The sequence below is a fragment of the Rhodococcus sp. H36-A4 genome (genome assembly GCF_027158005.1).
Classification (GTDB): Bacteria; Actinomycetota; Actinomycetes; order Mycobacteriales; family Mycobacteriaceae; genus Rhodococcoides.
This window is the reverse complement of sequence record NZ_JAPVLQ010000002.1, coordinates 802,903-859,500: the sequence shown is the minus strand read 5'-3', so window position 1 is coordinate 859,500 and position 56,598 is coordinate 802,903. Positions and strand designations below refer to the sequence as shown.

Genomic DNA, 56,598 nt, shown 5'->3' with positions numbered 1-56,598 from the left:
TGGGAGTTCAGATCGGCGAGAAGCGCGCCAAGGAGATGGCAATGCTGTGCCGGCGGTATTCGGCCGAGCAGGCGCTCGATCTGGGTTTGATCAACGAGGTCGTCGACGACGACAAGCTCGAGGACACGGTTCGGTCGTGGTGCGATGAGATCTCAGCGCTGAGCCCCCGCTATCTGGAAATCACCAAGACAAGTTCGAATCTGTGGTGGAACGCGGCCCGTGACTCGTTCTCGTCGGGCTTGGGAATGCTCAACCAGGCGGTGGGCAGCCCGGACATGATCGAGGGCGCGACGGCCTTCCTCGAAAAGAGGAAGGCCGTCTTCCCCGATCCTCAGTGAGCTACTTCTCGCTCAGCAGGACTTCCTCGGTGCCGTTCCATTGCACGAGCGCGCCTTTGACTCGCATGTCATTGCCTTCGAAGGTGACGTCACCTTCCGCACCGGTGAAGCCCTCGGTTACAACCTGTTGCAGACCGTTCTGAATGTCCTCACGTGACGCCCCACCGGAGTAGTCGATGGCATGGGCGATCATCCATGCAGCGTCGTAACCTTCCGCGGCGTAGTTGTTCGGATTCTCACCGTTGAACTTCGCGCGGTAGGCCTCCACGAATTCCTGCGTTGCGGGGTTCGTACCGTGGTAGGTGAAATCGGTGGGCCATGTCATACCGGCCCCCGCCGGACCTGCGGGGGTGAGGTTTCCGGCACCGGAGCCGGTGTGCGTCACGAGAGTTCCATCGAAGCCGGCCTGACGGAGTTGCGATACCGCAGTGGCATTCTGAGCCCCGTTCATCATGATCGCGATTCCATCAGGGTTGTCGGCAAGGAGCTTCGCGATCGGTGCCGTGAAGTCCTGCGTCGTGTTCTGCACTGCGGACGTCGAGCTGACCGTGTAGCCGAATTTCTCTGCCATTCCGGGGATGGTCTGCTCGGCCAGCTGACTCAAGGTGGGGTTCGCACTGTTGTAGAGAACCCCGAGAGTCTTCACCCCCTCGCCTTGGACATATTCCCCAGCCAGGTCGTAGTAGGTGGCCATGGGAGCTGTTGCACGGTAGGTATATTCACCCACGAGTGTGCCGTCACTACCGGATTGAGTGAAGACGATCGGCACCTTGGCTGCTTGCGCAAGCGGCGCCACAGCGACAGTCTGAGCGCTCGTCACGGTGCCCAGAATCGCCGCCACGTCGGGGTTGGCCGTCGCCTCGGTGACCATGCTCGCCGCCGTCTGAGCTTCTCCTTCGGTGTCGCGACTCTCGAGGACTATCTTCGATTCACCAAGGTAGTTCTGCTCGTTGATCTCGGAGATCGCGAGTTCGATCCCTTTGAGCTGATTCGTCCCTGCAAACGAGACGGCACCGGTCTTGTCGGTGACCGAGAACAACGATATTTCTGCGGGCATCTCACCGGACGCGGTAGCACCACCACCGCTCCCCCCACTACAACTCGCCACCGCCAGAGCAACACCCGCAGCGAGTGCCGGAACCACGAACCTGTTCATCAATACTCCCATTTCATATTAATCATGCGCATATACTTGGCACTGCATATCCTGAAGCCTCGGCACGCGTCCTGTCTCGTGAACGTATGAAAAAGGAAGGGAATATATGCCTGCCCTCGACATCGAAGAACGCCTCGACCGAATTGAATCGCGTTCTGCCATAACAGAGCTCCCGATCCTGTACTGCCTGGTCATGGACGAACGACACGTGGAGGGAATCCGTTCACTCTTCACCGAGGATGCGACGATGCGATCAGCGGACGGCATGTTCTCGGCCCACGGCGTCGACGAGATCGTCGAGGTATTCGAGAGCAGATTCGACGCCCTCGGACCGACCAATCACGTGGCCCATGGCCATATCGTGAGATTCGACGAAGATCCACACCGCGCGTTCGGAATCGCCTTCGGCCACGCAGAACTCGTCCGCAACGGGGTGCCCATGGTGACCGCGCTGCGTTATCGAGACACTTACCGGCGCATCGGCGGCATCTGGAAGATCCACGACCGGCTGATGTCCTATATGTATTACTTGCCGATCTCGGAGTACCAGCAGGGACTGGGTGATCCGAAGAGCATGCGCGCGTACGGCGATCATCGGCCCGCGGACTGGCCGGATGCCCTGCATTCCGGTGACCGCGCATGGCTTCAGAAGTTCTTACTCTGAGGCTTCACGCCGTCACGGGGCTGCTCCACCGACCGTGGCCTAGTACTGCAACGACCGAACACAACAGGACGAATACCGCTCCCGCAACGGCCATGCCGACTGCGCTCCCCCACGCAGTCGACACCGCACCGGTCGTCAGCGCCAGCACGGCGGTAAGTCCGTAGCTGAACGATGCGAATCGTGATGCGATGCGGCCCTGCTCCACGGCAGACGCCCCGCGGGTGAGAATTCGGAGCCCGCAGGCATAAGCGAAGCCCTGCCCGAACCCCCAGCAAACACAGCCGGCGAGGACAAGAACGAGATTCGATAGCGCAACTCCCTTTGCGCACAACACCGCTCCGGCTGCAATCAGACCCAGCGACTGGACCGGGCGCAGAGCGACCCCCAGTGCGGTGAACACGAACGGTGAGGTCCACGCAACGAACAGGAGAACGACCGGTGCGAGTGCCCCGACGATCAGCGAAGTACTCCCCGTCTGCTCGCGCACCGCAGTAGGCAGAATGCCGACAGCGATGCCGCCGATAGCCCAGCCCGCGAGGCCGATACCGTAGCCAGCCGCGCGAGCCCGACCGGACAGATCGAGGTGAACACTGGGTACGTGAGAGAGGACCGGTTCGACCAGCGCCTCGCGAAGAATGACGCGCGTGGAGTACAGAGAGAAGACAAGAAGGACGATGACCGCAACGAGCAAGGCCATGTGAACGAAGTACACAGTGGTCGTCGGGCCGGGGAGATACTCTGCCACAACAGCTCCCAGGATCAGACCGACGAACGAACCGAAGATCGCGCCCGATGCCGCGATGGTCCGGCCCTTCTCGCCGCGTGCGGTGACCGCCAAGGTCGCGGTCGCACCCGTCGCGACGCCGACACACGTACCGGTGAGAAGTCTTCCCACGAACAGGAATCCCACGTTGTCGCCGCCGGCGATCAACGCCAGGTCCGCCAGCAACCCTCCCAGCAGCGACGCCGGAAGCAATGCCCAAGCGAAACGAGTGAGCCTGGTACGGGCCATGACGGTGAACGTCAGAACCAAGGCGACGAGGTAGGCCGCGAACAATGCCGACACCGTGAAGGTAGTCAGAGACATAAGATCGGCGTACATCGGCAGCAGTGAACCGGGCACATTCGATCCGACGACAAGCGCGGCAAACGCAGCCGACGCCGTGGCACCGAGCAAGCGCCGACGACCGAGCCCAGACCGATTTTCTACCGCCGTCGTCACCGACTGTCGAGCGAGACGAGTGCCGCGCGCAGAACATCGGGAATCGACGCTTTGAGTCCGTCCGGACCACGCACGGCGTATTTGATCTTCCCGTACGCGACGCGTTCTTCACCTCGTGTGAAAGCAAATCCGATGATGTACGAAGAGGTGCCGATGTGATTCAACTCCATCCCGCACGTGACCTCGTCGAACACTCGGCACATCGCGAGGTAGCTGCATTCGGAACCGAATCCGACGGTGCCGACGCCGATGGTGTCCATCATGGTGTGGCTGTCGAGGCCGTGGGAGTGCAGCCACACGCTGTAGGTGCGTTCCATCCACGGATAGTTCATCGCGAAGTAGGAGATTCCGATCGCATCGCAGTCTCCGTAGGCGAGTGTGAACGTTTGACTGGTGGGATGACCGACCATTGCAGCACCTCTTTCGTTGCTCGATTTCTACCATCTCACTCTTTACACTAATCATTATCATGGATAGGGTGACTGCTGTCACATCAATTTATGCGCATCATTCCAACCTCGCACGTGGACAGCGCCGTTCGTCGTATCGAAGGAGTAGAAGTGAAAACTATCGGAGCCTTGATCTGGGAACCCGGCACACGCTCGGGCTGGAGTGTCGAAGAAATCGAGATCGATCCGCCCAAGAGCAGAGAGGTTCGAATCAAGCTCGCTGCATCGGGCATCTGCCACAGCGACGATCACGTGGACACCGGTGATATCCCGCTGGATTGGGCCCCCATCATCGGCGGACACGAGGGCGCAGGCGTCATCGAGGAACTCGGTCCGGATGTCACCGGATTCGACATCGGCGACCACGTAGTCCTCTCCTTCCTCCCATCGTGCGGACACTGTGCGATGTGCACGATCGGCAGGTCCAACATGTGCGAAATGGGCGCCGGAGTGCTGGCCGGGTTCGCACCCGACGGCACCCACCGCGTACATGCTCGCGGCCAGGGAGTCGGTCCGTTCTCGTTCCTCGGGACGTTCTCGCCCTACGTCGTCGTCAATATCGACTCATGCGTCAAGATCGGCAAGGACATCCCGCTGGACAAGGCAGCGCTGATCGGTTGTGGCGTGCCGACCGGCTGGGGGTCCTCGGTCTATGCAGCCGAGGTGACACTCGGCGACCTCGTCGTGGTCATCGGCACCGGCGGTGTCGGCATGAATGCCGTCCAGGGCGCCCGACACAAGGGCGCAAAGTACATCGTCGCTGTGGACCCGGTCGAGTACAAGCGCGATCAGGCCAAGCTGTTCGGTGCGACCCATACCGTCGAAAACCTGGAGCAGGCAAAAGAACTCGTCGATTCTCTGTCGAACGGTCAGGGGGCAGACAAGGTGCTCATCACCGTCGACATCGCATACGGCCACCTGCTCAACCCAGCTCAGGAGATGACGCGGCGCGGTGGCACGTTGGTGTTGACCTCGGCCGCCCCCGTCACACAGCGGGACGTACCGTTCGACCTCTTCACTTTCGCCATGTCCGGCAAGCGGCTGCAGGGAACCCTGTACGGCACCACCACCGCCCGCCGCGACATACCGCTCATCGCCGACATGTATCGGCGCGGCGAGTTCATGCTCGACGAGCTGATCACCAAGACCTACAAGCTCGAGCAGATCAACGAGGCAATTCAGGACATGCGCGACGGTAAGAACATTCGCGGCGTCATCGTGTACGACGACTAGGAGAGCAGCATGAGTATCAACGACATCATCACCGCCACGCACACCTATGCCCTCGGCCTGGACAAGTTCGACCCGAAGTTGGCGCTGAGCGCGTTCGCGTCGGATGCCGTCTGGGACGCGACCCCCGTCGGGCTCGCTCGATACGAGGGTCACGAGGCTATCGGAGATTTCTTCGAACGTGACGCGGCACAGGTGCAGGACCAGTTTCACATCATCACCAACCATCTCGTGCACTTCGATTCCGAGTCCACTGCGCACGGAACCAATTACGTGTTCTCCGAGGGCCACACCAAAGGCGGTGCTGCGTTCAAGGCAATTGCATTGAACGAAGACACCTACGTTCGTACCGACGACGGCTGGAAAATCTCTTCCCGAGTTATTTCACCACTGACGCCGCCGCAGATGGACGGCTTCGAGGCCTGATGACAAGCAAACGTACGTGCGTGTGTGCCAGTATCCGGTACACACGCACGTACGTTTTTTGCTGGAACGGAACACCATGGACCCGCTGGACACCCTGATCGCCAAGGATGCGATCCGCGAGCTCGCCGGCGCCTATTCGATGGCCGTCGACGATCACGACATCGAGTCGGTGCTCGAGATGTACACGCCCGATGCATCGTTCACCGTCGCGGGAAAGACCCTCACGGGCCGTGACGAACTGCGCGCGTTCTACGTCGACAGTATGGATCGCTACACCACGATGCTGCACACTCCCGAGATTCACCTGATCACCGTCGACGATCCCCGGCACGCGACGGGACGCATGACCGGACACGCCGAGCTGGCTGTTCGCGACACGCTGATGATGAGCGCTTTTCGCTATACAGACCGCTACACGATGACCGATCGTTGGCGCTTCCAGCACCGCACGGTGACATTCATGTATGCCGTGCCGTTCGAAGCCATGAGCGCGAGCTTTCGCACCGACCAGCGCATCCGCTGGCCCCAGACCAGGTATGCCGGCGCAGATTATCCGGAATCCGCGCCGACCTGGTCCACCTACCGAGACTGACCGCCGAACCCACCTCGCCCGTCACCGGGCATCTTGGTCGAATCATGGCTCACCGCAACGCGAACGGCCTCTACTTCGATGACGACGCGGTTCGGACTGTTCAGAAGTGCCGCAAACGAGTCCGGGTCTCCGGGTGCGAGGTGACGCGCGAATTCCGGGTAGAACCAGGACTTCACCGCCTCCTCGGTATGGACAGTGGCGGTGCCGCGGATGGACAGCATCTGCCGTCCGGGGAGCGGGGTGCCTGCGTTGGAGATCACCAAGCTCACCCGCGGGTCACGGACCGCTCCCCGTACATGGGCTCGCCCGGCTGCCGCAGTCACCCAGAAACGATCGCGGGTGAACAGATAGCTCATGACGACGCCCGCCGGCCATCCTGCCTCGGTGGTGAACGCGAAGGTGCACTCGGTCTGCGTCGCAATCAATGTCGAGCGGCCCTCGGCCGTCGCGCGGACCGACTCGAGATTCTCGTTGTCGTCGATCCCGACCCGATTCACGGGCGCGATGCGTACGGTACGTAGGCGCTCGTGGCGGCAGGTAGTTCCATTATTCTGTCCACGAGAATACGTTTGTGGACCAGCTTCATGGAGCCGTCCACGTCTGCCATGGAGTCTGCGTACCTACCGAAGATGCGGGACGTACTGTCAGCGCTGAACAAGGTGGCTTCGAAGTAGGCGTCGACGCGCACTCCATTGCTATCTTCCTGCGATGCCAACACGTTGGTCACGATGTGACGTGAGACCTCGACGTCGGACGCTGCAAACGCCCGGTAGATGTCGAGAAACGGTTCCATTCCGTGCTTGGTTTCCCCAGCCTGGGTGACGACGACGTCCTCGACCGCGAGACTTCGCAAAGTGTCGAGATCTCCGGCATCGGCCGCCAACGCGTAGGCGTACAGCGCCGCCTGCGCGCGGTAGGCGAGATCATGGGTCACGAGGGCACTGGTCATGATGGTTCCTTTCATTTGACGTAGGCGCCCGCATCGACGGGCAGGGTGACTCCGGTGATGTAGCGGCCCTCGTCACTCGAGAGGTACAGCACTGCGTTGCTGATGTCGACAGACTCGATCCACGGCACCGGAAGTACGTTGAGCGAGGCGAACCCGGCCATTGCCTTCTCCTGCGTCGGCTCCGGATCACCCGGCGCGAACATGGAATAGGTGCCGGGGTTCTGGATCATGATGGTGTCGACGTTGGTCGGGTGAACGGTGTTGACGCGAATCTTGTACTGGCCCAGCTCGTTCGCCATTGTGCGCATGAGGCCGACAATGCCGTGTTTGGCGGCCACATAATGGCCGACCTGCTGAATGCCCTTGAGTCCACCGATCGAGCTGGTGAACACGATGGACCCACCGCGGCATGCTTCGATCAACGCCGGAATAGCCACCTTCGCGGTGTGGAAGACGCCGGTGAGGTTGACGTCGATCATGTCCTTCCACTGCTCGCTCGTCAGTTCCCAGGAGCGCCCGTACGTGGCGATTCCGGCGTTCGCGACGACGATGTCGACGCGGCCGAGCTCAGCGACACCCTCGTCGAACACGGACTGCAACTGATCGAGGTCGCGCACGTCCGCACGGCGAGCGAAGATCCGACGATCGAGGGCTTCGACCTGCTTCACGGTCTCCGCCAGCTCGTCCTCGGTGCCGAGAGGATAGAACGGGGTGACCGTGTCGATGTTCTCGCAGATGTCGACGGCGATGATGTCCGCCCCCTCCTGCGCCAATCTGATTGCATGGCTGCGTCCCTGGCCGCGAGCGGCTCCAGTGATGAAGGCAACTTTTCCTTCGAGGCGACCTGTCATGTTCACTCCTTCTCAACGAGTACGGTTCCGACGCCTGCGAGAACTTCGCTTGCGCCGATCACGGTCAATGCCAGCGTGCATTCGACTTCGAATGCACTCGGCGTGTCGTTCACTTTCGTCACTGTCCCCGTCGCTTCGAGTCGATCACCTTCGAAGACGTTTCCGAGGAAGCGGAAGCGGTAGTGCGTTATTCGATCGACGCCGCCGGCCCACGCCCCCAGCATCGACAGCACATAGGCCATGTTCGACGGCCCCTGGTTGACGGTCTTGTCCCCCATGCCGAGTGCGGCGACCGCAGTACGGTCGAAGTGAATCGGATTGGGATCACGCATCAACGCCGAGAGCAGTTTCATCTTCTCCGGATCGACATGATCGATGATGCGCGACGGAAGCACCTGTCCTACTTCGATGCTCATGCGGCCTGCTCTCGACGCGGGAACACGATCGAGTTGGTGGTGGACGCCACGAGCTTTTCTGCGGAATCGTGAATATCCAACCGATATCCGACGATGTCGAACACCCCCGTCTTCTTTCCTGTCTTACGGGCGGCGGAGACGATCTCACCGGTCACCGCGTAGGTGGTGCCGGTCTGCAATGGGACGCGGACGACGGTGTCGGTCTCCCCGAACATCGGGCCGTCAGCGTCGGTCGCGGCGAACACAGCAAACAGCTCGTCCCACGTCCACCCCATCGACCCGGTGGCGACCAGGAATACGAAGGTCGGGTGAGATGCACCGTCCTGGGGCGAGCACTCCATCGCGTCGAGAACTAGGCTGACCCACCATTTTTCCAGCGTTCGGATACCTCCCGGCATGCGCGTTCCCACCAGCGCATGCAGTTCTTCCTCGGTCATACAGTTCTACCTGCGGCTTCCCAGTAGGGCGTCCGCAGATCACGTTTCATGATCTTGCCCGTGGGCGCCTTGGGCAGTGCTGTGACGAAATCGACCGATCGTGGCTTCTGGTACGACGCAAGGTTCTTCTTCGCGACGTCGATGATCTCCTGCTCGGTGGCTTCCGTTCCGGGTTTCAGTACGACGACGGCTTTCACGGCCTCGCCCCATTCGTCGTCAGGGATGCCGATGACGGCGCATTCCAACACCGCTGGGTGCGCGCCGATGGCTTCCTCGACCTGAACGCTGAAGATGTTCTCGCCACCGGAGATGATCATGTCCTTCGCGCGGTCGACGATGTAGACGTAGCGATCCTCGTCCCAGGTTGCGATGTCACCGGTCCACATCCAGCCGTCGCGAAGAGTGTCCTTGGTCAGTTCTGGCCTGTTGAGGTAGCCGATCATGTTCGCCTCGGAACGCACGACGATTTCGCCAGGAGTCTTCCCGTCCCGCGGAACTTCTTCGCCGAACGCGTCGACGATCCGGATGGTGGTGACGAACCCCTCGCGGCCACAGGATTTCAACCGCTGTACATTTTTTCCTTTGACCGCGTCGAGGTGATCCTCCTGCGACAAGAACGACATCGTCGTCCCCTCCGTCTGGCCGTATCCCTGAATGAGCGTGCACGGGAACGATTCCAAGGCCGCCCGAACGATGGTCGACGGCATCGGCCCGCCTCCGTACTGGATGTTGCGAAGGCTCGCGAGATCGTACGAGGCAAAGTCGGGAACTGCCATCATCCAGTTGAGCATCGTCGTGATGCCCAGGAATGCGGATACCTTTTCGGCTTCGATGATCTCCAAGGCTTGCTTCGCCTCGAAGTTCACCAACACGACTGGACACCCATGCTTCATGTAGTTCATCGAGAGGACTACGGGAATGTGGTACATCTGCCCGGTCAGCATGTAGACGTCGTTGGGGACTATGCGTTCGGCCACCGTCTGATTGAGCATGCCATTGGCGGCGCTGGTGTGGGTGTGGACGGCGCCCTTGGATTCACCGGTGGTACCTCCGGTGTACAGGATGAAGAACGGGTCGTCTCCGCCGATCGACGGTGTCCAGATCGGCTCGGAAGCACTCGATCGGGCCAACAGTTCGTCGTAGCTGCCGTCGGAATCGGCACCGAATTCGAGCCAGTGATCCACATCCACCGAACGCTGCAGTTCCTGCTTCGTCTCCGACCATTCGGAGGCTGTGATGATCACCTTCGGGGATGCGTCCGCTATGAGACCGATGAGCGCTTTGATGCCGAGCCGCCAGTTGAGCGGCTGGAGAACAAGACCGGCTCTACCTGCCGCGAAGTACAGTTCCTGGAACTCGACGCTGTTTCGAGTAAGTACGGCGATGCGGTCGCCCTTGTCGAGCCCCAAACCACGCAGGCCGTTCGCGAGCCGACGGACCCGTTCGTCGAGCTCGTAGAACGTGACGCGCCGGTCGTTCGGTACGTCGAACACTGCCTGCCGGTTGGGGGTCAGCGCGGCCCACTTCGCGGGTATCAATCCTTGATTAAGCATGAGAGTGCCCCTCGGCTCAGTACGGAAGGTCGAGGGCGATGTGCCGCTTGGAGATCAACCAGGTTCCGTCGACCTCGGTGAACTCGTCCTCGTACTTCCCGCTGGACAGCACGGTCAATTTGCCGTCTTCGACAGAGAGGATGACCAGGTACGCAATCACTTTCGCGTGGGTTGCATCGATGTCGTCGATCAAGATGTTGGTGGTCAGGTGCCGACGCTGGTCCGACTGCGAATGTGCGGAACCGTTCATCAATTCCATGATGGCGTCGATGCCGTCGAACGGGCCGATCAGATCGCCGTCGGCGATTTTCATGGTGAGGACAGCGTCCTCGGTGAACGACGCGACGATCATCTCCGGATGATGGTCGTCGTATCCGAGGCCGTAGCGGCTGAGGGTGTTCTCGATTCCGGGGCGTGACGACATGAAGTTCTCCTCGAGGCAGTCGTGATGGTAATCACATCAAGGACAATCATAATCATGAATCATGTTGCGTCAAGGGCAATTTCGACGCGAACCAATGTCGTGCGGCCACGACTGATCCCGCCCGGTGTCACGCTTTCCCGGGCGGGATCGAGTCGAGCAAGTACTACAGAGTTCCGTCCTTGACGAGTTGCTTGGCGAGCGAATCGAGAATGACCTCGGTGGAACCTTCGTAGATTCGCATCGGTCGCGCCTCTCGGTACAGCCGTTCGATGACACTTCCGCGCGTGATCCCGTACCGACCCATGACCTGTACCGCGCGGTCGACGACGCGTCCCGCAACTTCCGTCGCTGCAACCTTTGCCATCGAAGACAGATGCAGGTTGGCCCGCGCATCTCGCGCCGACGCTGCCGCCGCTCGATAGGTCAACGATCGAGCCATCTCGATATCGGTCCAACACATAGCCAGATGCTCGGGCACCGACCCGAGTCGCGACAGCGGGACGCCGAACTGCTCTCGGTTCTGCGCGTGATGCACAGCCTCTTTCAGTGCAGCCTCGGCGAGCCCCACCGCTGCGCCCGCTACCGATACCCGGAATGTGGCGAGAGTTGCCAAAACCAGCGAGAATCCCTTGCCAGGCTGACCGATTCGGTGGTCCAACGGAACCCGGACATCCTTCAGAATCACATCACTGAGCACATGGGGGGCAATGATCTGGTGCGGTCGTTCCGTCGTGACGCCCGGCGTATCCGCAGGTATCAACACCAGCGAGTAGCCGTCACCCTCACGGCCGAGAATGCTGTAGAAGTCTGCGTCTCCACCATTGGTGATGAACGACTTGTGACCGTTGATCACCAATTGTCCGTCGATCTCCTCGATGGACGTCGTCAGCGCCTTCAGATCCGAGCCGACATCGGGTTCGGTGAGACCGAGAGCGGCGATGGCGTCGAGATTCGCCACTCGCGGCAGCCAGTACTCCTGCATCGCGGGACTTCCACCCACTGCGAGAGAGTAACCTCCGATACCCTGCATGGCGAACAACGAATCGAGATGTCCGCATTCGGCTGCGAGTCGCTCACGCACGACGGTGACAGCGAGGGAATCCACCTTCTCGAATCTGCCCCCGAACTGCGACGGGACCGCCACACCGGCGAGACCCGACGCCTGCAGACGCTTGCGCACGTCGACGTCGATACCGCTCGATTCATCGGCCCGTTCGGCAATGTCGCGTACCGATTCTGCAAGCGCACGTGCCTCACTCTGCAGTTCTACATATCTAGCGGGGAGCTCGAAGAGTCCCTGTTCCGATTCCGGCACCATGTCTCCATTCCTCAATCTATGATTACCATACTAAGGAATTATTGATCGCGGTGCAGATCCAGGAGAAAACGATGAGCCAGTTCGACGCCCCCCGTCAGTTCGACCTCAGTGGTCGCGTAGCGCTGATCACGGGAGGAAGCCGTGGCCTCGGGAAGGCCATGGCTTTCGGTCTCGCCCAAGCGGGCGCAGATGTGATCATCGCAAGTCGCGACTTCGAGTCCTGCCGAGCCACGGCAACCGAGATCGAGGCCGCGACCGGCCGTCGGGCACTACCCATCGCCGCGCACGTCGGAAAGTGGGATGCCCTCGACGCACTGGTAGACGCCTCCTACGACCACTTCGGCAAGGTCGACATACTGATCAACAACGCCGGAATGTCACCGCTGTACGACTCCGTGGACACCATCTCCGAGGCACTGTTCGACAAGGTATTGGGAGTGAACCTGAAAGGGCCGTTCCGCCTCGCCGCACTGATCGGCACCCGGATGGCCCAGGGCGACGGTGGCTCGATCATCAATATCTCCAGCGCTGCGTCGACCAAGCCACGCCCGGACGTGCTGCCCTACGCCGCCGCGAAAGCCGGACTCAACGCCATCACCGTGGGACTGGCCAAGGCATTCGGTCCGACGGTTCGCACCAACGCAATCATGGCGGGCACGTTCCTGACCGACGTCTCCAATGCATGGGACATGGACGCCTTCGGTAAGCGTGCCGAGACTTTCGCCGCCAAGCGTGGAGGCGACCCCAACGAGATCGTGGGGGCTGCGTTGTATCTCGCAAGCGACGCATCGAGCTACACCACCGGATCCATCATCACCGTCGACGGCGGGATGTAGGCCCGGACCAATTCGCTTTACGAGAGTGCGGGCGCACTGTCGAGGAGTACGCCCGCACTGTGGTCGATCATCTCTCGCGAACTACATGCTGATCACACCGCGACCGGACAGCTCCGCCAAGTGCTCCGGCGTCAGTGACAGCTCGGTCGACAGGATTTCGGCCGTATGTTCGCCGATGCCCGGCACTCCGTCGTACACCGGGCCGTCGTAGCTCTTCATGTGCAGAACGGGCCCGGGCATCAGCACCTTTCCGAGGACGTCGTTGCCGGTGATCTCGACCAGGGTCCGCTCGAGGAAGTGCGGATCTTGTACCACGTCCGAGGCATCGTTCACCGCTGCGCTGACCACTTCGAACTTGCCGAGCGTCGCGAGAACCTCGGCACGGGGCATGGACCCGCACCAGTCGATCACCATCTTCTGCACTTCGTCGTTGTTGCGTAACCGATCCGCGTTGGTTGCGTAGCGCGGATCTTGTATGACATCGGCTTTTCCCATGGCGGCAAACAACCGTGTGGCGATCGTTTGATTGGACGCCGCAATGGAGAGGAACTTGCCGTCAGCAGTCTCGTAGATGCCGCGAGGTGAGGCCGCACCGGTCGCATTGCCGATACGCTGCTGAATTTCCCCTGTCGCGGTGTACTTGAGGAACATGTCGCCGATGATGAACATCAAGGGTTCATACAGCGCGACATCGACTTCTTCACCGACACCGGTCTTCTCGCGCTTGTACAGGGCCATCGACACGCCCATGGCAGCAGACAAGCCGGCGATGGAGTCTGCGAAACCGAACGGAGGGGATGTCGGCGGCGATTCTGGCCATCCGTTGATGTTCGCGAAACCACTCGCGGTCTCGGCGACCGTGCCGAAGCCCGGGAGCAACCGATTGGGGCCGGTTTGACCGAAGCCCGAGACTCGCGCGAGCACGAGCCCAGGATTACCCTTGGACAGCTCCTCGAACCCGAGACCCCACTCCTCCAGGCGACCGGGCCGGAACGATTCGATGACGACGTCGGCGCCGGCTACCAGTCGCTTGACCAGTTCACGCCCTTCGGCGTTGCGTAGGTCGATTCCGACGGATCTCTTGCCGGCGTTGAGCCGCGAGAAACCCAGTGACAGGCCATCTTTCTGCGGAATCCACTGACGCGCATAATCACCCGAGGTCGGATCCTCGACCTTGATGACCTCGGCGCCGAAATCACGGAGCATCCGTCCCGCTGTCGGTGCCGCATACATCGTGCCGAGTTCGATGACTTTGACCCCAGCCAGTGGACCAGTGGTACCCATCAGACCCTCCACTGAATGTGCTTGACCTCGAGGTATTCCTTCATACCCCATTCGCCGAGTTCACGGCCGATACCGGATTTACCGTAGCCACCGAAAGGGGCGTCGGGACGCATAGCGCCGCCACCGTTGATCCATACCGTGCCCGCTCGTACCTGCTCGGCAACTCGCCGGGCTTCGATCGGATCGTCGCACCACACGTTGGCTGCGAGGCCGTAGTCGGTGTCGTTGGCCAACCGGATTGCTTCTTCGGTGTCCTTGAACGGCACGATCACAGCGACCGGGCCGAAGATTTCCTGCTGAACGGCACGCGCGTCATGCGGAAGATTTCCCAGCAGAACCGGATTGACGAACCAACCCTTCTTCGGCAGCGGCTTGGTGGACTCGAGGAGCTTCTTGCCGCCCTCCGCCACCGCGCCATCGATGAAGCCGTTGACGCGCGCCCGGTGATCGGGCCGGATCATCGGGCCGATGTTGGTGGCCGGATCCCAGGGATCGCCGACGACCATCTGGTCGAACGCTGATGCCCCTGCTTCGAGAAACTCGTCGTACACGCTGTCGTGTACCAGCAGTCGCGCCAAAGCTGCACATCCCTGACCACCGTTGCGCGCCCAACGGAGATGCATCTCGACGGCGATCTTCTTGACGTCGACGCCTTCGAGGACGATGTTGGGCGACTTACCACCCAGTTCCAGTGTCACGCCGGTGAGGTTCGCCGCCGCCTGTTCCATGATCTTGGCACCGACGCCGTCGGAGCCGGTGAAGGAGACACGGTCGACGCCCCGGTGAGACGACAACTGCTGTCCCACATCGGCACCACCGACAATGACGTTCATGACACCGGGCGGAAGACCCGCTTCCTTGATCAAGTCACCGAGGAACAGAGTGGTCAAAGGTGTACGGGGAGAGGGCAGCAACACAACGGTGCAACCGGCGGCCAGTGCGGCGCCGAACTTGAAGATCGCGAGATTGAGCGGGTAGTTGTACCCGGTGATCGCAGCGACCACACCGACGGGCTGATGTACGACGTCGCTCATCGTCGGATGTGGCTTGTCGTAGCCGCCGAGGTGGATCGTGCGGTCGGTCTTCGCGGCCTCCGCAGCCCACCGAAGATGCTCGTCGACAGCCATCTTCACCTGCAGGTACGACGCCAGCGACACGGGGCAACCAACCTCGTTGACGATCGAGGGCAGCAGTCTGTTGGCGGCCTTCTCCAGTACGTCGGCGAAGCGGTGAATGTGCTTGGACCGCTCCTCACCGCTGAGGGCGGCCCAGGCCGGAAATGCCTTCCGCGCCGCGGCGACAGCGTCGTCGACCTGACTACTCGATGCTCCCCCTACCGTTCCGATGACCTCTTCGGTGGCCGGGTTGTATACGTCCCACGTCTCGCCCTGAGGCTGGGCGTCGGTATCTCCGATCAGCAATGTTCGCGTGTCGGGAACCCAATCCTGCTGTACTTCAGCCACTGCGGTCATCTCATACACCTTCTTCCTGGAGTCCGCCCGCGGGGAGTTTGGCCATCAGGCCCACACGCTCGAGAAGGCAGACGAGTTCGTTTCGCTGGTTGAAGCCCTTGTGTTCGAACCACACGATCCCCGAGTCGTCACGACTCTTGGACTCGCGCTTCTTCATGATCGTGGTCTCGGCGCGCAACGTATCGCCGTGGAAAACCGGATTCGGGAACTTGACGTTGTCGTAACCGAGATTTCCGAGCGTGGTCCCCATCGTCAGCTCGGGTACGTGGAATGCACCGATGAGGGCAACGGTGAAGAGGCTGTTGAACACTCGTTGTCCGTGGATGGTTCCCTTACAGAACTCCGCGTCCAGGTGCAACGGCTGGATGTTCATCGTCAGCGAGGTGAACATGACGTTGTCCATCTCCGTCACCGTACGAGTCATCGCATGCTTGTAGTGCTTGCCGACCTCGAACTCCTCGAAATACAGACCTCTCACTGCTCGCCTCTCTTCATGATTGTTTCCGCACGCTCGAGCCATCGAAGTGCTTTGTCGTAGTGCGCCCTGTCGATATGTAGGCCGCGATATCGGAGCGCACCCGTGCCCTGCGCCTCAGCTTTCTCGTAGGCCTCGGCAAGGCCTCGATAGAACTCGATGTCCTCCGCTGACGGGCTGAAGACGTCGTTTACCGTCTGGACGTGAGAGGGATGAATCGCAATCATGCCCCGGAAGCCGAGCTTGCGGCCGGCCGTCGCGAATTCTCTCAATCCGTCCAGGTTTTCGAGATCCTCCCACAGCCCGGTGAGCGCGTGAATCTTCGCTTCCCTGCACGCAAGGAGCACGCGACTACGAAGATACAGAGTCTCGAGTCCCTCGGGTGTCCACTCGTAACCGACCTCGCGTGCGATATCGGCATGTTCGGCCGAGGGTCCGATCATCGCACCGACGCGCGGTGACGCCGTCGCCACTTCGAGGCAATTGTGAATGGCCTTCACTGTTTCGATGGGCACGATGTATTCGAGACCCTCGACCTTGTTGCGCGCCTCGAAGTGATCGAGCAACGCGTCGTATTGCAGGACGTCGACGGCCTTCTCGATTTTCGGCGCGAACACGCCTGTCAGTCCAGGAACGACGACGGCCTCGAGGTCGGCGCCGGTGAGCCGCGTCGCGAGCGGATTGACTCGAACGAACAGTCCCACTTCGGAATTGGTTTCCCGCACACGTGCGATGGACTCCGCCACCGTTGCGCGGGCGGACTCCTTCTCCGTGGCCGGGACCGAATCTTCGAGATCGAGCACGACGCAATCCGCGCCGGACGCCACGGCCTTGTCGACCCAACGCGGGCGGTGACCGGGCACGAAGAGGATCGAACGGTACGGCTGCATGTCACTCCCCTTTCAGTAGCTACGTGGCAGGCCGAGGACATGCTCGGCGGTGTAATTGAGAACCATTTCCTGGCTGATCGGTGCGATACGCATCAGGCGTGATTCGCGGAAGTAACGCTCGACGTGGAATTCCTTGCCGAACCCGAAGCCACCATGGACCTGTAGGGCCGCATCGGCAGCGAAGAAGCCGGCTTCCGCACAGAGGTATTTGGCGGCGTTGGCTTCTCGGCCACAGGGCAAGCCGGCGTCGACCATCCACGCGGCCTTGTCGACGACGGCTGTGGCGGCGTCGAGTCTGATGCGCGACTCGGCGAGCTGGAACGCAATCCCCTGGTTCTTGCCGATGGGCCGGCCGAACACCTCACGCTCCTTGGCATATTGGGTGCCGCGGCGCAATGCTGCTTCGCCGATACCGAGGGCGGCATTGGCTGAGATGACTCGCTCGGCGTTGAGCCCGCCGAGGATGGTCCGGAACCCGTGCCCTACCTCTCCGACGACGTCCTCGTCGGAGACGAAGAGTTCGTCGATGAACAGTTCGTTGGTGTCGACGGCGTTGCGGCCCATCTTCGGAATCGGACGGATCTGGACTTTGCTACGGTCCATGTCGGCGAACAGCAACGTCATTCCTGCCGTGCGCTTCTCACCCTCGACGCGGGGACTGGTGCGCACCAGCAGCAGCATCTTCTCTGCTTCCTGTGCCTTGGTGATCCAGACCTTCTTGCCTGAAACGAGAAATCCGCCGTCGACCTTCTTGGCGAAGGTCTTGATGTTGGTGGTGTCGGTACCTGCATCGGGTTCGGTCACGGCAAAGGATGTGTGCAGCTCACCAGTGACGACTCGAGGAAGATACTTCTTCTTCATTGCTTCGCTGCCGTGGTTGATGATCGGTTCGAAACCGAAGATTCCGATGTGCACGGCACTGCACCCGCCCATGCCTGCGCCCGACGCCGAGATCTCACGTTCGACGATGGCTGCTTCAGTGACACCGAGACCACCGCCGCCATACTCTTCCGGAACCGTCAGCCCAAGCCAACCACCCTCTGCGACAGCGTTGTAGAAATCCCACGGGAATTCATGACTGTCGTCGTGCTCCATCCAGTAGTCGTCGGGAAACGCTTTGCACAGCGTCTTGACGGCCTGCCGAATGTCTTCGTGCGTCGGGTCGCTCGAGTAGTCCATTTCTTTTGCCTCCAGCTCTAAGCGACCGGCACCGCAGTGCGATCGAATGTGTCAGCGGTGATGCCCTCATCGCGAAGAACTGCCTTGCGCACCTTCTCGGAGGGCGTTTTCGGGAGTGCATCGAGGAACCGCACGTAGCGCGGGGTCGCGAAAGCAGGAATTTTCCCGGCGCACCAGTCGAGAATCTCCGCAGCGTCAGCCTTTTCGCTCACCACAACGGCGGCGAGCACCTCGTCCTCACCAGCTTCGACGTCGGCAGGCACACCGATGACTGCGCACTCCACCACGGCTGGATGTCCGAGCACTGCCTGCTCGACCTCGTACGAGCTGATGTTCTCGCCACGTCTACGCAGTGCGTCCTTGTATCGGTCGACGAAGTAGAACCAGCCGTCCTCGTCCTTGCGCAGTGCATCACCGGTGTGGAACCACAGGTTCCGCCACGCTTCGAGGGTCTTCTCCGGCATGCCGTAGTAGCCCATGCTGCAGGTCCAGGGCTGAACTGGGCGGACGACGAGTTCGCCGACTTCACCGACGGGTACTTCGCGATCCGTCTCGGGGTCGACGAGCCTGATGTCGAACCAGTCCGACGCGGCCTTTCCTGCTGCGCCCGGCGGGATCGTTTCACCGTACGGGGTGAGAATCGGGGCGCAAGTCTCGGTCAGCCCGAAGGCATTGACGAAAGCCTCTATGCCGTAACGCTTCTTGAACTCATCGACAACCGTGTCCGCGATGGGCGCGGCGTACACGGCCCGTAATTTGTTGTCTGTGTCGTTCGAGCGAGGGGCTTGCTTCCACGCAAAATCCATCATGACGCCGACGAAGTTGGTGACGGTGACGCCGGAGTCACGAACCATGTCGATCCAACGGCTGGCACTGAACTTCGAATGCACCACCGCGCTCGCCCCGGCCACGAGCGCCGGATACACGGCCATGAACTGTGCGTTGCCGTGAAACAGCGGCGTCGTCGTCATGTATCTGTCTGCGGACGTCAGCCTTGTCAGCGAAACGACTTCCTGGGCAAAGAAATACAGCTGGGAGTGCGGCATCGCAACACCCTTGGACGGCCCCGTGGTGCCCGAAGTGAAGAAGATTGCGCCGAGGTCATGCGCGCGGGGCGCAGGCACGGTGACGGGAGATCCCTTCTCCAATTGGTCCCAGATCTCTGCCTGCCAGCCATTGTCGCGGAGCACGGCGATCGCCTCGTCGGCCGTTCCGGTATCGATGACCCAGAACTTCTCGATACCGCGCGCGTGCTCGGCGATGGCCACGAACCGCTCGGCGAAGGTATCGTCGACAACCGCCCAGCGAGCTCCGACCGTCACGATTTGGTGCCTGAGAAATTCGCCCTCGTAGTTCGTGTTGATCGGCACCTCGACAGTGCCTCCGACTGCCGCAGCAAACCAGCTACGCACCAGTCGTGAGGAATTCACTGCCATTATCACTACGCGATCACCTTGCTGGGCACCTGCGGTGTGCCAGGAACCTGCGATACGTTCCGAAGATTCGAGGATCTCGCCGTACGTGAACTCGAGACCCTCCTCTGGGGTCAGCAGGAACAGTGCATCCGGCGTAGCCGCAGCATGTGTGCGTAGAACGTTGCTGAGCGTCCACCCCTCCGGATCTTCGAAGTTCGGGTGGAGATCGTTGTATGTCTGTGTCACTTGAAGTCCTGGAATGGTTCGAGAGCCAGCATCGACGGAACGACATCCTTGCCCAACCGTTGGATGGCCGCGATCGTTTCGTCGCCATCCATCGTCGGCCATTGTGGTCGTAAGAGCAGTGGGTCGACAGGAAGAGTCATCACGAGATCGGTGAGCTTGGCGACGACATCGTCGGGGGTTCCGACGATGACGTGATCGGAGACCGACTCGGCGAATTGATTGGCGAGGTCACGGCCTGCCATGACCTCGAGACCCTTTGCGGCGTAGGTGAGATAGCGACCCTGTGCGACTCGGGCGTACTCGACCATCGCTTCCTCTTTGCTGTCCGCAACGAGTACGTTGCGGCGCAGCGGCTGCGGCCCGAATTCCTTGCCACGTTCCTCGAACAGATCCTTCACGACGCGATAGCGCTCTTCGACCTCGTGCTTCGGGGTCTCCGGCGGAACCGCATAGGCATCGCCGTATTTACCTGCCCGGCGAACGCCGCCCATGGCGTGCGCACCGATCCAGATCGGCACGTGGGGCTGCTGGACCGGGTGAAGGTGAGGCTTGACGCCGTCGAGCTTGAAGTACTTGCCCTCGAAAGTGACCTCGTCCTGCGTCCACAGCTGCTTCATGACCTGCAACGACTCGTCGAACCGGCCTGCTCGCTCCTTGTACGGAACCTGCAGATAGTCGAATTCCTCTGGCCGATAACCTAATCCAGCACCGAAGATCAGACGCCCCTCGGTGACGACATCGAGCGTCGCGATCTCCTCGGCGAGCATCACCGGGTGATAGAGCGGGGCGATCATGATCTGCGTGACGAGCTTCGTGGTCGGAGCTACGTGCGCGGCCAACCGAGCCAGCAGCGGCACCGGCTGGAGCCAGCGAAGGTCACCGTAGAGGAAGTGCTGACCGATCGCGATGTAGTTGAACCCGTTTTCCTCAGCGGCTTCGACTATGCGGAGGATGTCCTTGAACTGCTGCGCCGGCGTCACCGACTTCGGCACGTCGCTGAGCAGTAAGCCGACCTGAACCATGTCAATCCCTTCGAGAAATGTGTGGAGTGCTTGCTTACTGAGCGGTGAGGCCGCCATCGACGGGGATGGTGACGCCCGTGATGTAGCTGGCATCGTCGCTGTTGAGGAAGGCGATGACCGACGCGATCTCCTCGGGCTCGGCACCGCGGCCCAGGGGAATCGTCGCGACGAAATCCGCCGCCAAGGCAGAGACGTCGGAGCCCGGCTCGCGTCCGAAGAACTGCGCGAGCATCGGAGTCTTGACCTGACCGGGGCAGATGACGTTGACGCGGATGCCGTCCTTGGCTCCGTTGAGTGCCAGCGCGCGGCCGAACGGAACCAAGGCGCCCTTCGTCATCGAGTAGATCGGACTGAACGGGGAACCGATGAGTGCCGATGTCGATGACGTCAACGTCACCGAACCCTTGCCGCCTGCCTTCTTCAGCAGTTCGAAACCGAGGGTGGTCGAGTAGTACGCACTCTTGACGTTGACGTCGATGTTCTTCTGCCACGCCGCATCGTCCACGTCGAGACCACCGGGTCCGGGCATTCCAACCTGTGCGTGCAGGGCGTGTAGGACGCCTTTCTCCTCGTCGATCTTGGCGAAGAGTGCGCGGAGATCGTCGTTGTCGGTGGCGTCGACGGTCACTGCGGTCGCCTTGCCGCCTTCGGCCTCGATCTCCGCGGCGACCTTGGCCGCGGACTCTTCGCTGAGGTCGGTGACGTAGACGAACGCGCCTTCCGAGGCGAGGCGGTGACTGATGGCGCGGCCCATGCCGGATCCCCCGCCGATAACGGCGGCGATGCGGCCTTCGTAACGCTGCATTTCTATACTCCTTCTCAAGTTACTTCGCTACATTCAAGCGCGTTGGTCGAACGAACGTCCCAGCAATTCGGAAACTATCCGGGTTCGCTGCATGGTCGGGGTTCCACCTGCGAGCGCCCAGCCGTGGGCATCGCGGTGCATACGTTCGATTCCGAACTCCTCGGTATAACCGTTGCCGCCGTGCAGCTGCATCGCCAGATCGGTTACCTTCTTTGCCATCTCGTTCGCAGTGCACTTGGCGAGCGAGACATGTAAAGAGTTGGGGAGATCGTCACCGTCGACGACGGATCCCGCTGCCCGCTGCAGCAGCAGTCTCGCTGCATCGACTTGGAGTGCCATGTCCGCGATGGTCATCTGGACTGCCTGGAACTCGATGAGTGGCTTGCCGAACTGCGTACGCTCCTGCACGTATCGGATGGACAGATCGAGAGCAGCCTGGCCGAGCGCAAGACTCATCGTCGAATTACCGAGGCGTTCGATCGAGAAAGCTGTGAAGAGTGTCCGGAAGCCGCCGGGAAGAACGACGATGTTCTCGGCCGGCACCACGACGTCGTCGAAATAGATGTCGGCGGAGGGGATACCCCGGAAGCCCATGAGCTTCTCGCGCGCTCCGTAACTGACGCCGTCGCGATTCGCTTCGACGAGGACTGCGCCGATGCCCTTTGCACCCGGGGCGTCGTTCATGCGGGCGTAGACCAAGTAGACGTCGGCCTCGGATCCATTGGAGATCCAGCGCTTGTTGCCACTGACCCGGACGGTGTCTCCGTCGATCACGGCTTTCGTCGCCATATCCGTCGCAGCGGATCCGGCGTCGGGCTCCGAAATCGCGACGGCCATCGTGAGATCACCGGCGATGATGCCGGGCAGGAAGCGTTCCCGCTGCTCCTCGGTACCGATGCGTGCGATGACCTGGGCCGGACCGGTATTGGCCTCGAAGATCTGAAACGCAGCTGGGCGGCAGTGGTACGCGAACTCCTCGATGACGTTCAACGCTTGCTGCAGCGGCGCGCCTCCGCCTCCGAATCGCTCGGGCAACGCAATACCCAGGAAGCCCAGGGACCCGAGGAACTGCCGTTCCTCGAGAGGAAACGCTGTTCTGTCGGCGTCCCATTGGGCTGCCTTCGGCGCATACCGTTCAGTGGCGACCTTCGCGGCCACCTCTTTGATGGCACGCTCGTCGTCGGTCAATGTACTGGCAGACATGGCCACCCTCTTTCATGCTCATGATTATACTAATACGATGTGACCTACGGTACAAGAATCGAAGTCACCGGCGCTAGTACCATGCTAAACATAATCATGAATATAGCGAGGACTTTCGAAAGACTGCCTTCAGGAGGCCTGTTATGACACACGCAGTGATCGTCGACGCCATCCGATCCCCCATGGGAAAAGGGAAACCAGGAGGCGGACTGTCCCACCTCCACCCGGCCGACCTACTGGGTGAGGTACTGGCACATCTAGTCGAGCGCTCCGGGCTCGACGCGGGCCTGGTCGACGACGTCATCATCGGCTGTGTCGGAGGGAACGGTGAACAGTCCTCGACGCCCGGGCGACAGGCCCTTCTGGCTGCGGGATTCCCCGTGCACGTCCCTTCGGTGACCGTCGAGCGCAAATGCGGATCCGGCCAGCAAGCACTCGACTTTGCCGTTCAGGGTGTGGTCGCGGGCGCATACGACATCGTCATCGCCGGTGGCGTCGAATCCATGAGTCGAGTTCCCATGGGAAGTGCCCGAGGTGACGCAGATCCATTCGGGGCAGGAGTCCGTAAGCGCTTTCCGGTTTTGGTCCCTCAGGGCGTATCCGCCGAGCTCATCACCCAGAAATGGAACCTCAGCCGTACCGAATTGGACGACTACTCCGCACGCTCGCACGAACGCGCGTCGATCGCTCGTGACTCCGGGTCGTTCGATTCGGAAATAGTGCCGGTCGGTGGGCTGAGCGTCGACGAGACCATCAGAACCGGAACGACAGCAGAGAAACTCGCTGGATTGAAAGCAGTATTCGGGACAGATGAGCGACGTGCACAGTTCCCAGACCTCGACTGGTCCGTCACCGCAGGCAACGCGTCCCAGATCACGGACGGCGCATCGGCCCTGCTCGTCATGAGTGAGGAACGTGCAACCCAACTGGGACTGCGCCCGCGGGCCCGGATCGTCGCATCGGCGGTGATCGGCGACGATCCTTTGCTCATGCTGACGGGTCCCATCCCGGCCACCGAGAAGGTACTGAAGAAGGCCGGAATGACTCTCTCCGACATCTCCGCATTCGAAGTCAACGAAGCCTTCGCGTCGGTCCCACTGGCCTGGGCCAAGGAACTCGGCGTCGATCAAGAACTACTCAATCCCGCTGGAGGGGCAATCGCGCTCGGGCACCCGCTCGGCGCCTCGGGAGCTCGCTTGATGACGACCATGTTGAACCACCTCGAACGCACTGGGGGCCGCTACGGCCTGCAGACGATGTGTGAGGCCGGCGGAATGGCCAACGCGACAATCATCGAAATACTGAAGTGAAGGAAGCGTAGTTTCATGGATATCACCAACTCCTCCGCCGTCGTGACCGGCGGTGCATCAGGCCTTGGACTCGCCACAGTCAAGAGGTTCGTCGCTGCAGGCGTACCGACGGTCATCATCGATCTACCACAGTCGGCCGGCAACGATGTCGCGCAGGAACTCGGCGACCTCGTGCAGTTCGGACCGGCCGATGTCGCCGATCCCGACGCCGTCGACGCCGCGCTCGATCTCGCCGAATCGCGTGCTCCCCTGCGCTCGGTGGTGCACTGTGCGGGCCGCGGTGGGACGGTTCGAGTGGTCGAAAAAGACGGTACGCCCGGGTCGCTGGAGCTCTACACCTCGTTGATCCAGACCAACCTGATCGGCAGTTTCAATGTACTGCGACTCGGAGCTGCCCGAATGGTCCGCAACGAACCGATCGACGGTGAACGCGGCGTCGTCATCATGACCGCCTCCGTCGCTGCTTGGGAGGGCCAGATCGGTCAGATTCCCTACGCCTCGGCCAAGGCCGGTGTCGTGGGCATGACCCTCGTCGCCGCCCGCGACCTTTCTCGAAAACTGGTTCGCGTCAACAGCATTGCGCCTGGAATCTTCGACACCCCCATCCTTTCCCGCTTCTCCCAGGAAATTCGCGACGGACTCGCCGCGCAGATCCCGCATCCCGCTCGCCTCGGTGACGCCGATGAGTACGCCAAACTTGCCCTGCACATGATCGACAACGCGATGATCAACGGTGAGGTCATTCGTCTCGACGGCGCGATCCGAATGGCACCGCGATGAGCGCCGCGCTGGACGCGCCGGTTCGCGTGGAGCAGATCGACGGTGTCCAGGTTGTCACCATCACTCGCCCCGAGGTGCGCAACGCGATCAACACTGCCACGGCCCAGGCAATCGCCGACGCCATGGACGAACTCGATGCCCGCGACGACCTGGTTGCCGGGGTCATCACCGGTGAAGGTAAAAGTTTCTGCACCGGAATGGATTTGAAAGCATTTCTTGCCGGCGAAAAGCCGTCGATTCCTGGTCGCGGATTTGCGGGTGTCGCCGAGACTCCTCCGGAAAAACCGCTCATCGCGGCCGTCGAGGGCCACGCCATCGCGGGCGGTTTCGAGATCGTGCTTGCGTGCGATCTCGTGGTCGCATCAGAAACTGCGGTATTCGGCCTTCCCGAAGTCAAGCGAGGCCTCCTCGCCGGCGGCGGCGGATTGTTGCGTCTTCCGTTGAGAGTTCCGCACGCCCTTGCCGTCGAGTGGTCTCTGACGGGTGATTTCATCAACGCGCAGGAAGCCAAGGACGCCGGGTTGATCAACAGGCTCACCGCTCCCGGCGAGGCCTTGGCCACCGCGCTGGAACTGGCGAAGAAGATCGCGAAGAACGGCCCATTGGCAGTCCGTGCGACGAAAGAGATCATCACCAAGGCGCGGGACTGGTCCAACGAGGAGCAATTCGCGGAGATGTGGAAGATCTACGAGCCTGTCCGGTCGTCCGAGGATGCGCGCGAGGGTGCCTCGGCATTCAAAGAGAAAAGGGCACCGGTCTGGAAGGGCCGCTGACGCACGCTGTTCACCGATCTACTCCACAAGCAGCACCTGATACGCACTCTCCGACAACGGATTCGATCCGCCACTGGCTGGACGATTCGACATCGGCCAACCCGTCACTGCACTGCAGTGGCGGGTTTCTTGCGCAGAAATACATTGACATCATTCGAATGATAACTATAGTTATCAGTGATTTGAATCACGTTCTCTCAGTCGGCATCTTCGCCGGAGCGGAACGCCGCGTTTGATGCCTGCCTGCACCGACTCTGCTCGATTCGACAATCAGGAGATTCCAGAGTGACTGCCTTAGATCCCCATGCCGCCGCCCCTGACATCCTCTCCCCCGAGTTCCTCGACAACCCGTACCCGCTCTATCGCGAACTGAGAGAACACTATCCGGCCCTGTACCACGAAGCGACCGAAAGCTACCTGATCAGTCGGTACGAAGACTGTTCCGAGGCGTTCCGTAGCCCCAAGTTCTCCAGCCGCAATTACGAATGGCAACTCGAACCAATCCACGGTCGCACTATTCTGCAGATGGAAGGACGCGAGCACTCGACGCACCGTGCGCTGCTCAATCCGTTCTTCCGCGGCAACGGACTCGAAAAGTTCATGCCTGCCATCACTCACAACGCCGCCGAATTGATCGGAAGCATCGTCTCGAACACCGCCGAGGAACTGATCGGTGAGGTCGCCCAGGATGGTGAGGCTGAACTTGTCTCCCAATTCACCAGCCGATTTCCCATCAACGTGATGGTCGACATGCTCGGACTGCCCAAGAGCGATCACGAGCGATTCAGAAGCTGGTACTTCTCGATCATGGCCTACCTGAACAACTTGGCCGGCGACCCCGAGATCAACGCCGCCGCCGAACGCACCCATATCGAACTGCAGGAGTACATCCTTCCGATAGTTCGCGAACGCCGCTCAGGCGACGGCGACGATCTGCTCTCACGGCTGTGCCGCGCGGAGGTCGACGGCGAGCAGATGTCCGACGAGGAGATCAAGGCATTCGTCAGCCTGCTTCTCGTCGCCGGAGGCGAAACGACCGACAAGGCAATCGCCAGCATGATTCGCAATCTGATCGACCATCCCGATCAGATGCGGGCCGTTCGAGAAGACCGCAGCCTCACCGACCGTGTCATCGCCGAGACTCTTCGGCACTCCGGACCGGTCCACATGATCATGCGCCAGACCGAGGAGGAGGTACAGATCGAGGACACAACCATCCCAGCAGGGTCGACATGCATCATGATGCTCGCGGCTGCCAACCGCGACGAGCGCCACTTCTCGAATCCGGATGACTTCGACATCTTCAGAACCGACCTGAACGTCGACCGTGCATTCAGCGGCGCGGCAAATCATGTGCAGTTCATCCTCGGCCGCCACTTCTGCGTAGGTTCGATACTCGCGAAGACAGAAATGACCATCGCGCTCGATCTCGTGCTGGACACCATGGACTCGATCGAATACCAGGAGGGCTTCGTGCCACACGAGAGTGGCCTGTACTCCCGCGGTATCCCCGAACTACGCGTGAAGTTCCAACCGACCGAAAAGTTCGGCTGACAACAACAAAATATTCTCGCTGTAGTGGACCCAAGGCCCCGGCTCCGAGCTTCAGGGCACTGAACCCAAGGCTCGGTGGGAATCCATACCCCTGGAGATTCCCACCGAGAAGGGTCACTACTTGATCAGGACACCGGCATCCACCGGAACCGAAATCCCTGTGACGTAACGGGACTCGTCCCCCGCCAAAAAGAGCACTGCGTTGCTGACGTCGTCGACCTGCACATAGGGAATATCCAGCACATGCATGTCGTGGCGCAACGGAACCACTTGATCACGGGTCGGCGCATCCTCGTCGGGCAGGAACAGTCGGTAGATCGCGTCGTTCAACAACATTCGAGTATCGACATTGGTGGGGTTCACCGTATTGACGCGAATCTTCTGCGGACCGAGCTCGTTCGCGAGACTCTTCATCAGCCCCACCACACCATGCTTGGCTGCGGTGTAGTGCGCGTTGTACGGCAGTCCTTTCATACCGGCGACCGAGCTGATCAACACCATCGAGCCACCCCTGCCCCCCGCCAGAATGTGCGGCGTCGCCGCGGTGGTGGTGTTCCACACTCCGGTCAGATTGGTCTCGATCATGTTGTGCCAGTTCTGCGCAGACAATTCGTGTGTCGCGCCGCTACCAGCGATACCTGCGTTCGCCACGACGATATCCAGCCTGCCCAGTTCCTCGACGCCTGCGTCGACCACCCTCTTCATAGCTTCTAGATCACGCACATCGGTTTTCGACGACACAATGCGCCGATCCAACTGCTCGACGAGTCGAACCGTCTCGGCCAGATCATCCTCGGTTGCCAGGTCGTAGCCGACTGTCTCGACGTCGGTGCAGGCGTCCACGGCGATGATGTCTGCACCCTCCGCCGCAAATCTCAGTGCGTGGTTACGACCTTGACCACGCGCAGCACCGGTTATCAGAACTACTCGATCTTCGAACCTACTCATGCGCCCAACGCCGCTTCTCCCAGAAATGCCATGACTACCGAGGAATGGGATTTGGCATCCTCGGCACTGCCGGAATACACCGATTCGCCTCGGTTGACGACCACGACGTCGTCGGCGACTCGAAGGCCTGCATCAGCGTTCTGCTCGACCATCAGCACACCGAGTCCCCGGTCCGCGATCTGGCGAACACTCTCCATGACGGTGTCCACGATCGCGGGCGCGAGACCCATCGAGGGCTCGTCCATCATGATGTACTTCGGATCGGACATCAATCCGCGCCCGAACGCGAGCATCTGTTGCTCACCACCACTCAGGAGCCCGGCAGGTCCGTCCTTGCGCTCGCGAAGAATTGGGAAGAGCTCGTAGGCAAGTTCGGTGTTCTTCTCCCGTTTCTCGCGCGTCGAGGTATATCCGCCGATACGGAGATTCTCGGCGACGCTGAGCGATGCGAATACTTGGCGACCTTCGGGTACCAAAGAAATACCGCGACGGACCACCTGATGTGCTTTGAGCCCCAGAAGTGACCGGTCGTCGAGATCGATGGTCCCCGATATCGACTTTACGACGCCTGCGATTGTGCGCAACGTAGTACTCTTGCCTGCACCGTTGGCTCCGAGAATTAGGGTGATTCGCCCTGGTTGGACGGTCAACCCAATGTTGTTCACCGCGCTGACCTTCCCGTACCGGACGTGGAGATTACTGACTTCGAGCATCCTTGGCACCTCGCTTTCCGAGATAGGCTTCCTGCACGCTGGGTTCACGGACGACGTCGTGCGGCGCCCCTTGCGCGATGAGCGCACCGAAGTTCATCGCTATGAGCGTGTCGCACGTATCGACCATCATTGCCACGTCATGCTCGACCAGTAGCTGCGTCAGCCCCTCTGCACGAAGCTTGTGCAGCAACTGTGAAACATCCTGGCGTTCGGACTTGTTCATACCTGCGGTCGGCTCGTCCAGCAGCAATAATCGAGGCGACATGGCAATGGCGCGGGCGATCTCTACACGCCGTTGCAACCCGTAGGACAACTCCCCGGGCCTGATGTCCTCGAACCCGCCCAGTCCTGTCCGCTCGAGCGATTCCGCAACGGCGTCACGAGAGCGCTTCTGCAGCGCCCGACGCCCGAGCGTCAGCTCGCGGATCCCGCCATGCGCAGCTCCCAGATCTGCTCCGAGTGCGACATTTTCACGGACAGTGAGGTCAGGAAGCAATCGGACTGTCTGAAATGTCCGGGCAATTCCGAGGCGGGCTACCTTCTGCGGTGATACTCCGTCGAACGGATTCCCCTCGAACGTCAGCGTGCCCCTGGTCAACGGCGTGAGGCGGGTGATCGCGCCGAGAAGAGTGCTCTTGCCCGAACCGTTGGGACCGAGTATGCCGAAGATCTTGCCTCGGGTGATGTCGAACGTAACACCATCCACTGCTTTGATGCCGCCGAAGTGCACCGCTACGTCGTCGACTCCCAACACGACGTCGGCTACTGCTTCGGTCGGCGCGGATCGGCGCGCCGCTGCGTCCGTTGTCATGGCTTCTCCCCTGGTGCACTCGTCGAATCCACTTTCTCGGTGTGGATCGAATCTTCTTCTTCCCGTTGAACCGCAGCTTTTTTGGACTTCGATTTTCGTATCAGGTCGAGGACAGTGCCGTAGATGCCGCCGGGGACGTAGACGGCCGCGACAGCGACGATGAAGCCGTAGACGATTGCTTGATATTGGCCGACGATCTCGAGGTAATACGGCAGCCAGGTGAAGATGACTGCCCCGATGACGATCCCGAGCCACGATCTACCACCGCCGACGATGATGATTGTCAGACCGAGCACAACCAGCGGAAATCCGATGCTCTCCGGAGCGACCGTCGTCCGAAGAAGAACGTTGATTGCGCCGCCGAGAGCACCGATGAAACCACTGACGACGAAGGACGCTATTCGATAGCGAGAAACATTGACCCCCATGGACGAGGCCAACTCGGGGTCTTCCCGAACTGCATCGATCCGCCGACCGAGCCGCCCGCGTTCGGTCAATGCCAGCAGTGCGATGACGAGAACAGAGATTGCGATGATGTGGCCGATTGTCAACTGTGGGAACGCGAGTGCGCCGTAGAGACCGACCGACGCACCCGTCAGCGATCCACCGTTGTGCGCGATCACCGTGATGATGAGGTCGAAGGATACCGTCGCCATCGCCAGATACAGGCCGTTGAGACGCTGCACCAGTAGCGCCAGCAGGAATCCGATTGCTCCGCAGACGATCATGATGGCCGCGATGGCGGCGAACGAGGAGAACCCGTACCGAATAACGAAGATCGCTGCTCCATACGATCCGAGTCCGTAGAAGCCGGCGCCGGCGAACGAGAAGACGCCCATGCGCAACTGAACCTGAATGCTCAGGGCCAAGAACAGCACCGTGAACGTGCTCTGGAACAGCACGATGTGTGAGTAGTAGAACGTACTCATACCCTTCGCACCTCCTTACGACCGAACAGCCCTTGCGGACGGATCAACAGGACCAGGAAGATCATTCCGAAGCAGACTGCGTCGACCCACCCGCCGCCGGTGAAGCGCAACACGAGTGTTTCGGACAACGCGAGGATGTACGCACCCGCCGCGACACCGGCGGTACTGCCGACACCTCCGAGGATGATCACCGCAAAGGCCTTGATGAGCAACGTTTCCCCACTCTCAGGAGTAATAGCCCCAAGGTTGAACGTCAACAGCGCACCGGCCAAACCCGCAAGACCGCCGGCAAATGCCATCGTCGCAACCGAAAGCTTGCGACGATCGACCCCCATCAGCGACGCCGTTTCCGCATCCACACCGATAGCCCTCAACGCGAGACCCGTCATCGACTTACGAAGCCACATTGCCATTCCCACGGTGAGAACCACCGCGGACACGACGATGATCACTCCGGTGTTCGATATCCGCAGACCGAGAAACGAAAACACCTGCACTGCATACGAACTGTTCGAAAACCCGAACGGCTCACTCTTGGTGACGTACTGCGCGATGGCCAGCGGTATCGCAGCAACTCCGATACCGCCGATCAGTATCTGCAATTCAGCTATTCGGTGTGTCCTTGCCCTTCTTAGAATCGGCTGAAATGCAAGAACTTCCATCGCCGTCGACAGCAATGCACCGACGACGACCGAGACTGCAATCACTCCGATCATCGGTAGCTGCTGGTCTTTGACGACCAGATAGCCAACGAAACCGGAGAACATGAATATTGCGCCATGCGCGAAATTGAGGATCCCGACAGTTCCCCATACGAGGCTCATACCCAGACAGAACAATACGTAGATGGACCCGAGAATCGCAGCGTCGACCAGAGTCTGTCCCATGGCGTCAGATCATCCCTTCCATGAGGTCGATGTCGAATGTCATTCGGCCAGCAGTCCTTCTGCGGTGCCATCCCATTCGACGACGACTCCATCCACTCGTTGGTCGTTACCCTCGAACGTCACCGGGCCGACTGCCCCGTCGAAACCGGCGGCCGCAACGGCGTCGAGACCGTTCTTGATGTCCTCGCGAGAAGAACCTCCCGCTTCCTTGATAGCTCGCGCGATCATCCACGTCGCGTCGTATCCTTCGGCCGCGTAGTTCAGCGGATCCTTGCCGTACTTGGAGTTGTACGCCTCGACAAATGCCACCGAGGAGGGCGCCGTTTGCAGGTAATTGAAGTCGGTGGCCCAGAACATCCCTGCGCCCGCGGCACCCGCCGGGGCAAGGTTCCCCGCACCGGCCGCTGGATTTCCGACAGCGGGACCGTCGAAACCTGCCTGTCGTAGCTGCGACATCGCTGTCGAGTTCTGCGCGCCGACGAGCAGGAACACAACGGCGTCCGGCTTCTCCCCGACGATTTTGGTGATAGTCGACGCGAAGTCCTGGGTCGTCGATTGCACGCTGGTACTGCTGAGAATTTCGAGGCCCTCGCTCTCCTGCATGGCAGGAAGCTGTGTTTCGGCGATCTCGGCAAGCGTCGGCTGGCCGGCGTTGTAGAGAACACTGATTCGCTTGGCTCCCAGCGTCTTCAGATGATCGATCGCCTTGGGAAAGTATGTTTGCTGCGGCGCGGTCGATCGGAACGTGTAGTCACCGATGACGACGCCTTCGCTCCCCGACTGGGTGAATACCACCGGCGTCTTGGAAGATTCGGCAATCGGCGCGACTGCCACGCTTTGCGGGCCCGACACCGTACCGAGGATTGCCGCTACATCGGGGTTCGCAATACCCTGGGTGACCTGACTCGCTGCGGTCTGCGCATCACCAGCGGTGTCGCGACTGTCGAGTTCGATTGTGGAGTCCCCCAGAAACTTCTGCTCGTTGATCTCCTGGACTGCCAGTTCGATCCCCTCCAGTTGGGAGCCGCCGACGTAGGCGATGGTGCCGGTCTTGTCGGTGGTCGACAACAGGGTAATTTTCGGCGCCATCTCACCCGACGCGGTACCGCCGGATGCCCCACCTCCACTGCATGCAGCGACCGAGATCATCGCTCCTGTCACGCCGAGCAGGACCAGTCTGTTTCGACCGATGGTGAACTTCATTGCTCCTCCTATTTCATGGCAATGATGCGCATGAACTCGTGATCGGTGTCACACTAAGGGTCAGCGAGCCTCTTGTCCAGGTCTCCCGCTGCCGTGAGGCGCACCAGTTGCGGCGAATCATTATCATTGTTTAGAGTGAGGTGCGTCACCTGATCGCAAACCGATTGCAATCCGAACACACAGGGAGTTGTGCAATGGCACTCGACGAAGCCACCGCCGCGTTTCTCACCCAAGCCGCCGAAGGAGGCGGCAAGGCACTGCACGAGATGACACCTGTCGAGGCCCGCTCGATGAACGACACCTTCATCGACCTCTACGGCCCCGGACCGGACATGCACAACGTCGAGAATTTGACGGTGACAGCAACGGAAGGTCATACGATTCCGGTGCGCATCCTGACGCCGACTACGAACCCTCGTGGCGTATTCGTCTACTACCACGGCGGCGGATGGGTGGTCGGCAACCCTGACCAGTTCGACCACCTGGCCCGACGCATCGCTATCGAAACCAATTGCATCGTAATACTTCCGGACTATCGCCTGGCTCCCGAGAACGTCTACCCCGCAGCCGCGGACGACGCCTGGGACGTGCTGCAGTGGAGCGAAATGCACCGTGCACACCTCGACTCGGCACTACCGCTCATTGTGGGTGGTGACAGTTCGGGAGGCAATCTCGCCGCTGTCGTCGCACAGCGTGCAGTACGTGAGAACGGACCTGCGGTAGCTCTGCAAGTACTCGTCTACCCGGTGACCGATCACGACTTCGACACCAGCTCGTACCAAGATCCGGCCAATCAGCTCATGCTCGACAAGACCGCAATGGTCTGGTTCTGGGACCTTTACACCCCGGACACAGGCGTCCGCAACAACTGGGACGTATCACCGCTACATGGTGACGTCGCCGGAGTCGCACCTGCCGTCGTACTACTCGCCGAACACGATGTTCTGCGTGCGGAAGGGATGAAGTACGCCGACAAGCTTTCTGCCGCAGGCGTTTCCGTGGAATCGAAAGTCTTCGATGGTCAGATGCACGGATTCTTCCAGTTCGTGAACATCCTGCCCGGCGCCGATGCCGGTATCAACTACGTCGGCGAAGCAGTCCGAGCGCGACTCGACGCCGCCGTCGGCGCATGAAGGGAACACCCATGAGAACAAACTATTTCGACTCGATCGTAATCGGCGCCGGCTTTTCCGGCGTCTACATGACCCATAAGCTCGAAACCCTCGGACTTTCTGTCCGCGGTTTCGAAGCTGCGGAAACCGTTGGTGGAACCTGGTTCTGGAACACCTACCCCGGCGCCCGATGCGATGTCCTCAGCATGGAATACGCGTTCACGTTCTCGCAGGAGCTCATCGACGAATGGGAATGGACAGAACGCTATCCTGCACAGCCTGAGATCCTCCGCTACATCGACTTCGTCGCCGACAGGCTGGATGTCAAGAAACACTTCCAGTTCAACGTGCGAGTCGAATCCGCAGTGTGGGACGAGGACACCTCACTGTGGACGGTGGGCACCGACTCGGGTGAATACGTGACGGCGAAGTACTTGATCACCGCCGCGGGATGCCTGTCGACCTCGTCCACCCCGGACTTCGCCGGCCTCGACGCATTCGAAGGTGAGACGATCCATACCGCCTCCTGGCCAACCGGCGGCGTCGACTTCGCCGGCAAGCGCGTCGGCGTGATAGGCACGGGATCCTCTGGTGTGCAGGTAATTCCGAAAATCGCCGAACAGGCGGCGCACCTTACGGTGTTCCAGCGATCGCCCGCCTTCAGTCTCGACTGCGGTAATAGACTGTTGACCGAGGACGAGAAGCTTTCGTTCAAAGCACTTCTCGAGGACTACAAGGTCGCGTCCAAGGCATCCGGCGGTGGCCAACCCGTCGACACCCTCGAGATCGGTACGTTCGATCATTCCGAGGAAGAACGTGCTGCGGTGTTCGAGGAACGGTGGAGTCGCCATCGCGCGATCGACATCATCGCGGCCTACCCCGACCTACTCAGCAATCGCGCGGCCAATGACACCATCGCAGAGTTCTTTCGCGGGAAGATCCGCTCGGTCGTCGAAGATCCTGATCTGGCCGAAGCGCTCTCGCCCCGAGAGCATCCGCTGGGGGCCAAGCGAATCACTCTCGACACCGACTACTTTCAAACCTACAACCGCGAGAACGTCTCGCTCGTCAGCGTCAAGAATGCACCGATCGAGGGACTCACTCCGACAGGACTGAAGACAGCCGACGCCGAGTACCCGCTCGACGTCGTCGTCTTCGCCACCGGGTTCGATGCCATCACCGGACCACTGTTGAACATCGACATCCGTGGGCGCAATGGAAAGGCACTGCAGGATAAGTGGGCCGACGGACCGGTCACCTATCTCGGAATCGCGGTCGACGAGTTCCCGAACCTGTTCACCCTCACCGGACCGGGAAGCCCGAATGTGTTGACCAACATGGTCTGCGCAATCGAGCAGCACGTCGAATGGACCGCCGACGCCCTCGCACATATCGAATCGATCGGCGCCAAGACGTTCGAGGCCGACGAGACTGCCGCCAAGGAATGGACGCTGCAAGCAGTCGAGTTGGCCGACATGACCCTCTACCCGGAGGGCAACTCCTGGTACACCGGTGCCAACATCCCCGGAAAACCTCGCGTGATCATGTCCTACGTCGGCGGACTCAACGTTTACCGGGAAACCTGCGACAGCGTCGCTGCCGACAACTACACCGGTTTCACCACCACAATCTAGGAGTCACGCAATGTTCCGCATCACCATCGCGTACAACCACCCCGAGAATCCCGACGCTTTTCTCGCTCACTACCGAGACGTGCACGCACCGTTGACTGCAACGATGCCCGGGATGACGTCCTTCGAGTGGGGCCTGTCGGAGACGCTGGACGGATCGAAACCGGCGCACTTCGTCGTCGGCAATCTCAACTTTCCGTCCAAGAAGGAGGCCGTAGAGGGACTCGGTTCAGCTGAGGGCAAAGCCGGTGTAGACGATTTGCCCAACTTCGCGGGCGCCGGTTTCGTGATGGACATGCACGAGGTCTCGGTCGCATAGTGGCTCAGTCCATGTGAGGGTATTACGAGCGTAAGAGGACGTATTTCCCTCACATGGGCCCAAGGCCCACATCAGCCAAACCCAGGAGCGAGCGGTATTCGAGCCCCTCGGCGGCAATGACGTCGTCCGCACCAGTTGCCCTGTCCACGACGGTGGCAACTCCGACGACCGTCGCACCCGCCTCCCGCAGCGCAGCGACGGCGGTCAGCGGCGAATTGCCGGTGGTTGTGGTGTCTTCGACAACCAACACGCGCTTGCCGACAATGTCGGGTCCCTCGATCTGGCGCTGCATTCCGTGCGCCTTCGCTGCCTTCCGCACGACGAACGCATCGATCGGGCGACCCGGCGCATGCATGACAGCGAACGCAACGGGATCGGCGCCCATCGTCAATCCGCCGACCGAGTCGAAATCCCAGTCCGCGACGAGTTCTCGCATCAACGAACCGATCAGCGCGCTCGCTCGATGATGGAGCGTCGCACGGCGTAGGTCGACGTAGTAGTCGGCCTCTTTCCCCGAAGACAACGTCACCTTGCCGTGGACGATGGCAAGTTCGCGTACGAGGCCGGCCAATTCGGCCCGCTCGGCATTGTCGGCGCTGATGGCCATGAAGAAATCCCTTCGGTCGTCTCCGGAGAATCTACCGACTCCTCTTTCGGTCGACCGACAGAGGATCAGGCAAGCTGCGCGGGCATGTTGTCAGATTGTTCGCCGGCCGACGCGGCATGCTCGACGAACGGCTCTGGATCCGGCACCTTCAATGCCTTCGCTACCAACTTCGACGGAAACGTCGTACGCGCCAGCGAGAGTCGATATGCGTTGTCGTTATACACCCGCACTGCGCCTGCGATCCGTTTCTCGGTCGTCTCCAGATCCCCGGCCGGACCTTGGAAGGCCCAAGTGGTCTTGAGCTTGGGATGCATGTCCGACTCCGCGAGCACCGAGTGCACGGCGGCGGACAGCGCATTCTCCGCTGCAGCCTGTGTGTTGAGACCCAGTTCGCGTTCGCGGACTGCTTTGGACCACGAACGAGCACCGACCAGGGACCGGACCGTTTTCGGATCGAGGCCCGAGGACTCGACGGCAGCGATGAACGGCTCCAGCTGAACGTGACGGCGATCGAGTTCGACGGTCACGAGATGTCGACTCGCAGCGGTGCGCGAGGAATAGCGTCGGACCCGTCGTCCGAGGCTCACTACGTAAGCAAGAAGAACGAGTACGAGGATCGCAAGAACCACGAAAACAGTCACGAGGTATGAATTTATCGGTGTTCGGCCCGACACGCCCGCAGGCTCGCCCGCGTCGCACGAATCAGGTCCGTCCGCGTCCTCGTCCGACAAGGTTGGTCAGCTTCCGGACCACACTTTTCGGCACCTTGCTGCCGACGGCCGTCAGTACTTTGTACTGTGCGCCCGGAATGCTGATGACCTTGCCCTTGTCCAGATCCTTCATAGAGGTCTGCACGACCTGCTCGACGTTCAACCACATGAAGCTCGGGATCGATGACATTTCGATACCTGCCCGCTGATGGAACTCGGTCTTGATGAAACCAGGGCACAGGGCTTGGATCTGAACGCCGGTGCCGGCGAGACCACCGGACAATCCTTCGGAGAACGAGATGACGTATGCCTTCGACGCCGAGTAGGTGGAGCCTCGTCCGGCCAACAAGCCGGCAACACTCGCAACGTTGATCACTGTGCCCTTGGCCGCGGCAACCATCGACGGAAGCGCTGCTCGGGTGAAGTGCATGACGGCAGTGACATTGACGTCCAACTGCGACTGCAGCAGTTCGGGGTCCGCGGTCCAGAATTCACCCGAGGTACCGAAGCCCGCGTTGTTGACCAAATACTCGACTCCCAGTTCCAAACGCGCGATCACCGTCTCGCGCCCGGCCGAGGTTGCCAGATCCGCGGCAATGATCTCCGAGTTCGCACCGAATCCGACGCGCAGATCGTCGGCGAGGGCTCGCAGCTTCAACTCGTTGCGAGCGACGAGCACGAGGTCGTAGCCACGCGATGCCAGATGACGTGCAAATTCGCCGCCGAGTCCCGAAGTGGGACCGGTGACGAGCGCTACGGGGCGCGATGCGGGTGCGGACACAGGTTCGATCGACTCAGCAGTCATAGACGTGAAGGCTATCTTCTCGCAGCCACTTGTTGGCGTCTTGAAAGAACCCGATGTCGCTCCGATCGATCGATTGCTCTCAGGACTCGCGTCGGCGCCGTTCCGCGTCGCGATTGATCGGAGTTGGGCCGCTCGGGCGTCGCGGCGGGTCCGCGGGCGGGGATAGGGGCGGGCGCGGAGCCTGCCGGGGTGCGGGTGCGGGTGGGGGTGGGTTCGGCGCATGCCCGCCCCCGCCCCCGTCGGCGTCGGAGTCGGGGCGGCGACGCGGCAAGTCGGCTCGGGGATCGGCAGGGCGGTTCCGGACGGGTGGCAGTACGTGAAGAAGTCCCGACAGTCTGGCCACCGCGTCGATAGCGGCATCCCAATCTCTACCCGTGCTGCCCAGCGGCACCGACCCCAGTGCCCATTCACTTTCGCTCCACAGTAACGACACGTGCGCCGGGACGGACTCGGTGAAGGCCGCCATACGCTGATCGCAGACCCGGCGAGCGATTTCGATATCTGTGGCGAACACGACGCGCGGGCCGATCGACCCGAGCAATTCCATGTCCTTTTCACGCGGGGGCGGAGTCGATTTGAGACGAAGATCGATATCGACGTCGGACCCGACGGGACGCTTGACCGCCACGATGGTCGAAGTCTCCTCGACGTCGAAGAGCACGAACTTCTCGCCCCTACGGACACCGCGGACGACGTCGAGAGCAATCGCATCGTCGAGCTTGGCCAGCGCTGCCCGATGAAAATGAGAGATCAGTTGATCATCCGTCGGGGCATACGTATAGCCCTGGGCCTTCGCCCACATCTGTCGAACTCGCCCGAGCTGATCGCGGCGCGACCGATCGACATAGAGAAGGGCGACCGCGCCCGCAAGCGCGATCACTGCTAGTCCGAACCACATAACCGTCATCGGTGATCACCTTATAGCGTGCTGGGTGGGGTGCCTGCGTCGATGGAGCCGGGAGGGTTCAGCCACCGAATTTGGGCACTTCGATGATGACCTCGGCCGTGATGGATCCGCCTTCGACAGGTGCACCATTGACGACGACCAAGGATCCGACCTTCAGATCGGAGAGGTCGAATCCCGACAGGGAGATAACCTCGGTCTGCGGGGTCGTAGTGACCGTTACCGGAGCGCCGTCGACACCATTGATCGAGATAGTGGCGCCGTCGATCGCAGTGATGGTTCCGACCGCAGCACCCGCCCCACCGAGTATCTCCGGAATTCCACCGGGCACGAGTCCACCAGGCGCCGACGGAACGACGGGCGCGCGACCCGGTGTAGTGGGCAGCGGCGCCGAACTCTGGGGCAGCGTCCTGGTTATCCCGGGCGACGCAGTGCCCTCCGAATCCGAGGATCGATTGGTGAGAAAGAGAATCCCCGCGAGTACTACGACGACAAGGACTGCCAGGGCAAGGAGCGCAACGAGCCACTTGTTGGACGAACCACCACCGGACCCGCCGCCCGAAGCCTCGACCGGCGTCTCCCCCGTATAACCGGGAGGCTGACCATACTGCCCCGGGTTTTCCGCGTACTGCTGGTTCGGCGCGTACTGCTGGTTGGCTGCGTACTGCTGGTTGGGGTCGTACGGGGGCATGGCCTGAGTAGGGTTCGGCTGCTGTGGATACGGCTGCCCGTACTCATGAACCGGTGACTGCGGATAACCGAACTGCTGAGTGGACTGGTCCGGATACGGCTGGCCAGTTGGGTAGGGCTGTGTACCGGGGTAGGGCTGGCCAGTCGGATAAGTCTGCCCAGCGGGATAAGTCTGGGAGTCCGGGTACTGCTGATACTGCTGGCCACCCGGGTGCTGCTGGGGTTGCCAGACCTCGGTGGGCTGATCGTTCTCGGATCCCTCGGGCAACGGGTTCGCGGTGCCATCTGCCCAGGTCCGATCGCTGCCACGAGGCCGATCACGCGGCTCGTCCGGATTCGTCATGTTCACGAGGGTACGTCCGAAGTAGGGCCCACCGGAAAGTATCCGGTGGGCCCTACTTCTATCAGCGAAGCGTTCGTCAGCTCAGGATCAGCTGATCCCCGTCGGGATTCACGTCCACCGAGACGGCGTCACCGTCGCGAACCTTGCCCGCCAACAGCAGCTTGGCAAGCTGATCGCCGATTGCCTGCTGGGTCAGCCTGCGCAGTGGACGAGCCCCGTACATGGGGTCGTAACCGCGCGACGCCAACCACATCTTCGCCGCCGGGGACACCTCCAGCGTCAGCCGTCGAGCAGCAAGACGCTTGGCCAATTGGCCGAGCTGGATGTCGACGATCGACTCGAGCTGCTCCTCGGACAAAGCGTCGAAAACGACGACGTCGTCGAGGCGGTTGACGAACTCCGGCTTGAAGGCCCGACGGACCGCATCCATGACCTGATCCTTGTCACCGCCTGCCCCGAGGTTCGAGGTGAGGATCAAGATGGTGTTGCGGAAGTCGACGGTGCGGCCCTGGCCGTCGGTCAACCTGCCCTCGTCGAGCACGGCGAGCAGGATGTCGAAGACGTCCGGGTGTGCCTTCTCGACCTCGTCGAACAGTACGACGGTGTACGGACGCCTGCGGACGGCTTCGGTGAGCTGCCCGCCTGCTTCGTACCCGACGTAGCCGGGAGGTGCACCGACCAATCGCGCTACTGCGTGCTTCTCGCTGTACTCGCTCATGTCGATCCGAACCATTGCGCGTTCGTCGTCGAACAGGAAGTCCGCGAGCGCTTTCGCGAGCTCGGTCTTGCCGACGCCGGTCGGACCGAGGAACAGGAACGATCCTGTCGGACGGTTCGGATCGGCGACCCCGGCGCGTGCTCGGCGGACCGCGTCGGACACCGCTTGGACGGCATCTTTCTGGCCGACGACGCGCTTACCCAACTCGTCTTCCATGCGCAGCAACTTCGCCGTCTCACCCTCGAGCATCCGGCCGGCGGGAATTCCGGTCCAGACCGCGACGACATCGGCGACGTCGTCCGGGCCGACCTCTTCCTTGAGCATGAGCCCTTCCTGCGCGGGCGTCGACTCGGTCTTCGCTGCAAGCTCCTTCTCGAGAGTCGGGATCCGGCCGTAACGCAGTTCCGCGGCCTTGCCGAGATCGCCATCGCGCTCGGCGCGTTCGGATTCACCGCGCAGGTTCTCGAGCTCTTCTTTGAGAACACGCACGGAGTCGATGGCCGTTTTTTCGTTCTGCCAGCGGGTGCTCAACTGGTTGAGCTTCTCCTGGGAGTCCGCCAACTCCGCACGTAGCTTCTCGAGCCGAGCTTTCGACGCGTCGTCGGTCTCCTTCTCGAGTGCCATCTCTTCGATCTCGAGCCGACGAACCGACCGTTCCACCTCGTCGATTTCGACGGGCCGTGAGTCGATTTCCATGCGCAGCCTCGACGCAGCCTCGTCGACCAGGTCGATCGCCTTGTCCGGTAGGAACCGTGCGGTGATGTAGCGGTCGCTCAATGTGGCGGCAGCAACGAGAGCCGAGTCGGTGATGCGAACGCCATGGTGCACCTCGTAACGCTCCTTGAGGCCACGCAGAATTCCGACGGTGTCCTCGACCGAGGGTTCGCCGACGTAGACCTGCTGGAATCGCCGTTCGAGGGCGGCATCTTTCTCGATGTACTTGCGGTACTCCTCGAGTGTCGTGGCTCCCACGAGTCGCAGTTCACCGCGGGCGAGCATCGGCTTGATCATGTTGCCTGCGTCCATTGCGGACTCACCGCTCGCGCCTGCGCCGACGATGGTGTGCAGCTCGTCGATGAAGGTGATGATCTGCCCGGCGGAGTTCTTGATGTCGTCGAGTACGGCCTTGAGCCGTTCCTCGAACTCACCGCGGAACTTGGCGCCCGCGACCATCGAGCCGAGGTCGAGCGACACCACGGTCTTGCCCTTCAGGCTTTCCGGCACGTCGCCGGCGATGATCCGCTGCGCAAGTCCTTCCACGATGGCCGTCTTGCCGACACCGGGCTCGCCGATGAGGACGGGATTGTTCTTGGTACGGCGTGAGAGGACCTGGACGACGCGCCTGATCTCGGTGTCGCGGCCGATGACCGGATCGAGCTTGCCTTCGCGAGCCTGAGCAGTCAGATCGGTGCTGTACTTTTCGAGGGCCTGGTAGGTGCTCTCGGGATCTGCGCTGGTGACGCGCGCACTCCCCCGGACGGCCTGGAATGCGTCACGTAGCTCGTTGGCGCCCGCACCGTGGCCGGTGAGGAGGTTGGCGACATCGGAACCACCGGTCGCGAGCCCTACCATCAAGTGTTCGGTGGAGACGTACTCGTCGTCCAGTTCGGTCGCCAGTGCCTGTGCTGCGGTGATGGCCGCAAGCGCCTCACGTCCGAGCTGCGGAGTGGTTGTCGAGCCTGTAGCGGAGGGCAGGCGGTCGACCAATTTTTGTGCTTCGGTACGCACTGCAATCGGGTCGACACCGACGGCCTTCAGCAGGGGCGCGGCGATGCCGTCCGTCTGGTCCAGCAACGCCACCAACAAATGCGACGGGCGAATATCCGGGTTTCCCGCTGCGGACGCGGCTTGCAGAGCGGCACTGAGCGCGGCCTGCGTTTTCGTTGTGGGGGTGAAGCTGTCCACTGGTCACCTACTTTCTCGACTGAGCGTTTCGTGTGTCGCTGGATGTAACACTACTCAAGTTGAGTCTGTTCCGCTCAAGTTCGCTGATGCGGCTCTTTCAGCGACGCATCAGCCCGCGAGAAGTCGCGGCGGCAACCGCCGAGGTCCGCGAATCCACGCTCAACTTGGTGTAGATGTGCGCGAGGTGAGACTTGACGGTGGCTTGACTCAAGAACAATTTCTGACTGATCTGCAGGTTGGAGAGGCCGTCTGCCACCAACCCCAGTACCTCGATCTCCCGCAGAGTCAGCGCGTTGTCCGGCGTCCTCATCCGGTCCATCAGTCGTGAGGCGATCGAGGGTGCGAGCGCGGACTTGCCCGATGCCGCGGTGCGAACTGCAGCCGCGAGCTCCTCGGGGGGCGCATCCTTCAGCAGATAGCCCGCTGCCCCTGCCTCGATCGCGGCAAGGATGTCTGCGTCGGTGTCATAGGTCGTCAGCACCAACACATGCGGCCCGTCCGGGCGAGCACTGATCACGGCGATAGCTTCGGCACCGTGCATTCCGGGTCCGAACTGCAGGTCCATCAGCACGACGTCGACGTCGAGTTCGGCGGACACTTCGATCGCTTCCTCGGCGGTCCGTGCCTCGGCGATCACCTGAAAGTCGGGTTCGGTCTCCAATACGGCCCGCAATCCGGCGCGCACAACCGGGTGATCGTCTGCAAGCAGGAGGCGAATCATGCTCGCACCTCCAACGGCAAAGTGACGGCGATAGCGGTGCCCTCGCCAGGAGCGGTCTCCACCACCATCGTCCCGTGCAACGAGCGAGCCCGCGCGCGCATCCCCGGTAGCCCGAATCCTCGATCTGTGCGAGGAGGAAGCGCATCAGGATCGAAACCCGTTCCGTCGTCGACGACATCGAGGGCGACTTCGGTGTCCATGTAGCTCAGTGTCACCGCCACTCGGTCGGCATTACTGTGTTGAACGGCGTTGGCGAGGGCAGATTGCGCGATCCGAAGCAATGCGACCTCGTGCGCGATCGGCAGCGGAACCGGTGTGCCGGACAGCGTCCAATCGACCACCGGTCCACCTGTATGAAAGGCATTGGCGCACAAGCGTTCCAAGGCTGCCGACAACGAACTGTTCTCGAGGTCGGGTGGGGTGAGGGCGCGAACGAAACGCCGCGCTTCCTCCAGATTGCTCACTGCCGTCTCCCGCGCATGGACGACGTGTTCTCGCGCTTCGTCCGGCCGCTCGGGGAGCATTCGTTCCGACGCACGCAGCAGTAACTGGATACTCGACAGACCCTGTGCCAAGGTGTCGTGGATTTCACGGGCGAGACGCTCGCGCTCTGCGAGGGCCCCTGCCGCATGCTCGGCCGCTGCGAGTTCTCCGCGGGTCGCAGTGAGCTCCTCGATGAGTCTGCGCCGCTGTTCACTCTCCCGGTACAGAGCGTCGTAGCCGAATACCACCGCGACGGCGACCGTCGCTCCGAGCGCCGGTCCGATGACGACTCCCACTGTGAGTGCACCTTGATGCCAGGAGAAACCACCGATCGCCGCGATCGTCGTCGCCACAACTGTGGTCAACCCCCATTTTGGGGAGAGCAGGTGTAGTTGCAGGAAGTAGAGCGGAAACGCGACGTAGACGGCCTCCGGACTCAACACGAGCAACACGATCCACAGGACACCTACCGCTACCAACCACTGCGCGGCCGCCGAACGAGAGGTCCGCGCCCTCGGCCACAACGCACCTGCCGTGTACACCGCGCCGAGAAGCACCGCGATGACGACTATCGCGACCATGTCCGGCGCATCGTCCAGAACTGCCCGCACGATCGAAAGCGCAACCAATGCGACGAACATCAGATGGAGGCAGCCGCGCAGTACGCGAACGAGTGGGGTGTTCGAAGACGGATCCATAGATACCGCAGCTTATCGAGTTCGACCCCGCAACTGCATCGTCCGAAAGGTGTAGCGGGCACTCCCCCTAACGGCTCTTCCCATGCAGCCTGCCGGTCGATGCCGAACACGCAGGTTCCGACCAGAGTTGAGGTCAGTCACCGAGACCCGATTCGGTGGCATGCAAGGAGAGGCAAAAGCCGTGTTCGTCGCCTGGAGAGATCTACTGTTCGCCAAGGGACGGTTCGCCCTGATGGGCACCGTCATCATCCTGATCACCATGTTGGTCGGCCTGCTGTCCGGACTCACCGCAGGGCTCGGGAAGGAAAGCACATCCGCCATTACCGGCCTGTCCGCGGACCGGCTCACGTTTTCCGAGCCTGCCGCGGGTAAGTCGGTGTCGTTCACCGACTCCACTGTCACCGAATCCATGTGGCAACAGTGGTCGAGTGTCGACGGCGTCGACCGAGCCGACCCACTCGGCATCACCACCACCAAGGCCGAAGCCGGTGAGCACAGTGCTGCAATTTCTGCCTTCGGCGTGCAGCAAGGTTCGGCCCTGGCACCGGAATCGGATCTCATAGTTCCCGGAACTGCCGTGTTGTCGACTTCCGCAGCCGACGAGCTCGACGTGAGCACCGGCGACGACTTCCTACTCGGTGGGCAACGTCTGACCGTCGCAGCGATCGACGGCGACGCCTCCTACAGCCACACCCCGGTGATCTTCATGGACCTGGCCGCCTGGCAGACCCTCACTGGTGGCTCGTCGACCGGTCCGTTGTCGGCCACCGTGATCGGTTTGACCACCAGCGGCGACACTGCCGACCTGGCCGCGGCCGACACGCAGATCGGTACCGACACCGTGACCACGTCCGGTGCCAAATCTGCAATCGGTTCCTACACTTCGGAAAATGGTTCGCTCCAGCTGATGCGCGCTTTCATGTTCGCAATCTCAGCTCTGGTCATCGGTGCATTTTTCACCGTGTGGACCATCCAGCGCACCGGTGACGTCGCCGTACTCAAAGCCCTCGGCGCGTCCACCGGCTACCTGTTGCGAGATGCGCTCGGCCAAGCAGTCGTACTTCTGACCGCAGGCACGGCGATCGGAACCGCACTCGCTGCCGGCGTCGGAGCATTGGTCGGCGGGGCCGTCCCATTCGTACTCGATGTCGGCACAGTGACACTGCCAGCACTGATCATCATCATCCTCGGCGCGATGGGCGCCGGACTGTCCATCAACCGCATCACCTCGGTTGATCCCCTTACTGCACTCGGGAGCGCACGATGAGCTTGAACCTGACCGACATCACTCTCACCTACCCTGACGGTGCCGGCCGCCTGACCGCGTTGGACAGCGTCGACTTGACCGTCGAAAAGGGGACGATGACAGCGATCATCGGACCTTCCGGCTCCGGGAAGTCCAGTCTGCTGGCCGTTGCCGCAACCTTGATCACGCCCGATCATGGGCAGGTTGTCATCGATGGAGTATCGACCGAATCGCTTTCCCGCGGCGCCTTGACCACTCTGCGCCGCAACAAGGTCGGCATGGTTTTCCAGCAACCGAACCTGCTTGCCTCGTTGACCGCAGTCGAGCAGCTACAGGTCATCGCACACATCAACGGTGACTCGCCGCGGGCTGCGAAAGAAAAAGCGTTGGCGATGCTCGATTCTGTCGGGCTGAGCAAGGAAGCCGACAAGCGACCGAACCAATTGTCCGGTGGTCAACGTCAGCGGGTCAACATCGTCAGAGCCATGATGAACGACCCCGCTGTGTTGCTCGTCGACGAGCCCACCAGCGCGCTCGACCAAGAACGCGGTGCGGCGATCTTGGACCTCATCACCACCCTGACGCACCGCAACGCGACCGCTACAGTGGTCGTCACGCACGACCACTCACATCTATCCGCCATGGACAATGTCGTCGAAATCGTCGATGGAGTTCTGCGGACCGCGGTGAAGAGCGGCGCCTGATCGAGGAGAGGTCGACTACGTCACCTCCGTTCGTCTAGTTTGGTAGGCGGCTACTGGGACGGAGGTTGATTCATGCAAAACCAGCGAGCAATTGCCCTGATCCGGGCCGGTTTCAAATCGGTGCAGGCCGCCGAGGATGGTCCGGATCGGTTGGCTCGCTCCTTTTTTGCACACCTCTTCGCACAAAATCCAGACTTCCGAACGCTCTTTCCTGCGTCGATGAATCAACTTCGCCGCCATTTCGTTCTGGCTCTGGGCTACATCTTCGACAATCTCGACAAGACGGACCGGATCGAACCGTTTCTGAAGCAGCTCGGACGGGATCATCGAAAGCACGCAATTACCGGCGCGCACTTTCGCGCAGGACAGTCCGCGCTCATTGCAGCCTTCCGTGGTTTCGTCGGCAACGAGGTGTGGACCGAAGAAGTCGAAGCAGCCTGGACCCACACGCTCGATGCAGTGAGCCGCAGCATGGCGGTAGCAGCAGACAACGACGAGTTGCCGCCGTATTGGGGTGCAACCGTCGTCGAGCACCACCGGGTACTCGACGATCTGGCGATCATTCGACTGAAGGTCGACGCCTCGATTCCCTACTACCCGGGCCAATACGTCAGCGTTCGGATTCCACAACGCCCCAATCTGTGGCGATACCTCTCGCCTGCGATTCCGAGTAATCCGCAGGGGGAGATCGAATTTCACGTTCGCCGCGTCTCGGGAGGATGGGTCAGTCCCGCGATGGTCTCCGAGGTGTCGGTCGGCGACAGGTGGGCAATAAGCCCTCCTCTCGGCGGCATGTCCATCGATCGAAACAGTCCAGAAGACGTGCTGATGATTGCCGGTGGAACCGGGATCGCGCCGCTACGAGCGCAAATCATGGACATGGCAATGCGCAGCACCAACCCCCGCGTCCACCTGTTCGTCAGCGGCGTATACCCGCGCGATCTGTACGACATCGAAACGCTGTGGCAGATTTCGCTGTCGAATCCATGGCTGACGGTGATTCCGGTGACCGAGGATTACGAGGACCCTTGGTGGCACTCCGGTCCGACGCGTGAACTGCCATGGGGAATGCACCGTCAACTCTATGGTCGGATCAGCACTGTCGTAACACAATTCGGCTCCTGGGCGGATCGGCAGATTCAGATATCCGGATCCCCCTCGATGGTGCGTACGACCATGTACGCGCTGCGCAGAAACGGTACGCCGATGGAGCACGTGCAGCACGATCCACTCTAGATGTTGCTGCCCCTTTCAGTGCGGATCCCACCGATCCATCAGCATCACCTTGTGCCCCAGTTCAATCGAGCTAGCTACGAAGTTCAGAACAGCTGATAGAACGGCGACCCGCAGATAAGTCTGCGCACTGGTATCGACGGTCATAGCTCCCAATCTAGAACGCGTTCTACCTCATGAGCAAGGCTCCGAGTTCATGTACTCGATCTGGAGTATCCGCGGACACCAGAAGCATCGTGACGCCCGCATCCTCCCACCTCTTCACCTCTTCGCGGACGTAATCGGCATTTCCGATGATCATCGTTTCGGCAACCATCTCATCGGGCACCATCGCGGCGGCCTCGGCCTTACGCCCGGACTGATAGAGCTTGCCGATTTCGGCGACTTCGTGGTCGTAACCCATTCGGTTGTACACCTGGGCGTGAAAGTTCAATTCGGGCGCGCCCATGCCCCCCACGTACAGCGCGATGGTGGGTTTGAGCCGCGCGATGGTGGCAGCTCGATCGTCGGTGAGCACTACCTGGCAGGTGGCAGCAACCTCGAAATCAGCCCGGCTGCGTCGCGCGCCCGGGCGCGCGAACCCCTCGTCTAGCCACCCGTTGTACATCGGTGCAAGCCGCGGCGAATAGTAGATTGCCAGCCAGCCGTCGGCGATCTCGGCGGCAAGGGCAACATTCTTGGGGCCCTCCGCGCCCAGCCAGATCGGCAGATCCGCGCGCAGCGGATGCGTGATCGGCTTGAGCGGCTTGCCCATTCCCGTTCCGTCGACCGGCAGCGGATAATGCGGGCCGGCACTGGTCACCGGCGCTTCGCGGGCGAGAACCTGCCGCACGATGTCGACGTATTCCCGAGTCCGAGCCAGGGGCTTGGCGAACGGTTGCCCATACCAACCCTCGACGACCTGGGGGCCCGAGACGCCCAGGCCCAGGATCGCTCGCCCTCCACTCAAGTGGTCCAGCGTCAAGGCGTGCATGGCGCAATTCGTCGGTGTACGAGCGGACAACTGCGCAACCGAAGTGCCGAGCTGCACCGATTCCGTCCGTGCGCCCCACCAAGCCAACGGAGTGAACGCGTCCGAACCCCAGGATTCGGCGGCGAAGATGGCGTCGAAGCCGGCGGCCTCGGCCGCGTCGACCAGTTCTCCTGTACCGGCAGGAGGCTGTGCACCCCAGTATCCGAGCTGCAATCCGAGCTTCATTCGCGAGCCTTCCTGTAGCGCGGCCTTGCCACCATAATGAGAACCTGTTCTACTGAAAAATGTGACTATGGTGAGTACACCACTCAGCGCGCCCTTGAACAACGCCTTCGACTACACCCGCTCTGTCGGGCCTACCATCGGGGCATTTTTTACGGGCCTGCGCCGCAAGCAAATAATCGGCGGACGAGGAAGCGACGGGCGGGTATACGTGCCCCCACCCGAATACGACTCCGTCACAAAAGAACCCGTCACCGACTTCGTCGACGTCGGTTCCACAGGCACCGTAACCTCTTGGTCCTGGGTAGAGACTCCCTACGACGACCACCCCCTCGATCGACCTTTCGCCTTCGCACTGATCCAACTCGACGGCGCCGACACCTCGCTCCTTCATGCCGTCGACGCCGAGTCCGCGGACCGGATGTCCACCGGAATGCGCGTACAACCGCGATGGGCGCAGGACCGTACCGGCGACATTCACGACATCGTGTGCTTCGAACCTGCTGAGCTAACGAAAGAGTCCGAACCTGAACCTGAAGGTGCGTCCGGGGAACCCGTCGAGATGATCACCACCCCCGTCCGCCTCGAGTACACCCACACTGCCTCGGCCGAGGAAAGCTACTACCTTCGCGGTCTCGCCGAAGGGCGCTTCCTCGGAGGCCGGACAGATTCCGAGGGCAAGGTCTACGTCCCGCCGCGCGGCGCAAGCCCAACGGACGGGCGGCCGACGACGGAGAAGGTCGAACTACCCGATCACGGCATCATGACGACCTACTGCATCGTCAATGTTCCGTTCAAGGGCCAGAAGATCAAGCCTCCGTACATTGCGGCATATGTGCTGCTCGACGGCGCCGACATTCCGTTCCAGCATCTGATTCTCGAATGCGATCCGGCGGACGTCCGGATGGGAATGCGCGTCGAGGCCAAGTGGAAGCCGCGCGAGGAATGGGGTTACACGCTCGAGAACATCGAGTACTTCCGGCCGACGGGTGAACCCGACGCCGAGTACGACACCTACAAGCACCACCTCTGAGGGGCGAGAGCATGACCGATATCGCAGTGGTGGGCTTCGCACAGGCACCGAATGTCGCACAGACGGCGGGTACCACCAACGGCGTCGAGATGCTGGTTCCATGTTTCCAGCAGCTGTATGCCGAGTTGGGAATCACGAAGTCCGACATCGGATTCTGGTGCTCGGGTTCTTCCGACTACCTGGCCGGACGGGCTTTCTCTTTCATTTCCGCCATCGACGCCATCGGTGCGGTCCCACCGATCAACGAGTCTCACGTCGAGATGGATGCGGCATGGGCACTGTACGAAGCCTGGATCAAACTGATGACGGGCGAGGTCGAGACAGCGCTGGTGTACGGCTTCGGAAAGTCTTCGGCGGGGACTCTGGCGAAAATTCTTGCGATGCAACTCGATCCCTACCTCGTCGCTCCACTGTGGCCGGATTCGCTATCCATCGCCGGACTCCAGGCACGGGCCGGAATCGACGCCGGGAAGTGGGACGCGCGAGCAATGGCCGAGGTCGCCGTCCGCAACCGTGCCAACGCTCATCCTTTGGCACAGTTGTCCGGCAACCTCGACATCGAGAAGTTGCTACAGGCGGACTACATCGCAGACCCCCTGCGCGCACATGATTGCGCACCGGTGACCGATGGTGCGTCGGCGATCGTCCTCGCTGCGGGTGACCGTGCGCGCTCTCTTCGCGAAAACCCCGCGTGGATAAGCGGGATCGAGCATTTGATCGATTCGCCGAACTTCGGCGCACGGGATCTGACGACGGCGCCGTCGGCATACAACGCCGCAGTGAAAGCGTCGGGCGGTGATCTTGCCGGCATCGAGCTGGCCGAACTGCACGCACCGTTCACCCATCAGGAACTGATTCTGTCCGACTGGCTCCCCGAGACCGCGACGATCAATCCCTCCGGTGGCACGCTGGTGGGAAACCCGATGTTCTCCGCCGGACTCGAGCGAATCGGCCATGCGGCGTCGAGGATCTTCGACGGCAGTGCCGGTCGGGTTCTCGCGCATGCAACGAGCGGCCCACTGCTACAACAAAACTTGGTAGCCGTCATGGAGGGAAGATAAGTGAGCAAGCAACCCGCTGCGGTACTGGGTACCGGCCAGACTCACTATGTCGCCAAGCGACACGACGTCTCGATGTCCGGACTAGTGCGCGAGGCGATCGACCGCGCGATGATCGACGCCGAGGTGTCGTGGGACGACATCGATGCGGTCGTCATCGGCAAGGCACCTGATCTGTTCGAGGGCGTCATGATGCCCGAGTTGTTCATGGCCGACGCCATCGGCGCCACTGGCAAGCCGCTCCTGCGCGTCCACACTGCCGGTTCGGTGGGTGGCTCGACGGCTATCGTGGCGTCGTCGTTGGTGCAGTCCGGGGTGCACAAACGTGTTCTCGCCGTCGCTTGGGAGAAGCAATCGGAGAGCAATGCCATGTGGGCCTTGTCGATTCCGGTGCCGTTCAACATGCCTGTCGGTGCTGGTGCCGGCGGATACTTTGCCCCGCATATCCGCTCGTATATTCGCCGATCGAATGCACCCGAGCACATCGGCGCGATGGTGGCGGTCAAGGACCGGCTCAACGGTAGCCGGAATCCCTATGCGCACCTGAAGCATCCGGACATCACGCTGGAGTCGGTTCAGGCGTCACAGATGCTGTGGGACCCCATCCGATACGACGAGACGTGCCCGTCGTCCGACGGGGCCTGCGCGGTGGTGATCGGTGACGAGGCCACGGCCCACGCTCGTGAGGCGGACGGCAAGAAGGTTGCGTGGATCCACGCTACTTCGATGCGCACCGAGCCGACGACGTTCGCCGGACGCGACCAGGTCAGTCCCCAGGCGGGCCGCGATGCGGCTGCGGCACTGTGGAAGGCAGCGGGAATCACCGATCCTCTCGAAGAGATCGATGTTGCTGAAATTTATGTTCCGTTCTCGTGGTTCGAACCGATGTGGCTCGAGAACCTCGGATTCGTGCCCGAGGGCCAGGGATGGAAACTGACCGAGGCAGGCGACACCGCCATGGGCGGTAGGCTCCCGGTCAACTGCTCCGGCGGCGTTCTGTCGTCCAACCCCATCGGGGCGTCGGGAATGATCAGGTTTGCCGAGGCGGCAATGCAGGTTATGCACCGCGCGGGCGACCACCAGGTGGACAATGCCAAGAAAGCCTTCGGCCACGCCTACGGCGGAGGGTCCCAATATTTCTCCATGTGGGTCGTAGGGAGCGAACAGCCATGAAGTACACGGTCGGTATTGCAATGACACCGCTACACGAACTGCCGGTGCTGGCGAAGACAGCCGAGGAGTGCGGTTTCTCCTCGATCGCACTACCGGATTCGTTGTTCTACATGGAAACACAGACGACGGATTATCCGTACACACCCGATGGCTCACGAATGTGGAATGCCGAAACTCCATGGGTCGATCCGCTCATCGCGGCAGCTGCAATGGGTGCGGTGACCTCGACCATCGAGTTCTATACCCAGGTCCTCAAGCTCGGGTCTCGCAATCCGGTTCTACTTGCCCGCCAAGTAGGTTCGGTTGCCGCACTGACCGACAATCGATTCGGATTCGGTGTCGGGATCGGCTGGGCTCCAGAGGAATTCGAATGGTGTGGGGCACCTTACGCCAAGCGTGGCAAGCGAGTCGACGAGATGATCGAGGTCCTCAAGGCGATCCTCGGCGGCGGCATGGTGGAGTACCACGGCGAGTTCTTCGATTTCGACAAGCTTCAGATGAGTCCGGCACCTACGAAGCCGGTTCCTTTCTACGTCGGCGGTCACACCGATGTGGCGCTACGACGCGCTGCTCGAGTAGGTGACGGGTGGACGTCGGCGATGATCAAGTTCGACGATCTGGTCACCGTCATCACCCGCCTGCGAGAACTCCGAGAAGAGTACGGCACGGCCGACAAGCCGTTCGAGATCCAGACCGTGTGCATCGACCGCTTCGGTAAGGACGGTTACGCCGAACTGGAAGACGCCGGTGTCACCGACATCATCTCGGTACCGTGGATATTCGACGGCATCGCATTCGACGGTCCGCTGGAAGCGAAGCAGGACTCGCTTCGGAAGTTCGCGGAGAAGTTCATCTAGACGCCATACGAATACGAGAGCGGCAGTACGTCTTACGAAGACGTACTGCCGCTCTCGTGTTTACTACCAGGTTTAGTGCGGGACTGGGCAGCCGCCCTTGTAGTCGACCTGGAATTCCTTGACTCCGTTGAGCCAACCCGAGCGTAGACGCCGGGGATCGCCGAGCTTGGAGATGTCGGGGATGTGGTCGGCGATCGCGTTGAACATCAGATTGATCTCCATCCGCGCGAGATTCGCCCCGATGCAGTAGTGAGCGCCGTGGCCACCGAAGCCGAGGTGCGGGTTCGGGTCTCGTAGGATGTCGAACTTGTACGGATCCTCGAAGACGTCTTCGTCGAAGTTCGCGGAGCCGTAGAACATCACGACTCGTTCACCGGCCTTGATCATGGTGCCGTTCAGGTCGAAATCCTGATTCGCGGTGCGCTGGAAGGAGGTGACCGGGGTGGCATAACGGACGACTTCGTCCGCCGTGGTGTCCGGGCGCTCCTTCTTGTACAACTCCCACTGCTCAGGGTTGTCGATGAACGCACCCATCCCATGGGTGAGCGCGTTGCGGGTGGTCTCGTTGCCCGCGACGGCAAGGATGATCACGAAGAAGCCGAATTCCTCGGGTGCGAGGTGATCACCGTCGATGTCGGCGTTGATCAGGGTGGTGATGATGTCGTCCTTGGGGCACTTTCGACGCTCGTCCGCGATGCCGTACGCGTACCCGAGGATCTGGGTCGACGCCTCGACCGGGTCGATGTCGAACTCCGGGTCGTCGTATGCGGTCATCTCGTTGGACCAATCGAAGATCTTCTTGCGATCCTCCTGCGGGATCCCGAGCAGATCGGCGATGGCCTGCAACGGCAACTCCGAAGCGATTTCGGTGACGAAGTCACCGGTCGGATTCTCTGCCGCCTTCTTGACGATCTCCTGCGCACGACGCTCCAACTCATCGTGCAGGCCACCGATCGCCCTAGGGGTGAATCCCTTGGCGACGATCTTGCGGGTCTTGGTGTGCTGGGGAGCGTCCTGGTTGATCATCACGAACCGCTGCAGTTCGACCTGCTCGCGTGTGATGTCGTCGTTGAATCGCGGCATCGCGGTGTTCTCGAAGCTCGAGAAGACGTCGCTGCGCTTGGAGATCTCTTTGATCTCGGCATGCTTGGTGACGACCCAGTATCCGTCGTCGTCGAATCCACCGACGTTGCGCGGCTGCGGGCACCACCAGACCGGAGCTGTTTTGCGAAGCTCGGCGAACTCTTCTACCGGTATCCTCTGTTCGTAGATACTGGGGTCGGTCGGGTCGAAGCCCTCCGGCAAATCGGGACGAATGAGGTCCTGATGTAGGTCTGTCACTTGCTCTCCTGACAGTTTCTTGGGTCGATACACAGGCTGCGGTCCTGTTCGGGGCCTCCGAGCAGGCTGCGCTGCTGCTCGGAGCCACTTTCACGGGCCGCGCTCTTTTGGAACACGTTCTAGCTTTATTCAAACACAAGGGGTCGAGATAGGGAAGAAGATACGGTCAACGCCCATTAACAGTAAGATGGAACCTGTTCTACTTTTGATTGAAGAGAGAGGAGCCCGCAGTGGGCAATCCCGTTATCGTCGAGGCCGTCCGTACACCGATCGGCAAGCGAGGTGGATGGCTGTCGGGTCTGCACGCTGCCGAATTGCTCGGCCTTGCCCAGACCGGTGCAATCGAGCGACTCGGCGTCGCCCCCGAGTTGGTCCAGCAAGTCATCGGCGGATGTGTCACCCAGGCCGGTGAACAGTCGAACAACATCACCAGGACTGCATGGCTTCACGCGGGCCTGCCGTGGCAGAGCGGTGCAATGACGATCGACGCTCAGTGCGGCTCGGCGCAACAGGCCAACCACCTGATCGCCGGTTTGATTTCGATCGGAGCCATCGATACCGGAATGGCCTGCGGTGTCGAAGCCATGAGCCGCGTTCCTCTCGGAGCCAATGTCGGCGAGAACGCCGGACCGAGACGGCCGGATTCGTGGAGCATCGACATGCCGAATCAGTTCGAAGCCGCAGAGCGGATAGCACGACGCCGCGGCATCACCCGAACTGACCTCGAAGCCCTCGGCGTTCGGTCGCAGGCCCTCGCCAAGGCGGCATGGGAGGAGGGGCGCTTCGACCGTGAAGTTATGTCGGTGCAGGTCGGAGACGAGACCGTGAGCCGGGATCAGGGCTTGCGTGACACGACAGCGGAATCGCTGGCGAAGCTCAAGCCCGTGATGGACGGCGGAATGCACACTGCAGGTACCTCGTCTCAGATTTCCGACGGCGCCGCCGCGGTCATCCTGATGGATGAGGATCGAGCCAGAGAGCTCGGTTTCACCCCTCGTGCACGCATCGTCTCGCAGTGCTTGGTCGGAGCGGAGCCCGAGTTCCACCTCGACGGCCCGGTGCAGGCCACCACGCGTGTCCTCGAGCAGAGCGGGATGAAGATCGGCGACCTGGACCTGTTCGAGGTCAACGAGGCGTTCGCTTCGGTTCTACTGTCCTGGGCTTCGGTGCACAAGCCCGACATGGACAAGGTAAATGTCAACGGTGGAGCCTTGGCAATCGGTCACCCGGTCGGCAGCACCGGTTCTCGACTGATCACGACGGCGCTACACGAGCTCGAACGCCGCAACGGTTCGACAGCATTGATCACGATGTGCGCAGGTGGGGCATTGTCCACCGGCACAATCATCGAACGGATCTGAACCTCTCGACTAGAGGTCACAGTTGATTCGGGGGCTTTTTCGTGTCGGGCAGCGTTACATCATCGCTGCTCGGCGCGAGCCATGGAATCCACGTTTCGGTGATCAAGCGCCCGTCTCCGGTGAGAATCGCGTCGGGGTCGGGATCTACGAGTACCGGAAATGCAGCGACTGCGTCGAGTTCGATGTTCTTTACCAGCTTGCCGTTCTCGAGCGTGTAGCGGACCGGTACTCGGCAGGACTCGGCGTCGAACGCCCACGGCGCGCCGAGGTAGATCATGCCTCTGCCCATCTCGTCGAGTGCTGTCACCGATCCGTCGACCTCCACCCTCAGCGCCCAGTAGGCGGGTAGCTCGACGTCGAATTCGAATCGGGTGGGCGCATCCGGTCCGGTCAACTGAATCATCAGCAGCGCACCCTGACCCGGGTTTCGTGACGGGACGATGATGTCGAAGGAGCCGAACGGATAGAACACTGAGTCGAACGGTCCACTGATGGCGTTGTCGATTCCGGTTGCGCACGCCATCCGTAGTCGTACCGCTGCAGCGCCGTCTTCGGAGTGCAGTGTTACCCACTCGGACGGGTGCGGAGCAGGTCGGCCGTTCGGGGTATAGGACAACACCGCGCGCAGGAGTGGCTGCTCGATGGCAATTCCACCGTCGCGTGCATCGAACGTTTCCCTGCGATCGTCAGTCACTGTGGTACTGCCCTCCAACGCCTGCCAGCACTGTCGACGGCGAACCAGCGACTCGACCATCCTGTATTGAGGATTCAACCGCATCAGCTACTTTTCAGCAACCCTCGAGTTTCCTGAACAGCTGGCCTCGGCCATGCCTATCTACAATTCTGCGCGCGAATGCCGTGCAAGACGCGCCCTATCCGGTGCCGTCCGGCGGAACCTCCGGGAGACCTTCACTGGCTCGCAACTTCTCAGCCATCGAACTCAACAGGTTTTGCGATTCCTCGGACAGGTCGAAAGCCCTGATCGACAGCC

60 protein-coding genes (2 of these 60 cut by a window edge) are annotated in these 56,598 nt (G+C 61.3%); 21 read left to right on the top strand and 39 right to left on the bottom strand.

The window, feature by feature from the left end; all coding sequences use genetic code 11:
* On the top strand, window positions 1-338 hold the final stretch of the coding sequence (locus tag O1W68_RS09005) for an enoyl-CoA hydratase/isomerase family protein (RefSeq protein ID WP_269302776.1). It extends 427 nt beyond the left edge of the window; 338 of the gene's 765 nt are visible here — the last part of the coding sequence; the start codon falls outside the window, past its left edge; it ends in the stop codon at window positions 336-338.
* Window position 339: 1 nt separating this feature from the next.
* On the opposite strand, the gene O1W68_RS09000 is transcribed toward O1W68_RS09005, so the two are convergent.
* Entirely contained in the window at window positions 340-1,494 is a 1,155-nt protein-coding gene (locus O1W68_RS09000; protein ID WP_269302774.1) for an ABC transporter substrate-binding protein, read from the bottom strand.
* A 106-nt stretch (window positions 1,495-1,600) separates the two neighbouring features.
* Between O1W68_RS09000 and O1W68_RS08995 the strand changes: the two genes are divergently transcribed.
* Complete coding sequence (locus O1W68_RS08995; protein WP_269302772.1) at window positions 1,601-2,158, top strand: nuclear transport factor 2 family protein; 558 nt, start codon at window positions 1,601-1,603, stop codon at window positions 2,156-2,158.
* 4 nt (window positions 2,159-2,162) lie between these two features.
* Here the strand turns inward: O1W68_RS08995 and O1W68_RS08990 are convergent, their stop codons facing one another.
* Together O1W68_RS08990 and O1W68_RS08985 are read right to left on the bottom strand one after the other, a co-directional pair.
* A complete protein-coding gene (locus O1W68_RS08990) occupies window positions 2,163-3,380 on the bottom strand; it encodes an MFS transporter (protein WP_269302770.1) in 1,218 nt (405 codons plus the stop codon).
* The gene (locus O1W68_RS08985) at window positions 3,377-3,790 is read right to left on the bottom strand and encodes an acyl-CoA thioesterase (protein ID WP_269302769.1); all 414 of its coding nucleotides are present in this window, start codon (window positions 3,788-3,790) and stop codon (window positions 3,377-3,379) included. The genes O1W68_RS08990 and O1W68_RS08985 overlap by 4 nt, the downstream gene beginning before the upstream one ends.
* 150 nt (window positions 3,791-3,940) lie before the next feature.
* Here O1W68_RS08985 and O1W68_RS08980 point away from each other — a divergent pair, with 150 nt between their 5' ends.
* From O1W68_RS08980 to O1W68_RS08970, 3 genes are all read left to right on the top strand, one after another.
* Entirely contained in the window at window positions 3,941-5,062 is a 1,122-nt protein-coding gene (locus tag O1W68_RS08980) for an NDMA-dependent alcohol dehydrogenase (protein ID WP_269302767.1), read from the top strand.
* A gap of 9 nt (window positions 5,063-5,071) precedes the next feature.
* Window positions 5,072-5,485, top strand: a complete 414-nt coding sequence (locus O1W68_RS08975; protein WP_269302765.1) for a nuclear transport factor 2 family protein — start codon at window positions 5,072-5,074, stop codon at window positions 5,483-5,485.
* Window positions 5,486-5,561: 76 nt separating this feature from the next.
* A complete protein-coding gene (locus tag O1W68_RS08970; protein WP_269302763.1) occupies window positions 5,562-6,077 on the top strand; it encodes a nuclear transport factor 2 family protein in 516 nt (171 codons plus the stop codon).
* Here O1W68_RS08970 and O1W68_RS08965 read toward each other — a convergent pair.
* From O1W68_RS08965 to O1W68_RS08930, 8 genes are all read right to left on the bottom strand, one after another.
* On the bottom strand, window positions 6,065-6,574 hold the full coding sequence (locus tag O1W68_RS08965) for a pyridoxamine 5'-phosphate oxidase family protein (protein WP_269302761.1): 510 nt from the start codon (window positions 6,572-6,574) through the stop codon (window positions 6,065-6,067). The genes O1W68_RS08970 and O1W68_RS08965 overlap by 13 nt on opposite strands.
* Window positions 6,571-7,026: a nuclear transport factor 2 family protein gene (locus O1W68_RS08960; protein ID WP_269302759.1), complete on the bottom strand. Its 456-nt coding sequence runs from the start codon at window positions 7,024-7,026 to the stop codon at window positions 6,571-6,573. Before O1W68_RS08960 ends, O1W68_RS08965 begins: the two co-directional genes overlap by 4 nt.
* Before the next feature lie 11 nt (window positions 7,027-7,037).
* Complete coding sequence (locus O1W68_RS08955) at window positions 7,038-7,877, bottom strand: mycofactocin-coupled SDR family oxidoreductase (protein WP_269302758.1); 840 nt, start codon at window positions 7,875-7,877, stop codon at window positions 7,038-7,040.
* Window positions 7,878-7,879: 2 nt separating this feature from the next.
* Window positions 7,880-8,293: a MaoC family dehydratase gene (locus tag O1W68_RS08950; RefSeq protein ID WP_269302756.1), complete on the bottom strand. Its 414-nt coding sequence runs from the start codon at window positions 8,291-8,293 to the stop codon at window positions 7,880-7,882.
* A complete protein-coding gene (locus tag O1W68_RS08945) occupies window positions 8,290-8,730 on the bottom strand; it encodes a hypothetical protein (RefSeq protein WP_269302754.1) in 441 nt (146 codons plus the stop codon). Before O1W68_RS08945 ends, O1W68_RS08950 begins: the two co-directional genes overlap by 4 nt.
* Window positions 8,727-10,283 (bottom strand): class I adenylate-forming enzyme family protein, encoded by a 1,557-nt coding sequence (locus tag O1W68_RS08940; RefSeq protein ID WP_269302753.1) that lies wholly within the window; start codon window positions 10,281-10,283, stop codon window positions 8,727-8,729. The genes O1W68_RS08945 and O1W68_RS08940 overlap by 4 nt, the downstream gene beginning before the upstream one ends.
* A 16-nt stretch (window positions 10,284-10,299) precedes the next feature.
* Entirely contained in the window at window positions 10,300-10,707 is a 408-nt protein-coding gene (locus tag O1W68_RS08935) for a nuclear transport factor 2 family protein (RefSeq protein WP_269302751.1), read from the bottom strand.
* Between the two features lie 163 nt (window positions 10,708-10,870).
* Window positions 10,871-12,025, bottom strand: coding sequence for an acyl-CoA dehydrogenase family protein (locus O1W68_RS08930; protein ID WP_442972303.1), 1,155 nt, complete (start codon window positions 12,023-12,025; stop codon window positions 10,871-10,873).
* Window positions 12,026-12,096: 71 nt separating this feature from the next.
* On the opposite strand from O1W68_RS08930, the gene O1W68_RS08925 reads away from it, so the two are divergent.
* Window positions 12,097-12,861 (top strand): SDR family NAD(P)-dependent oxidoreductase, encoded by a 765-nt coding sequence (locus tag O1W68_RS08925; protein ID WP_269302749.1) that lies wholly within the window; start codon window positions 12,097-12,099, stop codon window positions 12,859-12,861.
* An 81-nt stretch (window positions 12,862-12,942) separates the two neighbouring features.
* Here the strand turns inward: O1W68_RS08925 and O1W68_RS08920 are convergent, their stop codons facing one another.
* Genes O1W68_RS08920 through O1W68_RS08880 form a run of 9 tightly spaced genes read right to left on the bottom strand, consistent with a single transcriptional unit; the run spans window position 12,943 to window position 22,852 of the window.
* Entirely contained in the window at window positions 12,943-14,145 is a 1,203-nt protein-coding gene (locus tag O1W68_RS08920; RefSeq protein WP_269302747.1) for a CaiB/BaiF CoA transferase family protein, read from the bottom strand.
* A complete protein-coding gene (locus O1W68_RS08915) occupies window positions 14,145-15,617 on the bottom strand; it encodes an aldehyde dehydrogenase family protein (protein ID WP_269302746.1) in 1,473 nt (490 codons plus the stop codon). The genes O1W68_RS08920 and O1W68_RS08915 overlap by 1 nt, the downstream gene beginning before the upstream one ends.
* A gap of 1 nt (window position 15,618) precedes the next feature.
* Complete coding sequence (locus O1W68_RS08910; protein ID WP_269302744.1) at window positions 15,619-16,095, bottom strand: MaoC family dehydratase; 477 nt, start codon at window positions 16,093-16,095, stop codon at window positions 15,619-15,621.
* Entirely contained in the window at window positions 16,092-16,982 is an 891-nt protein-coding gene (locus O1W68_RS08905; protein WP_269302742.1) for an HpcH/HpaI aldolase/citrate lyase family protein, read from the bottom strand. The genes O1W68_RS08910 and O1W68_RS08905 overlap by 4 nt, the downstream gene beginning before the upstream one ends.
* A 12-nt stretch (window positions 16,983-16,994) precedes the next feature.
* Window positions 16,995-18,161, bottom strand: coding sequence for an acyl-CoA dehydrogenase family protein (locus O1W68_RS08900; RefSeq protein ID WP_269302740.1), 1,167 nt, complete (start codon window positions 18,159-18,161; stop codon window positions 16,995-16,997).
* Window positions 18,162-18,178: 17 nt separating this feature from the next.
* Window positions 18,179-19,822 (bottom strand): AMP-binding protein, encoded by a 1,644-nt coding sequence (locus O1W68_RS08895; protein WP_269302739.1) that lies wholly within the window; start codon window positions 19,820-19,822, stop codon window positions 18,179-18,181.
* On the bottom strand, window positions 19,819-20,901 hold the full coding sequence (locus O1W68_RS08890) for an LLM class flavin-dependent oxidoreductase (RefSeq protein WP_269302736.1): 1,083 nt from the start codon (window positions 20,899-20,901) through the stop codon (window positions 19,819-19,821). The genes O1W68_RS08895 and O1W68_RS08890 overlap by 4 nt, the downstream gene beginning before the upstream one ends.
* Entirely contained in the window at window positions 20,879-21,649 is a 771-nt protein-coding gene (locus O1W68_RS08885) for an SDR family NAD(P)-dependent oxidoreductase (protein WP_269302735.1), read from the bottom strand. Before O1W68_RS08885 ends, O1W68_RS08890 begins: the two co-directional genes overlap by 23 nt.
* Window positions 21,650-21,682: 33 nt before the next feature.
* Window positions 21,683-22,852 carry an acyl-CoA dehydrogenase family protein gene (locus O1W68_RS08880; protein ID WP_269302733.1) on the bottom strand — a complete coding sequence of 390 codons (1,170 nt, stop codon included), beginning with the start codon at window positions 22,850-22,852 and terminating at the stop codon, window positions 21,683-21,685.
* 143 nt (window positions 22,853-22,995) lie between these two features.
* Between O1W68_RS08880 and O1W68_RS08875 the strand changes: the two genes are divergently transcribed.
* The 4 genes from O1W68_RS08875 (at window position 22,996) to O1W68_RS08860 (ending at window position 27,269) form a co-directional block, all read left to right on the top strand.
* Window positions 22,996-24,162, top strand: a complete 1,167-nt coding sequence (locus O1W68_RS08875; RefSeq protein WP_269302732.1) for a thiolase family protein — start codon at window positions 22,996-22,998, stop codon at window positions 24,160-24,162.
* Window positions 24,163-24,177: 15 nt separating this feature from the next.
* Complete coding sequence (locus O1W68_RS08870; RefSeq protein WP_269302730.1) at window positions 24,178-24,942, top strand: SDR family NAD(P)-dependent oxidoreductase; 765 nt, start codon at window positions 24,178-24,180, stop codon at window positions 24,940-24,942.
* 8 nt (window positions 24,943-24,950) lie between these two features.
* Complete coding sequence (locus tag O1W68_RS08865) at window positions 24,951-25,715, top strand: crotonase/enoyl-CoA hydratase family protein (protein WP_269302900.1); 765 nt, start codon at window positions 24,951-24,953, stop codon at window positions 25,713-25,715.
* Between the two features lie 285 nt (window positions 25,716-26,000).
* A complete protein-coding gene (locus O1W68_RS08860) occupies window positions 26,001-27,269 on the top strand; it encodes a cytochrome P450 (protein WP_269302728.1) in 1,269 nt (422 codons plus the stop codon).
* A gap of 117 nt (window positions 27,270-27,386) precedes the next feature.
* Here the strand turns inward: O1W68_RS08860 and O1W68_RS08855 are convergent, their stop codons facing one another.
* From O1W68_RS08855 to O1W68_RS08830, 6 genes are read right to left on the bottom strand one after another with little or no spacing between them, the layout of a single operon-like run.
* Complete coding sequence (locus tag O1W68_RS08855) at window positions 27,387-28,217, bottom strand: mycofactocin-coupled SDR family oxidoreductase (protein ID WP_269302726.1); 831 nt, start codon at window positions 28,215-28,217, stop codon at window positions 27,387-27,389.
* Window positions 28,214-28,930 carry an ABC transporter ATP-binding protein gene (locus tag O1W68_RS08850; RefSeq protein ID WP_269302724.1) on the bottom strand — a complete coding sequence of 239 codons (717 nt, stop codon included), beginning with the start codon at window positions 28,928-28,930 and terminating at the stop codon, window positions 28,214-28,216. The genes O1W68_RS08855 and O1W68_RS08850 overlap by 4 nt, the downstream gene beginning before the upstream one ends.
* Entirely contained in the window at window positions 28,914-29,741 is an 828-nt protein-coding gene (locus O1W68_RS08845; RefSeq protein ID WP_269302722.1) for an ABC transporter ATP-binding protein, read from the bottom strand. Before O1W68_RS08845 ends, O1W68_RS08850 begins: the two co-directional genes overlap by 17 nt.
* On the bottom strand, window positions 29,738-30,670 hold the full coding sequence (locus O1W68_RS08840) for a branched-chain amino acid ABC transporter permease (protein ID WP_269302720.1): 933 nt from the start codon (window positions 30,668-30,670) through the stop codon (window positions 29,738-29,740). The genes O1W68_RS08845 and O1W68_RS08840 overlap by 4 nt, the downstream gene beginning before the upstream one ends.
* Complete coding sequence (locus O1W68_RS08835; protein ID WP_269302718.1) at window positions 30,667-31,557, bottom strand: branched-chain amino acid ABC transporter permease; 891 nt, start codon at window positions 31,555-31,557, stop codon at window positions 30,667-30,669. The genes O1W68_RS08840 and O1W68_RS08835 overlap by 4 nt, the downstream gene beginning before the upstream one ends.
* A gap of 39 nt (window positions 31,558-31,596) precedes the next feature.
* Complete coding sequence (locus tag O1W68_RS08830) at window positions 31,597-32,760, bottom strand: ABC transporter substrate-binding protein (RefSeq protein WP_269302716.1); 1,164 nt, start codon at window positions 32,758-32,760, stop codon at window positions 31,597-31,599.
* Between the two features lie 194 nt (window positions 32,761-32,954).
* Between O1W68_RS08830 and O1W68_RS08825 the strand changes: the two genes are divergently transcribed.
* Genes O1W68_RS08825 through O1W68_RS08815 form a run of 3 tightly spaced genes read left to right on the top strand, consistent with a single transcriptional unit; the run spans window position 32,955 to window position 35,822 of the window.
* Entirely contained in the window at window positions 32,955-33,893 is a 939-nt protein-coding gene (locus tag O1W68_RS08825; protein ID WP_269302715.1) for an alpha/beta hydrolase, read from the top strand.
* 11 nt (window positions 33,894-33,904) lie between these two features.
* A complete protein-coding gene (locus O1W68_RS08820) occupies window positions 33,905-35,506 on the top strand; it encodes a flavin-containing monooxygenase (protein ID WP_269302714.1) in 1,602 nt (533 codons plus the stop codon).
* Window positions 35,507-35,516: 10 nt separating this feature from the next.
* Window positions 35,517-35,822 carry an EthD family reductase gene (locus tag O1W68_RS08815; protein WP_269302711.1) on the top strand — a complete coding sequence of 102 codons (306 nt, stop codon included), beginning with the start codon at window positions 35,517-35,519 and terminating at the stop codon, window positions 35,820-35,822.
* A 49-nt stretch (window positions 35,823-35,871) separates the two neighbouring features.
* On the opposite strand, the gene pyrE is transcribed toward O1W68_RS08815, so the two are convergent.
* The 8 genes from pyrE to O1W68_RS08775 all read right to left on the bottom strand — a co-directional run bounded on the left by pyrE (window position 35,872) and on the right by O1W68_RS08775 (window position 44,406).
* Window positions 35,872-36,429, bottom strand: coding sequence for an orotate phosphoribosyltransferase (pyrE, locus tag O1W68_RS08810; RefSeq protein ID WP_269302709.1), 558 nt, complete (start codon window positions 36,427-36,429; stop codon window positions 35,872-35,874).
* 65 nt (window positions 36,430-36,494) lie between these two features.
* The gene (locus tag O1W68_RS08805) at window positions 36,495-37,070 is read right to left on the bottom strand and encodes a LemA family protein (RefSeq protein WP_269302707.1); all 576 of its coding nucleotides are present in this window, start codon (window positions 37,068-37,070) and stop codon (window positions 36,495-36,497) included.
* Between the two features lie 61 nt (window positions 37,071-37,131).
* Window positions 37,132-37,944: an SDR family NAD(P)-dependent oxidoreductase gene (locus O1W68_RS08800; protein ID WP_442972302.1), complete on the bottom strand. Its 813-nt coding sequence runs from the start codon at window positions 37,942-37,944 to the stop codon at window positions 37,132-37,134.
* 79 nt (window positions 37,945-38,023) lie between these two features.
* On the bottom strand, window positions 38,024-38,842 hold the full coding sequence (locus tag O1W68_RS08795) for a hypothetical protein (protein WP_269302898.1): 819 nt from the start codon (window positions 38,840-38,842) through the stop codon (window positions 38,024-38,026).
* A gap of 67 nt (window positions 38,843-38,909) precedes the next feature.
* Complete coding sequence (locus tag O1W68_RS08790) at window positions 38,910-39,881, bottom strand: DUF5666 domain-containing protein (RefSeq protein ID WP_269302706.1); 972 nt, start codon at window positions 39,879-39,881, stop codon at window positions 38,910-38,912.
* A 76-nt stretch (window positions 39,882-39,957) separates the two neighbouring features.
* Window positions 39,958-42,504, bottom strand: coding sequence for an ATP-dependent chaperone ClpB (gene clpB, locus O1W68_RS08785; protein ID WP_269302704.1), 2,547 nt, complete (start codon window positions 42,502-42,504; stop codon window positions 39,958-39,960).
* Between the two features lie 97 nt (window positions 42,505-42,601).
* Entirely contained in the window at window positions 42,602-43,225 is a 624-nt protein-coding gene (locus tag O1W68_RS08780; protein WP_269302702.1) for a response regulator, read from the bottom strand.
* Window positions 43,222-44,406, bottom strand: a complete 1,185-nt coding sequence (locus tag O1W68_RS08775; protein ID WP_269302701.1) for a sensor histidine kinase — start codon at window positions 44,404-44,406, stop codon at window positions 43,222-43,224. The genes O1W68_RS08780 and O1W68_RS08775 overlap by 4 nt, the downstream gene beginning before the upstream one ends.
* 181 nt (window positions 44,407-44,587) lie before the next feature.
* On the opposite strand from O1W68_RS08775, the gene O1W68_RS08770 reads away from it, so the two are divergent.
* The 3 genes from O1W68_RS08770 to O1W68_RS08760 all read left to right on the top strand — a co-directional run bounded on the left by O1W68_RS08770 (window position 44,588) and on the right by O1W68_RS08760 (window position 47,592).
* Complete coding sequence (locus tag O1W68_RS08770) at window positions 44,588-45,673, top strand: ABC transporter permease (protein WP_269302699.1); 1,086 nt, start codon at window positions 44,588-44,590, stop codon at window positions 45,671-45,673.
* Entirely contained in the window at window positions 45,670-46,356 is a 687-nt protein-coding gene (locus tag O1W68_RS08765; protein WP_269302697.1) for an ABC transporter ATP-binding protein, read from the top strand. Before O1W68_RS08770 ends, O1W68_RS08765 begins: the two co-directional genes overlap by 4 nt.
* Before the next feature lie 72 nt (window positions 46,357-46,428).
* On the top strand, window positions 46,429-47,592 hold the full coding sequence (locus O1W68_RS08760; RefSeq protein ID WP_269302695.1) for an FAD-binding oxidoreductase: 1,164 nt from the start codon (window positions 46,429-46,431) through the stop codon (window positions 47,590-47,592).
* Between the two features lie 15 nt (window positions 47,593-47,607).
* On the opposite strand, the gene O1W68_RS08755 is transcribed toward O1W68_RS08760, so the two are convergent.
* Both O1W68_RS08755 and O1W68_RS08750 read right to left on the bottom strand, forming a co-directional pair.
* The gene (locus tag O1W68_RS08755; RefSeq protein ID WP_269302694.1) at window positions 47,608-47,736 is read right to left on the bottom strand and encodes a hypothetical protein; all 129 of its coding nucleotides are present in this window, start codon (window positions 47,734-47,736) and stop codon (window positions 47,608-47,610) included.
* Between the two features lie 22 nt (window positions 47,737-47,758).
* Window positions 47,759-48,787, bottom strand: a complete 1,029-nt coding sequence (locus O1W68_RS08750; protein WP_269302692.1) for an LLM class F420-dependent oxidoreductase — start codon at window positions 48,785-48,787, stop codon at window positions 47,759-47,761.
* Window positions 48,788-48,854: 67 nt separating this feature from the next.
* Between O1W68_RS08750 and O1W68_RS08745 the strand changes: the two genes are divergently transcribed.
* Genes O1W68_RS08745 through O1W68_RS08730 form a run of 4 tightly spaced genes read left to right on the top strand, consistent with a single transcriptional unit; the run spans window position 48,855 to window position 52,905 of the window.
* Window positions 48,855-49,817, top strand: coding sequence for a Zn-ribbon domain-containing OB-fold protein (locus O1W68_RS08745; RefSeq protein ID WP_269302691.1), 963 nt, complete (start codon window positions 48,855-48,857; stop codon window positions 49,815-49,817).
* An 11-nt stretch (window positions 49,818-49,828) separates the two neighbouring features.
* Window positions 49,829-50,878, top strand: coding sequence for a thiolase domain-containing protein (locus O1W68_RS08740; RefSeq protein WP_269302689.1), 1,050 nt, complete (start codon window positions 49,829-49,831; stop codon window positions 50,876-50,878).
* A complete protein-coding gene (locus O1W68_RS08735) occupies window positions 50,879-52,048 on the top strand; it encodes a thiolase domain-containing protein (RefSeq protein ID WP_269302688.1) in 1,170 nt (389 codons plus the stop codon). It abuts the gene before it with no gap.
* A complete protein-coding gene (locus O1W68_RS08730; protein WP_269302686.1) occupies window positions 52,045-52,905 on the top strand; it encodes a TIGR03619 family F420-dependent LLM class oxidoreductase in 861 nt (286 codons plus the stop codon). Before O1W68_RS08735 ends, O1W68_RS08730 begins: the two co-directional genes overlap by 4 nt.
* 72 nt (window positions 52,906-52,977) lie before the next feature.
* Here the strand turns inward: O1W68_RS08730 and O1W68_RS08725 are convergent, their stop codons facing one another.
* Window positions 52,978-54,246, bottom strand: a complete 1,269-nt coding sequence (locus O1W68_RS08725; RefSeq protein WP_269302685.1) for a cytochrome P450 — start codon at window positions 54,244-54,246, stop codon at window positions 52,978-52,980.
* Between the two features lie 230 nt (window positions 54,247-54,476).
* Between O1W68_RS08725 and O1W68_RS08720 the strand changes: the two genes are divergently transcribed.
* Window positions 54,477-55,607, top strand: a complete 1,131-nt coding sequence (locus tag O1W68_RS08720; RefSeq protein WP_269302683.1) for a steroid 3-ketoacyl-CoA thiolase — start codon at window positions 54,477-54,479, stop codon at window positions 55,605-55,607.
* A 16-nt stretch (window positions 55,608-55,623) separates the two neighbouring features.
* Here the strand turns inward: O1W68_RS08720 and O1W68_RS08715 are convergent, their stop codons facing one another.
* Both O1W68_RS08715 and O1W68_RS08710 read right to left on the bottom strand, forming a co-directional pair.
* Window positions 55,624-56,301, bottom strand: coding sequence for a hypothetical protein (locus O1W68_RS08715; protein WP_269302681.1), 678 nt, complete (start codon window positions 56,299-56,301; stop codon window positions 55,624-55,626).
* 178 nt (window positions 56,302-56,479) lie between these two features.
* Window positions 56,480-56,598: the 3' end of a helix-turn-helix domain-containing protein gene (locus O1W68_RS08710; protein ID WP_269302679.1), read on the bottom strand. It continues 301 nt past the right edge of the window; the window shows 119 of its 420 coding nt (coding positions 302-420); its start codon lies beyond the right edge, outside the window; the stop codon is at window positions 56,480-56,482.

Bases quoted from the DNA above. Each gene is read 5' to 3' on its own strand.
- O1W68_RS09000 (WP_269302774.1), bottom strand. From the start codon at position 1,494: ATGAACAGGTTCGTGGTTCCGGCACTCGCTGCGGGTGTTGCTCTGGCG.
- O1W68_RS08995 (WP_269302772.1), top strand. From the start codon at position 1,601: ATGCCTGCCCTCGACATCGAAGAACGCCTCGACCGAATTGAATCGCGT.
- O1W68_RS08985 (WP_269302769.1), bottom strand. From the start codon at position 3,790: ATGGTCGGTCATCCCACCAGTCAAACGTTCACACTCGCCTACGGAGAC.
- O1W68_RS08975 (WP_269302765.1), top strand. From the start codon at position 5,072: ATGAGTATCAACGACATCATCACCGCCACGCACACCTATGCCCTCGGC.
- O1W68_RS08970 (WP_269302763.1), top strand. From the start codon at position 5,562: ATGGACCCGCTGGACACCCTGATCGCCAAGGATGCGATCCGCGAGCTC.
- O1W68_RS08960 (WP_269302759.1), bottom strand. From the start codon at position 7,026: ATGACCAGTGCCCTCGTGACCCATGATCTCGCCTACCGCGCGCAGGCG.
- O1W68_RS08955 (WP_269302758.1), bottom strand. From the start codon at position 7,877: ATGACAGGTCGCCTCGAAGGAAAAGTTGCCTTCATCACTGGAGCCGCT.
- O1W68_RS08950 (WP_269302756.1), bottom strand. From the start codon at position 8,293: ATGAGCATCGAAGTAGGACAGGTGCTTCCGTCGCGCATCATCGATCAT.
- O1W68_RS08945 (WP_269302754.1), bottom strand. From the start codon at position 8,730: ATGACCGAGGAAGAACTGCATGCGCTGGTGGGAACGCGCATGCCGGGA.
- O1W68_RS08940 (WP_269302753.1), bottom strand. From the start codon at position 10,283: ATGCTTAATCAAGGATTGATACCCGCGAAGTGGGCCGCGCTGACCCCC.
- O1W68_RS08935 (WP_269302751.1), bottom strand. From the start codon at position 10,707: ATGTCGTCACGCCCCGGAATCGAGAACACCCTCAGCCGCTACGGCCTC.
- O1W68_RS08930 (WP_442972303.1), bottom strand. From the start codon at position 12,025: ATGGTGCCGGAATCGGAACAGGGACTCTTCGAGCTCCCCGCTAGATAT.
- O1W68_RS08925 (WP_269302749.1), top strand. From the start codon at position 12,097: ATGAGCCAGTTCGACGCCCCCCGTCAGTTCGACCTCAGTGGTCGCGTA.
- O1W68_RS08920 (WP_269302747.1), bottom strand. From the start codon at position 14,145: ATGGGTACCACTGGTCCACTGGCTGGGGTCAAAGTCATCGAACTCGGC.
- O1W68_RS08915 (WP_269302746.1), bottom strand. From the start codon at position 15,617: ATGACCGCAGTGGCTGAAGTACAGCAGGATTGGGTTCCCGACACGCGA.
- O1W68_RS08905 (WP_269302742.1), bottom strand. From the start codon at position 16,982: ATGCAGCCGTACCGTTCGATCCTCTTCGTGCCCGGTCACCGCCCGCGT.
- O1W68_RS08900 (WP_269302740.1), bottom strand. From the start codon at position 18,161: ATGGACTACTCGAGCGACCCGACGCACGAAGACATTCGGCAGGCCGTC.
- O1W68_RS08890 (WP_269302736.1), bottom strand. From the start codon at position 20,901: ATGGCGGCCTCACCGCTCAGTAAGCAAGCACTCCACACATTTCTCGAA.
- O1W68_RS08885 (WP_269302735.1), bottom strand. From the start codon at position 21,649: ATGCAGCGTTACGAAGGCCGCATCGCCGCCGTTATCGGCGGGGGATCC.
- O1W68_RS08880 (WP_269302733.1), bottom strand. From the start codon at position 22,852: ATGTCTGCCAGTACATTGACCGACGACGAGCGTGCCATCAAAGAGGTG.
- O1W68_RS08875 (WP_269302732.1), top strand. From the start codon at position 22,996: ATGACACACGCAGTGATCGTCGACGCCATCCGATCCCCCATGGGAAAA.
- O1W68_RS08870 (WP_269302730.1), top strand. From the start codon at position 24,178: ATGGATATCACCAACTCCTCCGCCGTCGTGACCGGCGGTGCATCAGGC.
- O1W68_RS08855 (WP_269302726.1), bottom strand. From the start codon at position 28,217: ATGAGTAGGTTCGAAGATCGAGTAGTTCTGATAACCGGTGCTGCGCGT.
- O1W68_RS08850 (WP_269302724.1), bottom strand. From the start codon at position 28,930: ATGCTCGAAGTCAGTAATCTCCACGTCCGGTACGGGAAGGTCAGCGCG.
- O1W68_RS08845 (WP_269302722.1), bottom strand. From the start codon at position 29,741: ATGACAACGGACGCAGCGGCGCGCCGATCCGCGCCGACCGAAGCAGTA.
- O1W68_RS08840 (WP_269302720.1), bottom strand. From the start codon at position 30,670: ATGAGTACGTTCTACTACTCACACATCGTGCTGTTCCAGAGCACGTTC.
- O1W68_RS08835 (WP_269302718.1), bottom strand. From the start codon at position 31,557: ATGGGACAGACTCTGGTCGACGCTGCGATTCTCGGGTCCATCTACGTA.
- O1W68_RS08830 (WP_269302716.1), bottom strand. From the start codon at position 32,760: ATGAAGTTCACCATCGGTCGAAACAGACTGGTCCTGCTCGGCGTGACA.
- O1W68_RS08825 (WP_269302715.1), top strand. From the start codon at position 32,955: ATGGCACTCGACGAAGCCACCGCCGCGTTTCTCACCCAAGCCGCCGAA.
- O1W68_RS08820 (WP_269302714.1), top strand. From the start codon at position 33,905: ATGAGAACAAACTATTTCGACTCGATCGTAATCGGCGCCGGCTTTTCC.
- O1W68_RS08815 (WP_269302711.1), top strand. From the start codon at position 35,517: ATGTTCCGCATCACCATCGCGTACAACCACCCCGAGAATCCCGACGCT.
- pyrE (WP_269302709.1), bottom strand. From the start codon at position 36,429: ATGGCCATCAGCGCCGACAATGCCGAGCGGGCCGAATTGGCCGGCCTC.
- O1W68_RS08800 (WP_442972302.1), bottom strand. From the start codon at position 37,944: ATGACTGCTGAGTCGATCGAACCTGTGTCCGCACCCGCATCGCGCCCC.
- O1W68_RS08795 (WP_269302898.1), bottom strand. From the start codon at position 38,842: ATGTGGTTCGGACTAGCAGTGATCGCGCTTGCGGGCGCGGTCGCCCTT.
- O1W68_RS08790 (WP_269302706.1), bottom strand. From the start codon at position 39,881: ATGACGAATCCGGACGAGCCGCGTGATCGGCCTCGTGGCAGCGATCGG.
- O1W68_RS08780 (WP_269302702.1), bottom strand. From the start codon at position 43,225: ATGATTCGCCTCCTGCTTGCAGACGATCACCCGGTTGTGCGCGCCGGA.
- O1W68_RS08775 (WP_269302701.1), bottom strand. From the start codon at position 44,406: ATGGATCCGTCTTCGAACACCCCACTCGTTCGCGTACTGCGCGGCTGC.
- O1W68_RS08765 (WP_269302697.1), top strand. From the start codon at position 45,670: ATGAGCTTGAACCTGACCGACATCACTCTCACCTACCCTGACGGTGCC.
- O1W68_RS08760 (WP_269302695.1), top strand. From the start codon at position 46,429: ATGCAAAACCAGCGAGCAATTGCCCTGATCCGGGCCGGTTTCAAATCG.
- O1W68_RS08755 (WP_269302694.1), bottom strand. From the start codon at position 47,736: ATGACCGTCGATACCAGTGCGCAGACTTATCTGCGGGTCGCCGTTCTA.
- O1W68_RS08750 (WP_269302692.1), bottom strand. From the start codon at position 48,787: ATGAAGCTCGGATTGCAGCTCGGATACTGGGGTGCACAGCCTCCTGCC.
- O1W68_RS08745 (WP_269302691.1), top strand. From the start codon at position 48,855: ATGGTGAGTACACCACTCAGCGCGCCCTTGAACAACGCCTTCGACTAC.
- O1W68_RS08740 (WP_269302689.1), top strand. From the start codon at position 49,829: ATGACCGATATCGCAGTGGTGGGCTTCGCACAGGCACCGAATGTCGCA.
- O1W68_RS08730 (WP_269302686.1), top strand. From the start codon at position 52,045: ATGAAGTACACGGTCGGTATTGCAATGACACCGCTACACGAACTGCCG.